General features: G+C 58.0%; 60 protein-coding genes, 1 tRNA gene and 1 riboswitch (2 of these 62 only partly in view). Of the genes, 20 read left to right on the top strand and 41 right to left on the bottom strand.

Translation table 11 applies throughout. The annotated features are described in order from the left end of the window. Together K3754_RS03780 and K3754_RS03775 are read left to right on the top strand one after the other, a co-directional pair. On the top strand, positions 1–142 hold the end of the coding sequence (locus tag K3754_RS03780) for a biotin/lipoate--protein ligase family protein (protein WP_259941152.1). 563 nt of this gene lie to the left of the window's left edge; 142 of the gene's 705 nt are visible here — the last part of the coding sequence; the start codon falls outside the window, past its left edge; its stop codon occupies positions 140–142. Next, entirely contained in the window at positions 142–621 is a 480-nt protein-coding gene (locus K3754_RS03775; RefSeq protein ID WP_259941150.1) for a DUF6505 family protein, read from the top strand. Before K3754_RS03780 ends, K3754_RS03775 begins: the two co-directional genes overlap by 1 nt. A gap of 63 nt (positions 622–684) precedes the next feature. Here K3754_RS03775 and K3754_RS03770 read toward each other — a convergent pair whose 3' ends face one another. The 5 genes from K3754_RS03770 to K3754_RS03750 all read right to left on the bottom strand — a co-directional run bounded on the left by K3754_RS03770 (position 685) and on the right by K3754_RS03750 (position 4,083). After that, entirely contained in the window at positions 685–1,488 is an 804-nt protein-coding gene (locus tag K3754_RS03770; RefSeq protein ID WP_259941147.1) for a substrate-binding domain-containing protein, read from the bottom strand. Continuing rightward, complete coding sequence (locus tag K3754_RS03765) at positions 1,485–2,189, bottom strand: ATP-binding cassette domain-containing protein (protein WP_259943223.1); 705 nt, start codon at positions 2,187–2,189, stop codon at positions 1,485–1,487. Before K3754_RS03765 ends, K3754_RS03770 begins: the two co-directional genes overlap by 4 nt. A gap of 5 nt (positions 2,190–2,194) precedes the next feature. Then, the gene (locus K3754_RS03760) at positions 2,195–2,899 is read right to left on the bottom strand and encodes an ABC transporter permease (protein WP_203208985.1); all 705 of its coding nucleotides are present in this window, start codon (positions 2,897–2,899) and stop codon (positions 2,195–2,197) included. Positions 2,900–3,067: 168 nt separating this feature from the next. Continuing rightward, positions 3,068–3,670: an HD domain-containing protein gene (locus K3754_RS03755; protein WP_231024249.1), complete on the bottom strand. Its 603-nt coding sequence runs from the start codon at positions 3,668–3,670 to the stop codon at positions 3,068–3,070. A gap of 158 nt (positions 3,671–3,828) precedes the next feature. Then, positions 3,829–4,083 (bottom strand): hypothetical protein, encoded by a 255-nt coding sequence (locus K3754_RS03750; protein ID WP_259941142.1) that lies wholly within the window; start codon positions 4,081–4,083, stop codon positions 3,829–3,831. A gap of 155 nt (positions 4,084–4,238) precedes the next feature. Between K3754_RS03750 and K3754_RS03745 the strand changes: the two genes are divergently transcribed. Continuing rightward, on the top strand, positions 4,239–5,651 hold the full coding sequence (locus tag K3754_RS03745) for a DUF4214 domain-containing protein (RefSeq protein WP_259941140.1): 1,413 nt from the start codon (positions 4,239–4,241) through the stop codon (positions 5,649–5,651). Positions 5,652–5,690: 39 nt separating this feature from the next. On the opposite strand, the gene K3754_RS03740 is transcribed toward K3754_RS03745, so the two are convergent. Both K3754_RS03740 and K3754_RS03735 read right to left on the bottom strand, forming a co-directional pair. Next, complete coding sequence (locus K3754_RS03740) at positions 5,691–6,767, bottom strand: hybrid-cluster NAD(P)-dependent oxidoreductase (protein WP_311201467.1); 1,077 nt, start codon at positions 6,765–6,767, stop codon at positions 5,691–5,693. Between the two features lie 5 nt (positions 6,768–6,772). After that, a complete protein-coding gene (locus K3754_RS03735) occupies positions 6,773–7,999 on the bottom strand; it encodes an aromatic ring-hydroxylating dioxygenase subunit alpha (RefSeq protein ID WP_259941136.1) in 1,227 nt (408 codons plus the stop codon). 113 nt (positions 8,000–8,112) lie between these two features. Next, positions 8,113–8,322: riboswitch (cobalamin riboswitch) on the bottom strand. Between the two features lie 591 nt (positions 8,323–8,913). On the opposite strand from K3754_RS03735, the gene K3754_RS03730 reads away from it, so the two are divergent. From K3754_RS03730 to xylB, 3 genes are all read left to right on the top strand, one after another. Continuing rightward, positions 8,914–9,951, top strand: a complete 1,038-nt coding sequence (locus K3754_RS03730) for a LacI family DNA-binding transcriptional regulator (RefSeq protein WP_259941134.1) — start codon at positions 8,914–8,916, stop codon at positions 9,949–9,951. 18 nt (positions 9,952–9,969) lie between these two features. Beyond that, positions 9,970–11,265 carry a xylose isomerase gene (gene xylA, locus K3754_RS03725; protein ID WP_259941132.1) on the top strand — a complete coding sequence of 432 codons (1,296 nt, stop codon included), beginning with the start codon at positions 9,970–9,972 and terminating at the stop codon, positions 11,263–11,265. 197 nt (positions 11,266–11,462) lie between these two features. Beyond that, entirely contained in the window at positions 11,463–12,893 is a 1,431-nt protein-coding gene (xylB, locus tag K3754_RS03720; protein ID WP_259941129.1) for a xylulokinase, read from the top strand. Positions 12,894–12,941: 48 nt separating this feature from the next. Here xylB and K3754_RS03715 read toward each other — a convergent pair whose 3' ends face one another. After that, positions 12,942–14,282 carry a condensation domain-containing protein gene (locus tag K3754_RS03715; RefSeq protein WP_259941127.1) on the bottom strand — a complete coding sequence of 447 codons (1,341 nt, stop codon included), beginning with the start codon at positions 14,280–14,282 and terminating at the stop codon, positions 12,942–12,944. Between the two features lie 340 nt (positions 14,283–14,622). Here K3754_RS03715 and K3754_RS03710 point away from each other — a divergent pair, with 340 nt between their 5' ends. Together K3754_RS03710 and K3754_RS03705 are read left to right on the top strand one after the other, a co-directional pair. Continuing rightward, on the top strand, positions 14,623–15,597 hold the full coding sequence (locus tag K3754_RS03710) for a LysR family transcriptional regulator (RefSeq protein ID WP_259941125.1): 975 nt from the start codon (positions 14,623–14,625) through the stop codon (positions 15,595–15,597). A 171-nt stretch (positions 15,598–15,768) separates the two neighbouring features. Then, positions 15,769–18,204 (top strand): FAD-dependent oxidoreductase, encoded by a 2,436-nt coding sequence (locus K3754_RS03705; RefSeq protein WP_259941123.1) that lies wholly within the window; start codon positions 15,769–15,771, stop codon positions 18,202–18,204. A gap of 13 nt (positions 18,205–18,217) precedes the next feature. Here the strand turns inward: K3754_RS03705 and K3754_RS03700 are convergent, their stop codons facing one another. From K3754_RS03700 to gstA, 6 genes are all read right to left on the bottom strand, one after another. Continuing rightward, positions 18,218–19,141, bottom strand: coding sequence for a DMT family transporter (locus K3754_RS03700; protein WP_259941121.1), 924 nt, complete (start codon positions 19,139–19,141; stop codon positions 18,218–18,220). Between the two features lie 72 nt (positions 19,142–19,213). Then, positions 19,214–19,618: a GFA family protein gene (locus K3754_RS03695; protein ID WP_259941119.1), complete on the bottom strand. Its 405-nt coding sequence runs from the start codon at positions 19,616–19,618 to the stop codon at positions 19,214–19,216. After that, complete coding sequence (locus K3754_RS03690; RefSeq protein WP_259941117.1) at positions 19,605–20,600, bottom strand: nitronate monooxygenase family protein; 996 nt, start codon at positions 20,598–20,600, stop codon at positions 19,605–19,607. The genes K3754_RS03695 and K3754_RS03690 overlap by 14 nt, the downstream gene beginning before the upstream one ends. 5 nt (positions 20,601–20,605) lie before the next feature. Beyond that, positions 20,606–20,812 carry a 4-oxalocrotonate tautomerase family protein gene (locus tag K3754_RS03685; protein ID WP_259941115.1) on the bottom strand — a complete coding sequence of 69 codons (207 nt, stop codon included), beginning with the start codon at positions 20,810–20,812 and terminating at the stop codon, positions 20,606–20,608. A gap of 10 nt (positions 20,813–20,822) precedes the next feature. Beyond that, positions 20,823–21,197 (bottom strand): nuclear transport factor 2 family protein, encoded by a 375-nt coding sequence (locus K3754_RS03680; protein ID WP_259941113.1) that lies wholly within the window; start codon positions 21,195–21,197, stop codon positions 20,823–20,825. Next, positions 21,194–21,817 (bottom strand): glutathione transferase GstA, encoded by a 624-nt coding sequence (gene gstA, locus K3754_RS03675; protein ID WP_259941110.1) that lies wholly within the window; start codon positions 21,815–21,817, stop codon positions 21,194–21,196. Before gstA ends, K3754_RS03680 begins: the two co-directional genes overlap by 4 nt. 174 nt (positions 21,818–21,991) lie before the next feature. Here gstA and K3754_RS03670 point away from each other — a divergent pair, with 174 nt between their 5' ends. Beyond that, positions 21,992–22,291: a helix-turn-helix domain-containing protein gene (locus tag K3754_RS03670; RefSeq protein WP_231024246.1), complete on the top strand. Its 300-nt coding sequence runs from the start codon at positions 21,992–21,994 to the stop codon at positions 22,289–22,291. A gap of 243 nt (positions 22,292–22,534) precedes the next feature. Here the strand turns inward: K3754_RS03670 and K3754_RS03665 are convergent. The 4 genes from K3754_RS03665 to K3754_RS03650 form a co-directional block, all read right to left on the bottom strand. Then, a tRNA-Arg gene (locus K3754_RS03665) sits at positions 22,535–22,611 on the bottom strand. A 152-nt stretch (positions 22,612–22,763) separates the two neighbouring features. Then, a complete protein-coding gene (locus K3754_RS03660; protein ID WP_203212219.1) occupies positions 22,764–24,149 on the bottom strand; it encodes a HAMP domain-containing sensor histidine kinase in 1,386 nt (461 codons plus the stop codon). A gap of 50 nt (positions 24,150–24,199) precedes the next feature. Beyond that, positions 24,200–25,618 carry an NAD(P)/FAD-dependent oxidoreductase gene (locus K3754_RS03655; protein ID WP_259941108.1) on the bottom strand — a complete coding sequence of 473 codons (1,419 nt, stop codon included), beginning with the start codon at positions 25,616–25,618 and terminating at the stop codon, positions 24,200–24,202. Then, positions 25,615–26,349: a TVP38/TMEM64 family protein gene (locus tag K3754_RS03650; protein WP_259941106.1), complete on the bottom strand. Its 735-nt coding sequence runs from the start codon at positions 26,347–26,349 to the stop codon at positions 25,615–25,617. The genes K3754_RS03655 and K3754_RS03650 overlap by 4 nt, the downstream gene beginning before the upstream one ends. Positions 26,350–26,657: 308 nt before the next feature. Between K3754_RS03650 and rpmH the strand changes: the two genes are divergently transcribed. From rpmH to yidD, 3 genes are read left to right on the top strand one after another with little or no spacing between them, the layout of a single operon-like run. Further along, positions 26,658–26,792 (top strand): 50S ribosomal protein L34, encoded by a 135-nt coding sequence (gene rpmH / locus K3754_RS03645; protein WP_037911188.1) that lies wholly within the window; start codon positions 26,658–26,660, stop codon positions 26,790–26,792. 24 nt (positions 26,793–26,816) lie between these two features. After that, positions 26,817–27,245, top strand: coding sequence for a ribonuclease P protein component (rnpA, locus tag K3754_RS03640; RefSeq protein ID WP_259941099.1), 429 nt, complete (start codon positions 26,817–26,819; stop codon positions 27,243–27,245). Beyond that, positions 27,242–27,463 carry a membrane protein insertion efficiency factor YidD gene (gene yidD, locus K3754_RS03635; RefSeq protein ID WP_259941096.1) on the top strand — a complete coding sequence of 74 codons (222 nt, stop codon included), beginning with the start codon at positions 27,242–27,244 and terminating at the stop codon, positions 27,461–27,463. Before rnpA ends, yidD begins: the two co-directional genes overlap by 4 nt. A gap of 83 nt (positions 27,464–27,546) precedes the next feature. Here yidD and K3754_RS03630 read toward each other — a convergent pair whose 3' ends face one another. Continuing rightward, positions 27,547–28,509 (bottom strand): hypothetical protein, encoded by a 963-nt coding sequence (locus K3754_RS03630; protein WP_259941094.1) that lies wholly within the window; start codon positions 28,507–28,509, stop codon positions 27,547–27,549. Positions 28,510–28,672: 163 nt separating this feature from the next. On the opposite strand from K3754_RS03630, the gene ttcA reads away from it, so the two are divergent. From ttcA to K3754_RS03590, 8 genes are all read left to right on the top strand, one after another. Continuing rightward, positions 28,673–29,524 (top strand): tRNA 2-thiocytidine(32) synthetase TtcA, encoded by an 852-nt coding sequence (gene ttcA, locus K3754_RS03625; protein WP_203209009.1) that lies wholly within the window; start codon positions 28,673–28,675, stop codon positions 29,522–29,524. Between the two features lie 78 nt (positions 29,525–29,602). Then, entirely contained in the window at positions 29,603–31,144 is a 1,542-nt protein-coding gene (locus tag K3754_RS03620; RefSeq protein ID WP_259941089.1) for a bifunctional diguanylate cyclase/phosphodiesterase, read from the top strand. A 162-nt stretch (positions 31,145–31,306) separates the two neighbouring features. Beyond that, positions 31,307–33,121 (top strand): membrane protein insertase YidC, encoded by a 1,815-nt coding sequence (yidC, locus tag K3754_RS03615; RefSeq protein WP_203209011.1) that lies wholly within the window; start codon positions 31,307–31,309, stop codon positions 33,119–33,121. Next, positions 33,121–33,861, top strand: coding sequence for an MOSC domain-containing protein (locus K3754_RS03610; protein ID WP_203209012.1), 741 nt, complete (start codon positions 33,121–33,123; stop codon positions 33,859–33,861). The genes yidC and K3754_RS03610 overlap by 1 nt, the downstream gene beginning before the upstream one ends. Position 33,862: 1 nt before the next feature. Next, positions 33,863–34,513: a ribosome biogenesis GTP-binding protein YihA/YsxC gene (gene yihA, locus K3754_RS03605; protein ID WP_203209013.1), complete on the top strand. Its 651-nt coding sequence runs from the start codon at positions 33,863–33,865 to the stop codon at positions 34,511–34,513. Between the two features lie 42 nt (positions 34,514–34,555). Continuing rightward, positions 34,556–35,419 carry an acetylglutamate kinase gene (gene argB, locus K3754_RS03600; RefSeq protein WP_259941083.1) on the top strand — a complete coding sequence of 288 codons (864 nt, stop codon included), beginning with the start codon at positions 34,556–34,558 and terminating at the stop codon, positions 35,417–35,419. Next, positions 35,416–36,069, top strand: coding sequence for a ferredoxin (locus tag K3754_RS03595; protein WP_259941080.1), 654 nt, complete (start codon positions 35,416–35,418; stop codon positions 36,067–36,069). The genes argB and K3754_RS03595 overlap by 4 nt, the downstream gene beginning before the upstream one ends. A gap of 1 nt (position 36,070) precedes the next feature. Further along, on the top strand, positions 36,071–36,562 hold the full coding sequence (locus K3754_RS03590; protein ID WP_259941077.1) for a histidine phosphatase family protein: 492 nt from the start codon (positions 36,071–36,073) through the stop codon (positions 36,560–36,562). 31 nt (positions 36,563–36,593) lie between these two features. Here K3754_RS03590 and K3754_RS03585 read toward each other — a convergent pair whose 3' ends face one another. From K3754_RS03585 to rplF, 22 genes are all read right to left on the bottom strand, one after another. After that, the gene (locus K3754_RS03585) at positions 36,594–37,361 is read right to left on the bottom strand and encodes an amino acid ABC transporter ATP-binding protein (RefSeq protein ID WP_037911168.1); all 768 of its coding nucleotides are present in this window, start codon (positions 37,359–37,361) and stop codon (positions 36,594–36,596) included. 15 nt (positions 37,362–37,376) lie between these two features. Then, on the bottom strand, positions 37,377–38,675 hold the full coding sequence (locus K3754_RS03580; RefSeq protein ID WP_203209017.1) for an amino acid ABC transporter permease: 1,299 nt from the start codon (positions 38,673–38,675) through the stop codon (positions 37,377–37,379). Between the two features lies 1 nt (position 38,676). Further along, positions 38,677–39,903 (bottom strand): amino acid ABC transporter permease, encoded by a 1,227-nt coding sequence (locus tag K3754_RS03575; RefSeq protein ID WP_203209018.1) that lies wholly within the window; start codon positions 39,901–39,903, stop codon positions 38,677–38,679. A gap of 148 nt (positions 39,904–40,051) precedes the next feature. Then, positions 40,052–41,068, bottom strand: coding sequence for an amino acid ABC transporter substrate-binding protein (locus K3754_RS03570; RefSeq protein WP_203209019.1), 1,017 nt, complete (start codon positions 41,066–41,068; stop codon positions 40,052–40,054). Between the two features lie 209 nt (positions 41,069–41,277). Further along, entirely contained in the window at positions 41,278–41,991 is a 714-nt protein-coding gene (locus K3754_RS03565) for an ATP12 family chaperone protein (protein WP_259941066.1), read from the bottom strand. Positions 41,992–41,993: 2 nt separating this feature from the next. After that, on the bottom strand, positions 41,994–42,671 hold the full coding sequence (locus tag K3754_RS03560; protein WP_259941062.1) for an HAD-IA family hydrolase: 678 nt from the start codon (positions 42,669–42,671) through the stop codon (positions 41,994–41,996). After that, the gene (locus tag K3754_RS03555; protein ID WP_259941059.1) at positions 42,668–43,717 is read right to left on the bottom strand and encodes an RluA family pseudouridine synthase; all 1,050 of its coding nucleotides are present in this window, start codon (positions 43,715–43,717) and stop codon (positions 42,668–42,670) included. The genes K3754_RS03560 and K3754_RS03555 overlap by 4 nt, the downstream gene beginning before the upstream one ends. Continuing rightward, positions 43,714–44,094 (bottom strand): fluoride efflux transporter CrcB, encoded by a 381-nt coding sequence (crcB, locus tag K3754_RS03550; protein WP_203209023.1) that lies wholly within the window; start codon positions 44,092–44,094, stop codon positions 43,714–43,716. Before crcB ends, K3754_RS03555 begins: the two co-directional genes overlap by 4 nt. 58 nt (positions 44,095–44,152) lie before the next feature. Continuing rightward, entirely contained in the window at positions 44,153–45,469 is a 1,317-nt protein-coding gene (locus K3754_RS03545; RefSeq protein WP_259941057.1) for a replication-associated recombination protein A, read from the bottom strand. A 3-nt stretch (positions 45,470–45,472) separates the two neighbouring features. Further along, entirely contained in the window at positions 45,473–46,852 is a 1,380-nt protein-coding gene (locus K3754_RS03540) for a trypsin-like peptidase domain-containing protein (RefSeq protein ID WP_259941055.1), read from the bottom strand. Positions 46,853–46,988: 136 nt separating this feature from the next. After that, a complete protein-coding gene (rplQ, locus tag K3754_RS03535) occupies positions 46,989–47,405 on the bottom strand; it encodes a 50S ribosomal protein L17 (protein ID WP_025048071.1) in 417 nt (138 codons plus the stop codon). Between the two features lie 136 nt (positions 47,406–47,541). Beyond that, complete coding sequence (locus K3754_RS03530) at positions 47,542–48,558, bottom strand: DNA-directed RNA polymerase subunit alpha (protein WP_025048072.1); 1,017 nt, start codon at positions 48,556–48,558, stop codon at positions 47,542–47,544. Between the two features lie 113 nt (positions 48,559–48,671). Continuing rightward, positions 48,672–49,061, bottom strand: coding sequence for a 30S ribosomal protein S11 (rpsK, locus tag K3754_RS03525; protein WP_025048073.1), 390 nt, complete (start codon positions 49,059–49,061; stop codon positions 48,672–48,674). A gap of 15 nt (positions 49,062–49,076) precedes the next feature. Continuing rightward, positions 49,077–49,445, bottom strand: coding sequence for a 30S ribosomal protein S13 (gene rpsM, locus K3754_RS03520; RefSeq protein WP_025048074.1), 369 nt, complete (start codon positions 49,443–49,445; stop codon positions 49,077–49,079). A gap of 262 nt (positions 49,446–49,707) precedes the next feature. Then, positions 49,708–50,352: an adenylate kinase gene (locus K3754_RS03515; protein ID WP_203209026.1), complete on the bottom strand. Its 645-nt coding sequence runs from the start codon at positions 50,350–50,352 to the stop codon at positions 49,708–49,710. Continuing rightward, positions 50,349–51,725: a preprotein translocase subunit SecY gene (secY, locus tag K3754_RS03510; RefSeq protein WP_203209027.1), complete on the bottom strand. Its 1,377-nt coding sequence runs from the start codon at positions 51,723–51,725 to the stop codon at positions 50,349–50,351. Before secY ends, K3754_RS03515 begins: the two co-directional genes overlap by 4 nt. A gap of 120 nt (positions 51,726–51,845) precedes the next feature. Next, positions 51,846–52,325 carry a 50S ribosomal protein L15 gene (gene rplO, locus K3754_RS03505; RefSeq protein ID WP_025048077.1) on the bottom strand — a complete coding sequence of 160 codons (480 nt, stop codon included), beginning with the start codon at positions 52,323–52,325 and terminating at the stop codon, positions 51,846–51,848. Between the two features lie 154 nt (positions 52,326–52,479). After that, complete coding sequence (locus K3754_RS03500) at positions 52,480–53,511, bottom strand: acyltransferase family protein (RefSeq protein ID WP_259941049.1); 1,032 nt, start codon at positions 53,509–53,511, stop codon at positions 52,480–52,482. A gap of 250 nt (positions 53,512–53,761) precedes the next feature. Beyond that, positions 53,762–53,950 (bottom strand): 50S ribosomal protein L30, encoded by a 189-nt coding sequence (rpmD, locus tag K3754_RS03495; protein WP_203209030.1) that lies wholly within the window; start codon positions 53,948–53,950, stop codon positions 53,762–53,764. A 3-nt stretch (positions 53,951–53,953) separates the two neighbouring features. After that, positions 53,954–54,520, bottom strand: a complete 567-nt coding sequence (gene rpsE / locus K3754_RS03490) for a 30S ribosomal protein S5 (protein WP_025048080.1) — start codon at positions 54,518–54,520, stop codon at positions 53,954–53,956. 139 nt (positions 54,521–54,659) lie between these two features. Then, a complete protein-coding gene (gene rplR / locus K3754_RS03485; protein ID WP_203209031.1) occupies positions 54,660–55,019 on the bottom strand; it encodes a 50S ribosomal protein L18 in 360 nt (119 codons plus the stop codon). Positions 55,020–55,030: 11 nt separating this feature from the next. Further along, on the bottom strand, positions 55,031–55,316 hold the 3' portion of the coding sequence (rplF, locus tag K3754_RS03480) for a 50S ribosomal protein L6 (RefSeq protein ID WP_203209032.1). 248 nt of this gene lie beyond the right edge of the window; the window shows 286 of its 534 coding nt (coding positions 249–534); its start codon lies beyond the right edge, outside the window — the gene reads right to left on this strand; the stop codon is at positions 55,031–55,033.

Below are 55,316 nucleotides of genomic sequence, written 5' to 3'. Positions count from 1 at the left end.
GGTGCATGGCATGGGCGAAGAGATCACCCAAAACGGCCAGACAGGTAGCTTTCTCGGCGTCGATGAGCGCTTTGGTATGTTGCTGAGGCACAAGGGCGATACAACCCTCATCCCGCTCACCACCCTGTTGGAGGATCTGTGATGCAACTGGCCCGCGCCATTCACTTTGACGAAAGCGATACCCGTGTCTATGCCAATGCCGCCCGGACGGGCGAATGGTGTATCTCGGGTGGTTTTGAATTTTCAGACTGGTCGGAGGCCGATCTGTCCGGCAAGGCGCGGCAGGCCTTTGCAAACGGATGGTTTGGTTTGGAAACCTCGGGCCGGGTGACATTTGTGGCCGTGACGCAGGTCGAGGCGGCAGAGGTCGACACGCTCACCGATCTGCTGGCCCAGCATTTTGTCACCTATTACGGCGCCCCGGATGTCGCCGCAGCCCGCCCTGTGGCCGCAGAGGAAATCCGCCAGATGCTGGATCTATGTGACGGGCATGACGCCAACACCCTGCTGACGGTTGCGCGTGAACTGACGCCCTCGGGCGTGCGCGAAGCCTACCGAGTGATCGAACCACAGGGCGCAGGGCTTGAGCAATTTGCGGTACATGGGGATCTTGAGGGGTAAAAGAAGCGCAACACCCGGTCGCGCTTCTCGCTTTTTTGCAAGTTCAACCCTGGTGCCGGACCGTCATTGCACCGCGTTGAATACGAAAAGTGTTTCGCCGTTGATCTTGTAATCATTGATCAGCGTCTTTGCGGTGTCTGACACCAGCCACCCCTCCAACTTAAGCGCCAGATCATGCTTCACATGGGCATGTTTTTCCGGGTTCACGGGCAGATAGGCATATTGGTTGAACAGTACCGGGTCGCCCGCAAAGATCAGCGCCAGATCGGCCTTATTGCCGAAATTGAGCCAGCTGGCCCTGTCCGACATGATATAGGCGTCCATCCCCGCTGCCGTGTTCAGCGCAGCGCCCATGCCTGCACCCACGGCCTTGTACCACCCCCCGAACGTCGCCGGATCAAGGCCTGCTGCGCTCCAAAGACTCAGTTCCTTTTTGTGAGTGCCACTGTCGTCACCGCGGCTGACAAAAGGGGCCTTGGCATTTGCTATCATCGAAAGCGCCTCTGCTGCGGATGCAGCGCTACCCGCACTGGCCATATCCGATTTCGGGCCGATAAAGACAAAGTCGTTATACATGATCTCGCGCCGGTGGGTGCCATTGCCAGCAGCCAGAAATTTCTCTTCAGCCTTGCGGGAATGTACCAGGATGGCATCAACATCCCCCGCCGCGCCAAGCTTGAGCGCCTGGCCCGTGCCCACCACCAGCAGCTGCACCTCAAGGTCCAGATCGCGCTTGATCGCAGGCACCAGAATGTCCGACAGGCCGGAGTTGTGAAAGGAGGTCGTGACCGCCATCTTGATGTCATCGGCCCATGCCGCACCGGTCATCGCCAATGTGGTCACAGCCGCCATCATCAGGGTCTTCATTCTACAATATCTCCTTTTAGAAACGCGCGGGCCTGCGCGGTATTGGGGGTGTCAAAGAACGTTTCTGCGGGACCGCGATCATGGATCTTGCCGCCCAGAAGGAACACCACTTCGCTGGCCAAACGCCGCGCTTGGCCCATGTCATGGGTGGACATGACCAACCGCGTGCCTGCGGCGGCAGCAGATTGCAAAATGGCCTCAACGTCGCGCATCGCCCGCCCATCGAGGGAGGCGCAGGGTTCATCCAGAAACAGCACATCGGGCGAGCGGATCAAAGCACGGCCTAACGCCAGCTTCTGCCGCTCCCCTCCCGACAGGGCGGTCGCCGGACGCGTCAGGGCATCACCAAGGCCGACTTTCTGTGCCCAGAGTTCGGCCTGTGCCCGCGCGGTCTTGCGGTCCACACCCGTCAGACGCAGGGGATAGGCCAGATTGTCCCGCACTGACCGGCGCAGCATCACCGGGGTCTGGAACACAAACGCCTGTCTGCGCCGCGCCTCACCCTCATCACAGGCCCATGTCACCCGGCCCGCAGAGATCCGGGCAATCCCATGCAGCAATCGCAGGAGCGAGGTTTTGCCGGCCCCGTTGGGCCCGATCACAACGGTGATGCCTTCGGCCTCAAGACGCAGGTCAACAGGGCCAACCAGCACTTTCCCGCCACGTCGGGTCACCGCGCCTTGAACAATCAGAGGGAACATTGCACTCACCAGCGGCCCTCCTTCTCGGTCTGGGTCAACCAGTGGATCACCAGATTGACGGCAATCGCCATTGCGATCAGGACAAAACCAAGGGCGAGGGCCAGCGCAAAATCGCCCTTGCCGGTTTCCAGTGCAATTGCCGTGGTCAAGACCCGTGTGTGGTGGTCGATATTGCCGCCCACCACCATGATCGCGCCGACCTCACCGATGGCCCGGCCAAAGCCTGCCAATGCCGCCGTCAGCAAGGCCCGCCGCCCATCCCACAGGAGGGTCATTATCCGCTGGGTGTGGGTCGTGTTCATTGAAATCAGCAGGTCATGGTAATCCGACCACAATTCGCGAAGGGCTTGATGCGCGATGGAGGCAATCAGCGGCACGATGATGATCACCTGCGCAATGATCATGGCCGTGGGCGTGAACAGCAGGCCAAAAACCCCAAACGGGCCAGAGCGGCTGAGCATGATATAGACAATCAGACCGACCACCACAGGCGGCAGCCCCATTAACGCATTCAGTACCGCAATGGTCAGTCGCCGTATCCGAAACCGGCGCACGGCCAGCAAGGCGCCCAATGGCAATGCAATCAGCGATGCAATCACCAGGGCCGTCAGCGTCACCTGAAGTGACCGCAACGTGATCTCAACCAGGTCCGCATCCAGCGAGACAAGCATATAGAAAGCCTGGGACAACCCGCCCCATAAATCCGACATCTATGTTTGCCTTTCCCCACATCGTTCGGCCCCGAACGCAGGCACAGTAAACACGCCATTGAAGCGGGCAAAATACCAAAAGCGGCATTTTGCAGAAATCGGCCAAAATGACCTTGTCCAATTGTGACGTCATGCCGCCGATAGTCAATTTGACCTAAGGCGCAGAGCCTAAAGCCCGATCACCTCGTCCTCACGGATCACGGCAGGATCGTAGGCTTTTCGGGCGAACACCTCGCGCACCATTGGCTCAAAATGTTCTAAGGATTTTGACGGGTATTCCGGATCAAAGGATGCCTGATCCCAACGTTCACAAAATGCCGCGCAGGTGTCGAAGCAGGGGTGATCCCTGAACCGGTCACGGGCATCTTTGTCCCAGCCGTAATGATGCGCGTAGTAGACCATCTGGAAAATCCCATGATGCTCCACCGTCCAGGCCACCTCCCAGCGGACAAAGGGGCGGATCACCTCGGCGGAAAAACGGTCATGGTTCTGCGGGGCCAGCCCATCACCAATGTCATGCAAGAGCGCACCAACGATCCAGTCGATGTCGGCGCCTTCCGCCTCGGCCCGGCTGGCCGATTGCAAGCCATGTTCCAGTCGGGTGATCTGATACCCCTCTAGCGTCGCCTCGCCCTGGCGACGCAGCTCCTCCAGAACCCGATCAGCGGTCAGGCCCAAATAGGGTTTCTCCAATTCATGCAACAGCAGGTATTCTTCCTTGGTGCCGTCCTTCATCTGAGTGAAAGACACCTTTGGATTTGCATCTGTCATTGACTCGCTCTCCCTTTTTCTGTTGCGCCCTACATGGACAGCTCGCCCATCGGCCCTGCAGCAAGTGTGACAGATTGATCCGCCACGGTACGATCATACAACGCCAGATCGGGCACGGCGAAAAGACTGCGCGATCCCGGCGCGTTGATCCACCCGCGTCAAACGTCCACACCGCGCACCAGCATCGCATAATCCCGCCCCGGCACAGCATCCTTTACTCCTAGGATGGCAGATCTGACCGTCCGCCCGATCCGGCGGCCATTTGACCTGTTGGCCCCGGATGCAAAGAAAGCGATCGCTTCGAGTTGCTGCTGTGCGGCGGCCCCCTCGTCGGTGTCAGATGTCCTTACAGCCGCCACAAACACATTTTGATGATAGGTGTGCCGCTGATCTACTGTCAGTCCACTTTCCATCGCGCATGCCCTTAGGTCAGCCTTTTCCCCAGTCTCCGCTCGATCAGCGAATTCGCGCCTACCCTCAGTTGACACGCATACGTTGAACTATATGGAGGCCCGCACAACGCAGGCGTCGACGCGCCGATTCTCCATTTTGCAAGGACATGCAGCCGATGACGACCTATACAATTCCCGCGCAATTGATCCGCAGCAATGCCTATACTGGTAGTCTGGTAGGGACTGAAACCACAGAACTGGTGCTGGTCACAGCCGACACTGAAACAGGTTTCTCCTATTCCATCGAATACGACGCCTTTGGGAATTATTCGCACACCAACATCGACAAGAACGTGTTCTCGGCCACTTATCTGGATGGTGCGGGGCGGCTCTATGCGAACGATCCAGGAATGGTCTTTGATGTTAAATGGGGCGGAAACAACTTTTCCACGCTCTTCTTCTCCCAGACATTCACAGGCGGGGAACTGCAAGAAGTCCTCGTTCTGCTGGGCGGCGCAACCTTGCCCGAATTTACCGGTATTGCTGCCGTCGAGGCATGGATAGAGGCTTTCGATGAAGCCGCCATACCCCGCAAAGGGCCGTTCACACCAGGCCAGCATATCCCATTTGATGCCCCAGCCGGTACTCAGGTAACCGAAGATGACTTTATCGTCGGCTCACCCGGACCTGACCCGATCAGCGCGGGCATTGGAAATGACACGATTGATCCGGGCGCAGGCCACGACACAATTGATGGCGGTGCGGGGGATGACACGGTCCTCTATGCCGGAGATCAAAGCAGCTATACTCTGACGCTGTCAGCAGAGGCCACGACAATCACCAATCGCCTGTCCTCCGGCACAGATATCGATACCCTGATTGATGTGGAGTTTCTGGATTTTGGAACAGAAATGGATGTCTTTGGCGGCCAGCCCATGCATCTGGATATCTTTGACGGACCAGCCAGCCTGAATGCCGAAGAATTCTCCGAAATTGTTGAGCTTTACGTGGCTTATTTCAACCGGGCACCTGATGCTTTGGGGTTGTTCTTCTGGGCCGGAAAATACGCCGAGGGGCTGAGTATTGCCGATATGGCAGCGAGCTTTTTCACGCAGCAGGAGACGCAGGAAACCTATGCGGCTGTGATGGACGACGCGGGCAACCTCACCGATGTCAGTGCCTTTGTGACCGCCGTCTACCAGAACGTTCTGGGCCGTCAGGCGGATCAGGCCGGCTTCGATTTCTGGGTCGATGTTCTGGAAAACAGCCCCGATGTGACCCCGCCCAACTTTATACTTGCGATCATTCAAGGGGCCAAGTTTCCTGCTGATCCTGTGCCGCAATCCTATGTCGATCAGGCCTATCTGGAAAACAAGTCCGACATCGGCGCCTATTTTGCAGTGATCAAAGGCATGTCAGAGGTCGGCAATGCCAGCACAGCCATGCAACTCTTTGACGGGTCCGACGACAGCCTTCTGGCGGCCAAGAACGCCATTGATGCATTTCACGTTTCCGCAACGGGCCCGACAGACGGCGAGTTTTTGATGCCGCTTGTGGGTGTGATTGACGACCCCTTTGCCTTTGTCTGAGGAACGCCCCCTCCGACACCAAGGCCGGAGGGGGATCCCCTAAATCTCGATCGACACCTTGCCCATCGGGTGTGAACAGCAGGCCAGGACATATCCCGCCTCAATGTCATCCTCCGAGATGCCGCCGTTGTGGACCATATGGACATCACCCCCGGTCTTTTTGACCTTGCAGGTGCCACAAACCCCGAAAGTACAGCCCGACGGGATGTTCAGCCCTGCCGCCCGGGCCACGGCCAGAACAGTATCGGTTTCGGTGCATTTGTGACGCACGTCCGACTGCGCGAAGTAGACTTCCGCAGTGCTCTCCTCATCCGGGACCACATCATCCAGATCAGGCTGATCCGCCTCTACCTCAACAGGTGCGCCAAAGCTTTCCTGATGATAGTGGTCCATGTCAAAGCCAAGCCCCGCCAGCGCGTCGCGCACAGCCTGCATGAACGGCTCCGGCCCGCAGCAATAGACCTCGCGCTCCAGATAATCGGGGGCCATCAGCCCCAGCATCAGCTGGTTGAACATACCCTGATACCCGGTCCATGGTGCATAGGGATCGGGCGCCTCTACGACAAATTTCACTTCCAGCCCCGGTGCGCGGCTGGCCATCTGCTCAAGCCGCTCACGAAAAATGATTTCCGAAGGCACGCGGGCGCAATTGATGAACACGGCATCCAGATCCGTGCCTTCATCCCACAAACAGGTGGTCATCGACATCATCGGGGTGATGCCGGAGCCTGCCGAAATGAACAGATATTTGTCGGCCTTGCTGTCCGCATGGGTGAAAAGACCCGCCGGACCAAACGCCTTGAGCCGCACGCCGGGCTTGAGGTTATCGAGCATCCAGCGTGTGCCGATGCTGTCGCTCTGCGCTTTGGCGGTGATGGTGATGGACCGGGGCCGCGAGGGCGAAGACGAAATCGTATAGGTCCGGTGCACCGTGCCGCCCGGCACAGGAAGTTCAAGCGTCAGAAACTGCCCCGGTTGATAGTCGAACAGCGCACCAGATGGCGCACGAAAGGTAAAGCTGGCCACATTCGGCATTTCCGGAATGACCGAAACGCATTCCAGCATTTCATCATCGGTCCATGTCCCGCGCATGGGTTTGTTGCTCATATCGTTCATTACGCCTACTCCGCCGCAAGTGATTTAGGGGCGAGCCGCGCGGACAGGGTCGCGCAGTACCAATCGACAAACTGCGCAACGCCGGATTCCTGCGTTGGCGAATAGGGACCGGGTGTATAGGCCGGCGAATTGATACCCTTTTGATTGTCTTCGACAACGCGGCGGTCTTCGTCATTGGTGGCCATCCAGACCTCGGTCAAACGTTTCAGGTCATAATCCACGCCCTCAACCGCTTCTTTGTGCACCAGCCATTTGGTGGTGACTTCGGTTTCCGTCGGGCTCACGGGTGTTACACGAAAGATGATGGAATGATCCGGCAGAAAATGGTTCCACGTCGAGGGATAGTGGAACTTCAGCAAGGTGCCAGCATCATCAAATGGCACGCGGCCCAACCAGCGGCGCACGGCGGTTTTTCCATCCAGAGTATAGCTTTTGGCGCCTTCTTTCAGTGGCATCCGCGCAAGCCGGTATTGGCCACCTGCGTCCAGCTGGAAATCCGACCGGATGCCCGCTGCTTCACAACGATGGAAATGCGCGGCCAAGGCAGGTGGCGTGTCGCCAGCTTCAATTCCGGTGACAGATGGATCATCGGGGAAGGTTCGGCACAGCGACGGATGGTTGCCACCGCAATGGTAGCACTCGCGGTTGTTTTCCCAGACCAGCTTCCAATTGCCATTCTCGATGATCGAACTTTCGAACGCCACCTTGGCATTGCCCAGATCATGGGGTTCCAGATAAGGCGCGGCCAGTTCTGCAAAACTGTCAAAATCGGGCGCTTCGTCCGCCAGACAGATGTAAACCAGCCCAGCCAGCTCGCGGCAGTGCACCGACTTCAAACGATGTTTGGAAGGGTCAAAGTCCGGTCCCATGTCACGCGCCCATAGAAGTGAACCGTCCAGCTCATAGGTCCATTGATGATAGGGGCAGACCAGCTTTGGCGCGTTGCCTTTGGCGGCGGTACAAATCACCGATCCACGGTGGCGGCAGGAGTTGTGGAACGCGCGAATCTGGCCATCCGCACCGCGAACGATGATGACGCGATAGGCACCAACGGTGTGGGTGACATAGCTGCCCGGCTTTTCCAACTCACAGGCCGCGACCGCAAACAACCAATCACGGTAGAAGATCGTTTCAAGATCGGTCTGAAACACCGCCGGATCATTGTAGAACGGTTGCTCCAACGCGTGACCGATCTGGCGTCCCGCAAGCAATGCATTGATATCGTTGTTCATCTTGTGCTTCCCGGCCGCTGGGCGCGGCGTTGCTGGAGCGATCGGCAGCACAGCGCGGGGGTGGGCGCCACAAGGAGGACGTGCACCCAAGCCAGCGCCTGCACCGCCGCCCGCGGATTGACGTTTTGCAAGGCTGGTTTCCGGGCTTGGAAGGTGCCAATGGCACGGTCGCATCGCCTTCCCGAGGTCCTCTCTCAGTGGCGTTTGGTTGCGACCTTCCCTTCCTTACCGTTGCGGGGGCAGCGCCGGATTTGCACCAGCTTCCCAATTCTCCGCCTCCCCCAAGGTTTGAGAAAAGCAGCACCTTACAAGCTGCAAATAATCCGGCCCTAAGCAGTCAGTCGTTTCAAATTGCGACCAATCGAGCGCCCGAAAAGACACTCAGGCAGATGTGGCAGATTCTGAGAAAACCCCACTTGATCAAGAGCGACGAAGAGCGAATCCACACCAGATCTTGTGTTCAGCAAGGCACGATCCCCACATCTAGAGGTGGGCTAAAACAGGAACGTCACTTTGCCGATCAAGCAGCGACACGCCCGGGTCGTCGATCCCCAAAGTTGGTCGGTGAATGACAATTTGCCTGCGGCAGGCAAAGGATTCTCCGAGAAGCGATGCACCCCTTGAACGAGCCGGCACATTGGAATCAGGCGGCAAGCATTTTGTCCCCTGCGAAGGATGCGAGCCAATCAGACGAAGGTTCGCGAAGGCAGATTTGGATAAAATGATTGACGAATTACAAACATGGCTCTTTCTATACCGTCAAATATTTTCCTTAATAGACTGTTATTAGAGAAAAATTTTTCAAACACTTTGATCAACATATAAAAGTCCTGACAAATTGATTGACGTCCATCATTTTACGGCACAACTTATCCCTCACGGTCATCAAGCCTTCGGTGATTGGAGGAGGTCCAATGAAAAATCCGACGCTCCATGACGTCGCGCGGCTGGCTGGTGTCAGCTCTGCGACCGCTGATCGCGTATTGAACCGGCGCGGAAACGTGGCAGAGAAATCTGTCCGAAAGATCGAAAAGGCCGTCGCGCAGTTGGGCTATGTGCGCAACATTGCTGCCGCCAACCTATCCAGAAAACGCGGGTATCATCTGGCGTTTGTCCTGCCGCGCCGTTCGCACGCTTTTTTTGGCCGCATGCATGAACAACTGCAAAAGGCGGCACTGCATCTTAAATCCGCCCGCGTCGCCATTGACGTAATTGAATTTGAGGCTTTTGACGCTCACGCGTTGGAGGTCGCCGTCTCAGGGCTGTCGGAAACGGGTTACGACGGCGTGGCCTTTGTCGGACTGGGCCAGAGAACCGCGGTCAAGCCATTGGTGGCATTGCGCAACTCGGGCGTAAAGGTCGTCTCACTGGTCTCTGACGGCCCTCAAGATTGCCGTGATCATTACATCGGCATTGACAATAAAAAGGCCGGGCGCACCGCCGCACGTCTGGTTGGTATGGGCCACGGTGGCAAAGCAGGCCGCGTGATTGTCACCGCTGGTTCGCTGGATGCGCGCGACCATTCCGACCGGATCGAAGGGTTCACAGCGGTGCTGAAACAGGATTTTCCGAGCATCGAAATCACATCCGTGATCGAAACCAAGGACCAACCCCGCCAGATGCGCGCGTTGTTGTCCGAACGCCTGCGCGGTGACGATGGCTACACGGCAATCTATAATGTCGGCGCGGGCAACGAAGGCTTGGTGGATGCCGTTCGGATGAATGGCCGTGATGGCCTTTCCATCTGCGTGGTTCATGAACTTTCCACTTGTACCCGCGACGCGTTGGAAGACGGCACCATCGACGTGGCCATCGACCAGCGCCCCGAGATTGAACTCAACCGTGCGCTCGCCCTGCTGCAAGCCATTGTGGATGACCTGCCGCCCCCACCGGCGCCGGAGCTGATCCCAGCGATCTACTTGCGTGACAATCTTCCCATTGAGCCGTTTTGACAGAAAGGCCCTTCCCAAATGACCACTTTTTTCGAAGACCTCAGCCCCCTGCGGTTTGATCCAGATGCCAATGGTCTTGCCTTTCGTCATTACGATCCGGACGAAATGATCATGGGCAAGCGGATGGAAGATCATCTGCGCTTTTCCGTGGCCTATTGGCATTCCTTTGCTTGGCCGGGCGGTGATCCGTTTGGCGGCCAGACCTTTGAACGCCCTTGGTTTGGCGACACGATGGATTTGGCCCGGATGAAGGCCGACGTGGCCTTTGAAATGTTTGACCTGCTGAACGTGCCGTTCTTTTGCTGGCACGACGCGGACATCCGTCCCGAGGGCGCAACCTTTGCCGAGAGTCGCCGCAATTTTGAGGAAATGGTCGATTACCTGACGGGCAAGATGGAAAACGGCAAAACCAAGCTGCTGTGGGGGACCGCCAATCTGTTCAGTCACCGCCGCTTCATGGCAGGCGCCGCCACGAACCCCGACCCAGAGGTATTTGCCTGGTCGGCAGCCACTGTGAAACTGTGCATGGACGCGACCCACAAGATGGGCGGCGAGAACTACGTTCTGTGGGGCGGGCGCGAGGGCTATGAAACCTTGCTGAACACCGACCTCAAGCGCGAACGCCAACAGGCGGGCCGGTTCCTGCAGATGGCTGTCGAGTACAAGCACAAGATCGGGTTCAAAGGTGCGATCCTCGTTGAACCAAAGCCGCAGGAGCCGACCAAGCACCAATATGATTTCGACGTTACCACGGTCTACGGCTTCCTCAAGGAATTTGGCCTGGAGAACGACGTTCAAATGAACATTGAACAGGGTCACGCGATCTTGGCCGGTCATTCCTTTGAGCATGAGCTGGCATTGGCGACATCTTTGGGCATCTTCGGATCCATCGACATGAACCGCAATGATTACCAATCGGGCTGGGATACGGACCAGTTTCCCAACAATGTGCCCGAGGTCGCATTGGCCTATTACGAAGTGCTCAGGGCGGGCGGGTTCACCAAAGGCGGCACCAACTTTGACGCCAAGCTGCGCCGCCAATCCCTTGATCCTATTGATCTCATTGCCGCCCACGCCGGTGCAATGGACGTCTGCGCACGCGGGTTCAAAGCGGCCGCCGCGATGCTGCAGGACGGCACGTTGGAGGAGATGCGCAAAGCCCGATATGCGGGATGGGACACCGCCGGGCACGGCGCCTTGCTGGACAGTGATCTGGCAACCATCGCCGCGCAGGTCGAGGCCGATGGGATTGATCCGCAGCCACGTTCGGGCCGTCAGGAAATTCTGGAGAACATCGTCAACCGCTTCGTCTGAAGCGGCACATTCGGCCGGAGTTACAGTGAAAAAGATCAGAGGTCATGTCGCAGAGCACATGCGCGGCAATCCCAAACTGCGGCAGATATGGGTCATAGGCCCCTGAGCGTCTAAGGCCCCGGTCCAAGCGGGAAATTGAAACAGTCTTGGCCGGCAGATCAAACGGTCAAGATGCCAAGAGATGAAAGAGAAATGATATGTTTTTGGGGCTGGACCTCGGCACCTCCGGTGTCAAAGCGCTTCTGATCGACGAGGCGCAAAACCCCGTGGCCGAAGGGCATGCGCCGCTCACCGTGCAGCGCCCCCACCCCAATTGGTCAGAACAAGATCCTGACACATGGATTTCTGCCTGCGATGATGCCATCGCCGCCGTGCGTGCAACTGCGCCCCGGGCGTTTGCCGCGCTGAAAGGCATTGCGGTATCGGGTCAGATGCATGGCGCAACCTTGCTGGACAAAGCGGACAAACCATTGCGCCCGGCAATCTTGTGGAATGACGGGCGGTCTGGCGCAGAATGCGAAGCCCTGGAGGCCCGCGCCGATTTTCGAGGAATTGGCGGGAATATCGTCATGGCGGGTTTCACCGCCCCGAAACTTGAATGGGTACGCCAGAACGAGCCCGAGATCTTTGCCGAGACCCGCAAGGTACTTTTGCCCAAAGACTACGTTGGTCTTTGGCTGACCGGGCAGCATATGTCGGAAATGTCCGATGCCGCTGGCACGCTGTGGCTCGATGTGGGCAAACGCGATTGGTCCGATGCTCTGCTTGCGGCAACAGGGATGGATCGCAGCTATATGCCCACCCTTGTCGAGGGGTCCGGAGCGGCTGGAAATCTGCGGCCTGAACTGGCCAGTGCATGGGGCGTTGGCCCTGTCGTTGTGGCGGGCGGCGGCGGCGACAATGCCGCGACAGCCTGCGGTCTGGGCATCACCAAACCGGGCGATGCCTTTGTCTCGCTTGGCACCTCCGGTGTCTTGTTCACCACAACGGATCACTATGCCACCAACACGCAATCTGCCGTCCACAGCTTTTGCCACGCGGTGCCAGACACTTGGCACCAGATGGGTGTTATCTTGTCGGCCACCGACAGCCTGAATTGGCTTGCTGACTTGGTGGGCCAATCTGCCAAAGATCTGACAAACGCCATCGACGATCTGCCCAGCGCCCCCTCGCCCGTGACATTCCTGCCCTATCTGTCGGGCGAACGCACACCTCACAACGCGCCCGATGCTTCTGCCAGTTTCCTTGGCCTCAAGCGCCAACACGGGCTGACCGAAATGACCCAAGCCGTGATGGAAGGCGTGGCCTTTGCATTAAGTGACTGTCGCCGCGCCATCGATGGAAGCGGCGCCAAGTTGGAAAGCGCATGGGTTGCCGGTGGCGGCAGCCAATCCAAGGCATGGCTCAACATGATTGCCGCCGCGACGGGTCTGATACTGAAAGTTCCAGCAAGCGGATCACAAGGTGCAGCCCTTGGGGCGGCCCGCCTCGCCATGGCCGCAACCGGGATGAACGATGTATTCCAAACCCCGCAGTTGCAGGAACGTATCACCCCGGACCCTGCCTTGGCCGCAGCCTATGCAGAGCGGCAACACCTGTTCCGTGACGTCTTTCCGGCGCTCCCATAGCGGCAGATCGAGAAAAGCTGCGAAAAAGGCAGCAGCGCCGCTCGCCCGTTAGACAAACCTATGGGTTGCGCCCACCTTTAACCCCAATCGGGCGAATGTGTCTTGGGCAAGTCCCGCGATCTCATCCTCGCTATAGGCGTCCGCGTCATATCTGAATTGCAGCGCACTGCGCCCCGGCTCAAATTCGGCCCGCAGAACCAGCTCATCAAAATCACCCGGATAATGCGGCATAGCAATCTCACTCAATTCCATTGACCAGATGCGAACGGTGCCGTCTGCCGAAGGCTGCGCCACGGCGTCAGGGGGTTGGCGATTGCCATTCAGGGGCATCCGGCTGCCGGTTGTAATCTGGCGGGGATAACTGCCTGCGTCGAGCAACCTGCGGTCCCATGTCCCTTCACGCCGGGCGGCAATCGCCGGCAGATGATCCAAAGTCTCGCGCCATTGCCGCGCATGGTTTTGCGCGGCCTCGACAACCGGTTGACCCTCACGATGCCGAAAACGCATCAAGGGGTGCAACGCATGATGACCCGCGTATTGGAACAGGCGGTTGTCGTGACGTCCGAGGGTTAGCGAATAAAGCACATCCTCAACATCCCCTGCCCGCGCCACAGTCTGTATAAAAGCTGTGTTGGCCAGCATGAACGCCGTTGTGCCCACCGCTTGGGCCTGCGCGTTTAACTGAGCCACCTGATCTGCGGTAAGATCACAAAAGAAGTCAGCACCCTTTTGCCAAGTCAGACCGCCCTGCAAGATGGGCAAGCCGCGTTTGACCCGTCCTATTTTTGGCGGCGGCGGCGCAGGCAATAGCTTCTCTTCCCAAAACTGCTGGGCCAAAGGTCCGCTCATGGCGCGATCCCTGCCCCAACCTTGATAATATGCGGCATAGCCAACGGCTGAGGTCACTATTGGCACCTGAAAATAGAACTTCATAAGATCGTCACGCATCACAGTCATGCCAAAGGCGTCCGTCAGGCAGGCATGAGCACGGAAAACCACAACATCACCAAGATCACCAAATAACAGCAGATCAAGCTGAACCAATTCATGCCCGACAAGCGGCAGAAGGTCGCGTGCATGTCTGTGTGTGATCCCTTCGATAGCCTCTTCGGAGGCACCTGAATAATCATGGACACCGATCCCCGCAGCACGTGCATCTCGAATGCAGCACTTGGGTTTTGCACCATCGAGATCAAGGACCAGACGGGTGACGTCATGGCGCGCACAAAGCTGCGCAAAGGCGCGGCGCAATCTCCGTTCACTCAAACCGGGGCGGACACGCATCGCAATCGAATGGGTTGTATGGGTCAAAAAGTTGCGATTGGCCTCAGGGTGTTGTGCAAGCAGAAGGTTGAAATGTTGCCACGCCGTTAGAGGGAATGTCTGCATGCGGTGTTTAGGGCCTGTGAACAATCAAAGGTCATTTAGAACTGATTTCCATATCTGGCGCAACCGTCCTTGCCCCATGTGGATCTGGCGCTGAATGCCCCTAATGGCCCAGCCCCAAATCCGAGTGCCTGACAGGGTGAATATTCACGGCGAGATGCGATGCGAAGGCAATTCGCGATCCAGAGTTGCCCGATTTGGGAGAGACTTGATGCGAACTTGGCCGGCTGTTGCCAGCGGTCAAGCGCAGGCCAACTGGCCCAACATTTCCGATTTGGTTGGCTTTATCCTGTGATTTACGTGATCAAATGAAAAGACCTCTGGTGACCGGACCCATACTCCAATGCCAACACATTCTTCGAACAAAGACCTTAGCCTGAAATGGCTTGAGTTGTTCCAAACCTATGCAAGGACTCAATCGTTGCAGGCGACAGCGGCAGAGGCCGACCTGTCCATCAGCACGGTTTCTCATCACTTGCGCAATCTTGAAGAGCATCTTGGCATTGCTCTGTTTGATCACAGCCGCAGGCCGATGGTCATTACGCCGACAGGTCGCAACTACTTGCGCAACATCGCGCAGGCCATGCAAACGATCCGCAAAGCGACGGCAGAAGCATCTGCAGGCAATGTGGCAGACGCCTCTTATCTGCGGGTTGGCACGATCGAAGATCTGGATAGCGATGTTACGCCAGAACTTGCAGTCTATCTTTCGCAGAACATGCCGGATTGCAATTTCCTGTACCATACCGGAACCAGCAACGACATCATCCGGATGCTGCGCCATAGGGAACTGGACTTAGGGGTTGTGACAACTCCCCTCAAGTCCCTAAACGATCTTGTTGACTGGCCCCTGTTGCGTGATCCATTTGTCATTGCCTTGCCGGTTTCGATGGATTTGTCGCTGCCCGATATTGTTGAAGGGCGCATCAAGCTGCCATTTTTGCAGTTCTCAAGTGATCTCATCATCGCGGCGCAGATCGAAGCGCAATTGCGCCGTCTGGGGGTGCAATTGCCCAACAAGTTTGAATGCGGAAATAATCAAACTTTAATGGCCATGGTCGCCGCGGGTTCCGGGTGGACCATAACGACCCCATTGATGTTTTCACGTGCGCGGCGGTTCCACAAACAACTTCGCCTGCATCCCTTTCCCGGTAAGAGTTTTGGACGGACGTTATCACTGGTTGCCAGCCCTGACTGTGCCCAGTCCGCAATTGATCTGGTGGCATTCAAACTGCGCGTTGAACTGAACCGGCAGATCCTTTCCGGCATGCACCGTGCGTTTCCTTGGCTCGATGAGCAATTCACCCTGATCGAATAGGATCATTCGACATCATTGAGGAGCTGCACGGATATCGAAATCCGCGAACTATGTGCCATTAGGCCGATATTCTCGTAGTTTAATTCTGATTTTTTCGGAACACCTATCCAACCCTTGTGCCGAAAGTGCAATTCTTGCTCAGTTCGTTTCTGCATTTCTCGGGAGGCGAAAATGAAGTCACGCACGAAGGTTGTGGTCATAGGGGGAGGAATCGCCGGTTGCTCAACATTGTATCATCTGACGGAAGAAGGGTGGTCTGACGTTGTTCTGATTGAGAGGGACGAACTCACCTCTGGCACCACGTGGCATTCGGCGGCTCAGGTGACAAATTTTGGTATGAACCAAACAATGGTCGGTCTGAAATCTCACTCCATCAGCCTTTACAAGAAATTGCGTGATGATCCTGAATACCCCGTGGGCTACCACCATGGCGACGGCGGGATCCGGCTGGCCAATACCGAAGCACAGATGCAGGCCTATCGCCATTTTGCATCGATGGCGCGCGGTATGGACGTAACTTTTGAGGTTATTGATGCCGCGGAATGCGCCCGCCGCCATCCGCTGATCTCGACGGACAACCTGCTGGGAGGTCTCTGGGACGGCGAAGACGGTGACATCGATCCGGCGCAACTGTGCCAGGCTCTGGCGTTCCACGCGCGGAAGGCCGGCGCAGAAGTTTACCGCCACACAAACGTGACCGCGCTGACCCAGCATACCGATGATACCTGGACGGTCGAAACCGACAAGGGCAGCATTGACGCTGATATCGTTGTGAATGCCTGCGGCTATCGGGTGAACGAAGTTGGCAAGATGATGGGGGTGCATCACCCTGTCGCCTCCATGGAGCACCAGTATTTCGTCACCGAAGACATCCCCGCCATTGTCGAAGCCGGTCACCGAATGCCCCTCTTGCGCTGCCCAATCTCAGACTATTATTCCCGCCAGGAAAAGAACGGTCTTTTGGTCGGGTTTTACGAACAGGATTGCAAAACATGGGGCATGGATGGCATCAGCCCGAGCTTTGCCAATGATCTGTGCCCGGATGATCTTGACCGCGTCATGGACGTGCTGGAGGGCGCGTTTGAACGGATGCCCGCGCTAACCGAAGTGGGCATCAAGCGTGTGGTCAACGGGCCGATTACCTATACCATCGATGGTGCGCCCTTGGTCGGTCCAATCCCCGGCAAGCGAAACGCCTTTTGCATCATCGGCCTGCGGGCGGGTGTGGGTGAAGGCGGCGGCCACGGCTGGCTGCTTGCGCAACAGATCGTTCATGGTGAGGCGCAGTATGACACCTGGTGTATCGATCCACGGCGGTTCACCGGACATACAAATGTCGAACTGACCGCGCTCAAGGCAATCGAAGACTACCAGAACGAATTCCGCTTTCATTTCCCTCACGAACACCGCCCCGCCGGACGCAACGCCAAGACAACACCGCTCACGCCGATCATGGCCGCCGAAGGTGCAGAATTTACCGTCGTGAATGGATGGGAGCGGGTGGATTACGTAAAGCCGTCACCGAATTTCCACCCGAGCCTGAGCTTCAACTTCGACGAGACCTTCGACATTGTCGGCGCAGAGGTCCGCAACGTGCAAGAAAACGTTGGACTGTGCGAGGTGAACGGCTTCAACCGCTTCGAGTTTGCCGGCGCGGACCGGCACAGTTTCCTTGACCGGATGTTCTGTGGGGCCGTCACCAAAAAGGATGGCCGCGTGGGCCTTGGGTATCTGCTGAACCATCACGGCATGATCAAAGGTGAGGCAACGATTGCGAATATCCCGGCCTCGGATCGCGGCCCGGCCCGCTGTTGGTATGGATCGGCCGCGGCTTCCGAATATCACGACATGGACTGGCTGACCCAGCATTTACGATCGGACGAAGACGTCCAGATCCGCAGCATGACAAACGATCAGACAATCCTCGTTCTGGCCGGACCCAAAGCACGCGATGTGCTATCGGACTGCGCCCGAGGCGACTGGTCCAAAGAGGCCTTCCCTTGGCTGTCGGTGCGCGAATGTTTCATCGGTTTCTCGCCCGCAACCGTGCTGGGTGTCAGCTTTTCTGGTGAACTGGCGTATGAAATCCACGTGCCGAACGCCTCTCTTTATGTGGTCTATCTTGCCCTGCGCGAGGCGGGTAAAGCACATGGCATGAAACTTTTCGGCGCGCGCGCAGTGGAATCCATGCGGCTCGAAAAAGGCTTTCTGCATTGGAAGGCCGATCTGCTTACCGAGTTTGATCCGTTTGAGACAGGGCTGGACCGCTTTGTTCGCCCGGACAAGGGGGCGTTCATCGGACAGGATGCCTTGCGGGAGCGAATGAGAAACGGACCGACACGCCGCCTCGTGACGCTAAAGGTAAACAGCACAACCGCGCCTGCGCATGGTGGTGCATCCTTGATGCAAGGTGATGCGGTAGTGGGCACGGTCACTTCGGGCGAATGGGGGCATCGCGTGGGCATGAACCTCGCCTATGCCTTTGTCCTGCCAGAACTGGCGGCGGCTTGCACCGCCATGCAGCTGGATCTCTGCGGAGAATTGGTGGCGGCAAAGGTGATCACGCCCTCGCCCTATGACCCGGAGTATGCCCGCATGCGCGCCTGACCTTGCACAGGGGTCAGGGATTTCTGGCGATGTTGGTCGTTACGTTCCGCGTGGCGCGGCTTCGTGTCAGGACAATTGCGGTGATGACCAACGCACAGGCACTGAGCTGCGCAATCGTCAGGATCTCGCCAAATGCGAACATCCCGACAAGAAACATGGTTGGCAGTTCAACGCTGCCAATTACAGCCGTGCGCGACGCGCCAATGATAGGAGAGCTGACAGTATAAATCAGCTGTGGGACAAGCGCGGAGACAACCGCAATTCCCAAAATCATCACCCATGTATTTGCATCAGTGGGCAAGATTTCCGCGGCTGTCGACGTCGCAACAAGCGGCGAAAGCGCCAGTACCGATCCAAGAGAAACAGACGCGATCCTCGCAAGCGGTGGAATGCGCGAAAGGCGATGCACAAGGACGCATATACCAAAACCGAACCCCAAAGGCGCCGCCAGCGAAAGGATCAATGTCGGCAAGTGTTGAGGAGGAACCGCAGCTGGATTTCCGGCGATGACGGCGGCCAGAAAGATCAGGCCGGAGGCAAACAAGGCCCTGCGGGATGGTGGATCGGCAAATATAGCCCATGCAATGACGACCGTGAACACAGGATAAGTCATATAAAGTACGCCAACTGTCGAAGCAGGGATCGTTTCAACCGCCCTTACATATCCGATCCAACCCAGCCCCATACCTGCGCCTGCACAAAGACCCCAGACCAGTTCGCGCCATGCCTTCAACTGGCTCAGAAACGCAGGCAACAAAATCACTGCGGTGATGATATACCGGTAAAAGGCCACCGAATGTGCGGCCAGCCCTTGGTCGGTCAAATTTCTGCTGAAATAGGGGACGATGCCAAAACAGACCGACGCAAAAAGCACCCCAAGCGCGGCCATTGTTTGCTTGGTATTCAGTACTTTTGGGTCTGAAAGGGAAACCGTCATGCAAAAGGCCTATCACAGCCTTGGCCTTCTCCTATGCTTTTCTTATCGCACTGCGGATCTTGGACCCGGACCCTAGCTTGGAAACCCTTTATGCGCTTCGACCTGGTCGAGGGTGGATGACCACAACGGTTGCTCGCTGACAAATGTCCGGTACATCTGCGCAACCTCCGGTTCCCCCTGTAAAGGCCCCGCAGGAACGATCATTTTTGTACCATCACCACTGAGCCAAGGCACGCCCGAGCCGCATTTCGGACAAAAGGACTTGGAGATGTCCCGCCCCGGCACTTCATAGGTGACGACGTCATGACCACCAGACAACCATTTGAAACCACCGACATCTGTGAACAGATTTGATGCAAAAGCCGACCCGGTGATCTGTCTGCATTGCGCGCAACTGCACAAGAACATCTTTTCGAACGCGTTGACGACCTCATATGAAACCGCACCGCACAGGCAACTGCCTTTAAGTTTTTGCATTCTCATTGTCCTCTCTGAGCGGGCCAACCAATTGGCCAAGGCCGCGCATACGATCCTCCGCTTGCGAGACCATTCTGTGAAGCGTGGCTCGCGCGGGTTCGCGCGCCTGTATGAGATCAGCGGCCTCGCCGACAATCACCGCCGCGACGTCCATGTCCCCCGCCGCCAATGCGGCGTTGAAGCGGGCCTGCTCCGCAGTGAGGTTTTTACGCAAGCCGTCCATATTGCCGCTCCATTTTCGGGTGAAGGAATTGCGCATTGTGCGCAGGTTCCAATCCGGTGGCCAGTTGAGGCCGCGCGCCAAATCAAACACCGAACTGCGTTCGGTATTGTCTCCCGACCCCGAAACAGCCGCCACCTTGGCATCCGCACTGGCAAGGGATTCGTCGCTGGCAAAGAATGTCGTGCCGCACAAAGCACCTGACGCGCCCAGCGCCAAGGCCGCAGCCAGACCGCGTCCATCCGCAATGCCGCCCGCAGCGATGACAGGTATTCCTTGCGCGATATCGGCCACTGCCGGAACAAACGGCAAGGTCGCTCTGGCGCCGCCGTGACCGCCCGCCTCGGTGCCTTGCGCCACGATCACATCGGCGCCAGCATCCACCGCTTTACGGGCTTGGTCGAGTGTCTGCACCTGAAGGATCAATTTGGTCTTCGCTGCGCGAATTTGACCGAGGAAGGGCCCAAAGTCACCGAATGAGAGCATCACTGCAGCCGGGTTCCTTTCGAGCGCCAGATCAAGCAGATCGGGCTGACGGGCGAGTGACCAAGTGATAAAACCCACGCCGACCCTTGCATCGCCTGCCGCCTCAAATTCACGTTTGAGCCAGTCAGCATCGCCATAGCCGCCGCCGATCAGACCCATACCGCCTGCATCGCTCACCGCGGCGGCGAGTGCTCCGCCGCTGACACCCGCCATTGGTGCCAGCAAAACGGGATGTTCGATGTCCAGCAATTCACAAAGAGATGTGCGAATACCCATACCGGTCAACGCGCCGAAGTGTTGCGGTATTGTTCGACTGGCACCCCGCCGATACCCCAATTCTCAAGCGCAACTTCGTCGATAACGACAAATGTGGTTGCCGGGTTTTTATCCAGAATCCGCACCAGCACGTCGGTAACGCCGCTGATCAGTTCGGCTTTTTGATCGGGGGTGACGCCTTCGCGTGTCACCTTGATGTTTACATAGGGCATATCAAATCCTTCAGGCTTCACGTTCGGTGATTTGGAAAACTTTGGCCATGATCCACCATGCCCCATCCGTGCGCACAAGGGTCAGGAAATCAATGAAATCTTTCGTACCGATGGAACAGCGCACCCGAGCAAAGGCGGTGTTTTCTCCTGCAAACTCGATGGATTCGATCAAATCCCGGCGCGGCTCATTCCGCGACGCTGGGGATTTTCGCGCCGCCACCACCGGCAGGTATTCATCCATCGTGCGGTAAAGCAACGGCATCTCATCTGCCGTTGCGTAGATCGCCTTTGGGTGAAAGACGGTGGCCAGTTTGCCCGCGTCGGCATGATAAAGACCATCAAAGTAGGTCTCAATCACGCCGGTGAGTGCAACAAATTTGGTCATGCCGCCCGCTCCATCAGGCCCTCAGTCACCATCGCCTTGATTGTTGCCGGTCGCGCCGCGACACGCGCGACAAATGCTTGGGTCTTTGGATGCGCGTCAAGATTGATCCCGACAAAGCTGGCCCAGTTGAGCACGACGAAAGCATAGGCGTCCGCAACCGTGAACCTGTCACCCATGAGATAATCGCGGCCATCCGCAAGGATCCGTTCAATATGCGCCACGCGGCGATTGACGCCAGTTTCGGCTTTCTTGCGTCGGACATCATCCATTTCAACGCCAGAGAAAAACGGCCCGAAAGATGTATGCAACTCCGACGACAGAAAGTTGAGGGTTTCCTGAAGGCGGACCCTTGCCATTGTGCCGCTTGGAGGGGCCACGCCAGCAACGGGTGACTGGTCTGCCAAATACTGCAACACGGCGGGGTTTTCGGTAATGATGTCGCCATCATCGGTCACAAGCGCGGGCACATAGCCGTTCGGACTGATCTTGAGGAAATCGTCGCCTGCTTCGGTTTTGCGTGCATCGGTGTCTGTCTTGTCGAGATCAAACGAGACGCCAAGCTCGTTTAAGACGATGTGGGATGCCATCGAGCAGGCACCGGGTTTGTAGTAGAGTTTCATCTGTAATCGCTCCGGTTGTTTGCGGTCATGGGCAAGAGATGGCGTATCGGCTTACCGTTGACAACTTGGTTTCTCATGGATACTTAACTATTGAGTTACCCCGCAGAAACCTGGTCACCAAACATGCCCCTCAAAGTGCGCAAGAACCAAAGTCCCAAGCCGCCGCAGCCGTGCATGTTGACGCATTGTATGGGCGTGATTTCCGGGGCATGGGCGGCCAATGTCATCTGGTCGCTGCGTGCCGGCCCGCGCCGCTTTAACGAGCTGCGCACAGATATTCCGCCAATCTCGGCCAAGGTGCTCTCGACCCGTTTGACGGAACTTGAGCAACGCGGTGTGCTGTCGCGCAATGTCCAGCCAACCTCGCCCCCTTCGGTTGAATATGCCCTGACGGAGCTGGGCAGCGAACTAGTGCCTGCGCTTGAGGCCATCGTAGAAGTGGGCCACCGTCTCAAGATGCGCGAAGAGGGATAACTCCCTGACCCGAGCAACAGAAATAGGGTTCTGGCACTTCCGGGACTGAGATCAAAAGCGCAATCAAGGGGTCGGTCAGTGCAAGATCCGGATCAAATCTGCCGGAAATCGCAGCTTATGTCAGTGTCCAGATTGCGGGGTGGCTCGGTCATATAGTGGCCCACTCCACCCTCTGCGCAACCAAGCCAGAAATCACGCGGAAATTCAGGCCAGGCTCGACATGATCAAATCATTTGGGGGTAGTGGCGGACCGAGGAGGATTCGAACCCCCGACCCCTTGATTCGTAGTCAAGTACTCTATCCAGCTGAGCTATCGGTCCACTGAGGCGCGGTTTAGTCGGCCCGCGCGGGGTTTGCAAGCCTGTTTTCCCGACTTTTTACGATTAGGTGATTTTCATACTCCAGCACCATCGAACCGGCATTCGGGACGCCTTATTTGCAATGGCCTGCGACCGGCTGACCAATGCCCGCCCTACAAGGTGCCGTCGCCTTTTGGCAGGGTCACTCTGAAACATGTACCGTCCTGACCAGTTCGCACAAGGTGCAATGACCCGCCGTGGCCTTTGACAAGCTCGGCCGCAATCGCAAGGCCCAGACCGGAGCCGCCCTTGCGTGCACCGCCCTGAAAAGGCGTAAAGAGATGTTCCTGCGCCTTCGGTGGCAGACCCGGCCCGGTGTCAGAGACGTCAATGTGCCAGGCGGCATCATCTTCAAGTGCCGTGACGCCGATTTCGCCCTCTTGCCCCGTTGCCATCAAGGCTTGCCGCGCATTGCGCACCAAATTCGACAGAACGCGGTACATCTGTTCCGGATCAGCCCGCAGCTGCATGCCCGCTGGCACGTTCACTGCAAAGCTGAGGTTCTGGTCGCGGCTCGCCAGCCGCTCTGCCTCGATCGCGTCCTCGACCAGTTCGGCCATGGACATCATCGTGAGGGTCGGCCCCGGTTCCTCGGCCTTGCCAAAGGCCAGCGTCGACTCGCACAGGTGAACCGCGCGGGTGATGGAGCCAACCAGCTTGGGTGCAAGCCGCCGCACGGTCGGGTCTTCGGAGGTTTCGATACGGTCGGTAAACAGCTGCGCCGCGGCAAGGATGTTGCGCAGATCGTGGCTGATCTTGCTGACAGCAGAGCCAAGCTGCGCCAGGCGTTCCTTTTGCTTGAGCGCCTGGGTCAAATCGGTCTGCATCATTTTCAGCGCCACCTCTGCCTCGCGCAATTCCGTCACGCTGGCAGAGGGTTCAATGATCCGCCGGGCATCTTCGGGCGCACGCGCATAGCGTTGCATATGCCCAACCACGCCCTTGATGGGTTTGAGCAGTAAGGCCCGCATCGCCAGAAAGAGCAGCAACGCGGTGATCACCGATATCACCGCCGACAGAACCAGAATGCGCAGGCCATAGTCGATCATCGCCATGCGCATCGGCGCGGTTTCCATCGTGATCTCGATCAGTAGACCGGCCTCGCGCACAGGCTCTCCCATGACGCGGATCACTTCGTTCTGTGGGCGGAACAGGCGGCGCATCGCGTCGCGGATCAGCACCATCGCCGTTGCATCGCGCAGATCGACAGTGGCGGCGATGGTTTGCGGCATATCGGAGGACAGCATCAGCTGGCGCACCTCATCGCGGCGCAGCACCACGTTGAACACCTCGGCGTTCTTGAGCAACTCCTCCTCAAGCGCGGGATCAAGCATATCATCGGCCAGCAACGCCAAAGAGGCGATCTGCGCCCGCTCAAGCCGGTTGAGCATGTAATCTTCGCGGAACCGCGCAATGGAGGGGACAAAGATCATCACTTCGGCCACCATCACAAAGATTGTCGTCAGGATCAGCAATCGCCCGGACAGGGAGTTGATCATCGTGGCCTTCACCCTCTAACCCTTCGCACAAAACACCATGTTCGCCCCCTTCAGGGCAGAAACCGCTGTACCAGCCCCACCACCCGTTTGACCATTGGGCTTTCAAAAAGGCGCGGGCTGAAATAGGCACCCGCCGCACGTTTGTTGATCTCACCGATGGTTGGATAGGGTGCAACCATAGCGGCAATCTGGCTCATTTTCATATTATTGGCCAGCGCCAAGGCCCAAAGATTGATCAACTCGCCCGCCTGATAGCCGACAATCGACGCACCGACCGGGCGGCCCTTGACCACCATCACTTTGATCAGGCCCTTTGTCTTGCGTTCGGCAATGGCGCGGTCGTTGTGGTTGTAGTGAAACCGCACGACCTCCAACTTGTCGCCGTGTTGCTCTTTCGCTTGCGCCTCGGACAGGCCCACCTGCGCAAGTTCAGGATCGGTATAGGTTGCCCAAGGGATATGCGATGTCTTGGCCTTGCTGGGCAGGCCAAACAGCATGGACCGAATGATCACTCCGGCATGATAGCCTGCCACATGGGTAAACTGCAGTCCGCCCGCAACATCGCCGATGGCATAGACCTTGCGGTTTGTGGTGCGCAGGCCGTCATCAACCTTGATCCCGTTTCGCAGGGGTTCGATCCCGGCCCTTTCCAGATCAAGCTTCTCCGTGTTGGCCTTGCGGCCCACTGCCATCAACAGATGCGAGCCTTTGAAACGCCGGCCATCTTCGGCCAGCACTTCAATTGCGCCCGCCTTGCCACGCACTTCGGAAACCTTCGCGCCTTCCTCGATCACCACGCCTTCATCGCGCAGCGATTGCAGAACGATCTCGGCCAGCTCCAAATCATCCTTGCCCAGCGCGGTTGCCCCTTCGATGACAGTGACCTTGCATCCCATGCGAACATGGGCCTGCGCCATTTCCATCCCAATCGGACCGCCGCCCACAATCAACAAATGCGCGGGCTTCTCGCGCAGCTCGAACAATGTCTCATTGGTCTCGTATGGCACCTGATCCAGACCATTGATCGGCGGAACGAAGGGTGACGATCCCGTGGCGATCACGATCCGCCTTGCGGTGATTACGGTATCGCCCGCCTGTACCTCGGTCTCGGAAATAAACCGCCCGTATTCCTCAATCACCCGCACGCCAAGGCCTTCGAACCGCTCAACGCTATCCACCGGGGCAATCTGCGCGATGACATCGGCGACGTGATCCTTGGCCGCCGCGTAATCCACCTCGCCGGGCGCATCGGCAACACCGAATTGCGCCGCATGAGTTTGGCCATGGGCCGCCTTGCCGGTCGCAATCAGCGCCTTGGAGGGCACACAGCCATAGTTCAGGCAATCGCCGCCCATCTTGTGACCTTCCAAAAGGGTGACATCCGCCCCCATTTGCACGGCCCCCGCCGCAACCGATAACCCGCCAGAACCAGCGCCGATGATCAACACATCTGTTTTGATCCGCTTCATTTCAGCAGCTCCTTTTTGCCGGTCACGGCCTTGATGATGATGGGCAATACCGACAATGCGCACAGGCCAAGGATCGGCAGAAGAATATGCGGCTCAAAGATGATCCCCAGATCGGGCGTTTCACCAGCGGCGAACACCGCGCCCAAGCCCGCACCAACCGAAGTATAGACAACCGCCCCCGGAATGATCCCCAGAAAGGTTGAAACCGCAAACCGGTACAGCGGCACACCCAGAAACGCCGGCAACAGATTGGCCACAAAGAACGGCACCGCCGGCACCAGCCGGATAAAGAACAACATCGACCACTGGTTGTCATCGATACCCTGCTTGATCTTACGCACCATCCCTTCGGAGGCATCCATCCGTGCCTTGAGCCGTTCCCCCAACCCCATGCGGGCGGCCTGAAAGATAACGATCGCGCCAATTGTCGCCCCGGTCACGTTGAAAACCGTGCCCAGCGCGGTGCCGAACAGAAAGCCGCCGGTCAGCGTGGCAATGGTTGCACCTGGCAGCGAAAAGGCAACGATCAGCACATAAAACAACACAAATATCAACGCGGTCAGCAGATAATTGCTGTCGCGAAAGGCAATCAGCGCCTCGCGGTTGTCACGCAGCGTGTCAAAGCTGAGGTAATCGCGCAGGGTGAACGCCCCGATGGCCGCAACCACCGCAATCGCGATCAGGGGCGCATAACGGGCCACGGTAGATTTTCCGTCATTAGAATCAGTCATCAGGCTCATGTCTCGGACCACGGGAAAGGGAACAGGGTAGCGTTCCTATCTACATGGACTGTTGCAGCGCATGGCGACAGGTCTATCACGGGCGCTTGATCAGCGGTGTGGTTTTTGGCACCTGGCACCCGTCCAAACCCCCGCATTGAAACATATGCAGCGTGTTTTTTGGAAATTGTTGCAAGACTCGCAGATTTCCGCCCCAGAGGGTTTGACTTGCCGCCCCAGCAGCTTTAGAGGACGGGCTTGAATTGACGCTGGCCGGAACGATTCCGAAGATCCAGTAAGTATTAAGTGGAGACGGAGCGATGAAACGCACCTATCAACCTTCGAACCTTGTGCGCAAGCGCCGCCACGGTTTCCGTGCACGCATGGCAACCAAAGCGGGCCGTAAGATCATCAACGCACGCCGCGCCCAGGGCCGGAAATCGCTGAGCGCGTAATCGCGCCAGACGGATTGACGTAACATGACACCGCCGGAGGCACCCAAAGATGGCACTGACGCCATGCTGCGGGATACGCCGCCGGCGGTTTCGTCATGTCTGACGGTCCTCACCAAACGCCCGGACTTCCAACGCGCCAGCCGCGCCGCCCACACGGCAACGCCCGGTTTTGTCGTGCAAATGCGCAAGCGGCGCGAGGGCGAAACACCGGAAGCGCCGGATCAGGTCCGCGTGGGTTTTACCTGTTCCAAGAAGGTCGGCAATGCCGTGGCTCGCAACCGCGCCAAACGGCGCCTGCGCGAGGTGGCCCGCCTGACCTTGCCGCAGCAGGGCAAACCCGGCCATGACTACGTGTTGATTGGCCGTAAGAACGCCACCGCTGATTTGCCGTTTGATCAGCTTCTAGCCGATTTTCACAAGGCGCTTGGCATTCTACACGGCAAACGCCGGTGACCCCGCTTGCACGCATTCTGTCCTGGCCGGTGCTGGCCTACCGCGCCATCTTCAGCCCTTGGGTCGGCCATAACTGCCGCTACCACCCCACTTGCAGCGCCTATGCCCTCGAAGCGCTGCAAAAGCATGGCGGCCTAAAAGGCGGCTGGCTGGCTGCACGGCGCATAGCCCGATGCCACCCCTGGGGCCGCAGCGGCATCGACAACGTCCCCGATTAATGCGCAATCGCCTGATTTTGGGTGAACCCCCGGAGATTTCAAAATCTCCGAACCGATTTCTTGCAAGAAATCGCCCCCGCCCTTCACCGTTCCAGCACAAATTCATCCGTGCTCGTGGCAACTGGAGGTCGCCAACGGCTGCCTAGGGCAAAATGTTCTTTGGCGAGGCGGGCCAGCTGGGGCGAGCGGCGGGCATGGGCAGCCATCTCGCGCCCGATCATCCGGCGGGTGTCGCGCGGGCCATTGCGGTATTGCAGCGCCAGTGCCTGCACCAGACGAGCCTGCGTGCTTTCAGGCAGAGTCTCGGGCTGTAGATATTCCTCAAAAATCCGCTGTACGCCCGCTTTGCCCTCCAGCTCCGTCAACGCCACCGCAAAGGCCCCCAGATAGGGCAGATCCTGCCCCACCGCCTTGTCCAACTCGGCCCTGAGATATGCGGCAAAGGCGCGGTCTTTGGACAGACCGGCAAGCAACACCCGGATCGGCAATAGCGCCTCATCGCCTGATGCCAGATCCTGAGGCAGGCGCTGCACCTTGGGCAGCGGCGCGGCGCGCAGGGTGGCATAGGGCACGCGGTCCAGTTCTTGCAGGGCCAGATCCCGCAGTTGTTGGTTGGGATCGTTCACCAACCGGGCAAAGAACCGCAGGCGCGGCCCGTCATCCCCGTAGATCCAATTGGATTGCTGCGCCATCACCTGCATGATCACCTGGGCAAAGCGTTCTTCCATCACCGCCAGAGGCAGCCAATGGCCATAGGCCCCATCCCGCGCCAGCAGCACCAGACCATCCTGCGGGGTGTTCAAGCGCCAGCCCGGTGGCACCTCCACTTCTGTCAGGGGCGGTCCTGCCAGGGTCTGTCTCACCCGGTAATGCCCTGCCCGGCCCGGCACCGGCTGGCCCAGCGCCACCTGTTCGGTCGCCAGCAGAACATCAACAAGCGTCGGATTGGGCGTATAGCCGTGGAAGGCACAGGCCTGCGCGCCGCCTGCACCCAGCGTCAGCGCAACGGCCAACACCCATGCAAGCTGCCTTCTGCCCTTGCCCATAAGAGACCTCATTCTTTGGCGGTTTTGCCTCTATCCCAAATTGTGCTGCGCCGCGCCAAGGGTCAAGACACACTCACGTCAGCAGCGCAAGGCGTGTCCTGTGGCACCCATCCCAATTATTCGGTGGATTGTGCCGCGCCGCGCCAACAGCTAGAGAAAGCCCATGCTTGATCACACCGATGAAATTCACGCCCTGTTCCACGGCGCCCCGCAGACCACGGAGTTTAAGAAGCTCCGCAAACGTATCGTGCGTTATACCCGCGAGGCGATTGAGCAATACGGCATGATCCCCCCCGAAGCCCATGACGCGGGTGCAAACAAGCCAAAATGGCTGGTGTGCCTGTCAGGGGGCAAAGACAGTTATACCCTGCTTGCTGTCCTGCACGAACTGCAATGGCGCGGTCTTTTGCCTGTCGACATTCTGGCCTGCAATCTGGATCAAGGGCAGCCCGGCTTTCCGGCCACGGTTCTCCCCGCATTCCTTGAGAAAATGGGCGTGCCGCACCGGATTGAATATCAAGACACCTATTCCATCGTGATGGACAAAGTGCCCGAAGGGCGGACCTTCTGCGCCCTGTGTTCACGCCTGCGACGCGGTAATCTTTATCGCATTGCCCGCGAGGAAGGCTGTTCCGCCGTTGTGCTGGGCCACCATCGCGACGACATTCTAGAGACATTTTTCATGAACCTGTTTCACGGCGGGCGATTGGCCACGATGCCGCCAAAACTGGTTAATGAAGAGGGCGATCTGTTTGTGTTTCGCCCCCTCGCCCATGTGGCCGAAGTGGACTGCGAGAAATTTGCGGCCGCAATGAATTACCCGATCATCCCATGCGACCTTTGCGGATCGCAAGATGGCCTGCAACGTCAACAGGTTAAGGCTATTCTCGACAGCTGGGAACGCAACAGTCCCGGTCGCCGTCAGGTGATGTTTCGCGCCTTGATGAACGCGAGACCATCGCATTTGCTTGACCCGAAACTGTTCGATTTCACCGGGCTTTCGCTCAAAACCTGAAAAATTCGAACTAAATCAAAATCAAAAAGCTGTGGGCCATTAACCCGCACCTGACCGGCCATGGCTTAGGCTTTGGTTATGGCAAGAAAACAGATCTCTCTGCTGACCCGCATGCACCAGCTTTTGGTCAGGGCGCTCGCTTGGCCGCCGCTCTTTGCCTTTCTTCCGGCGATTTCGCTCATGGTGTTTTGGTTCGGCGGTGAACGTGCCCTGATCATGATCTCGGCGCTTTTGCCATTGATCTATCTGGCCAGCGGACGGATGCAAAAAGGGTTCTTTTATCCAAGGGACGCGATCAGCGGCCTGTTGCAACGCAGCGCTTTCGAAGACCTCGTTGAACAAACCTATCTGGCCGTACAGGCCAAGGGACAGAATGCGGCCATCCTCTGTGTGGCGCTCGACGAGTACGATCAGGTCGTGGATCGCTATGGCCAGTCCGCCGCAGATCTGGTTGTTCGCCGGGTGGGCGAACGCATGGCGTCTGCCTTGCGGGCAGATGACGCAATTGGCCAATATGACGAGGCCCAATTCGCGATCTGCACGTCCTCGGTGCGGCAGTTGGATCTGGAATTGTGCATCCAGTTGGCAGGCCGCATTCAGACGGCCATCGAAGATCCGGTATCGGTTGAAGGGTTCAGCATCTATGTTTCTGCATCGGTGGGCTTTTGCCACATCAAGCGGGCACCAGGAACATCCGGCGCAGCTTGGCTCGACGCGGCGCTGATAGCCCTGCAAGACGCCGGGCGGCATGCCCCGTCTGCGATCCGCGCCTATTCAGACCAGATGAAGAAAGAAACCCGCACCCGCGCGGAACTGCGCGAAGAAGTTGCCGCCGCACTGGAGGCGGGACAAATTCAACCATGGTTCCAGCCGCAAATCTCAACGGACACGGGGCAGATCACCGGTTTTGAAGCATTGGCGCGTTGGTCACATCCCATTCGCGGGCTGATTTCACCGGCAGAGTTTTTGCCTGCGATCGAAGAGGCCGGATTGCTTGAGCGTCTGGCCGAGGTGATGATGTATCACGCCTTTGCCGCGCTCAAAGCATGGGATGGTGCATCCCTCGATGTGCCGCAAGTTGGCGTTAATTTTGCCGGATCAGAGCTGAACAATCCGCGCCTGACCGAGAAAATCAAATGGGAGCTTGACCGCTTTGATCTCACCCCGGACCGATTGGCGGTCGAGGTTCTGGAAACCGTGGTCGCCAATTCACCCGATGACGTGATCACCCGCAACATCAACGCACTGGGGCAATTGGGCTGCCGCATAGATCTGGATGATTTTGGAACGGGCCATGCTTCCATCGCTTCCATCCGGCGTTTTTCGGTCAGCCGGATCAAGATCGACCGTTCCTTTGTAATGAAAGCAGACCGCGACCCCGAGCAGCAGCGCATGATCAGCGCCATCCTGACCATGGCGGAAAGACTAGGGATCGAGACGTTGGCAGAAGGTGTGGAAACCGTTGGCGAACACGTGCTTTTGGCGCAATTGGGCTGCGATCACGTCCAAGGTTTCGGCATCGCACGCCCAATGCCATTTGAACAGACACTCGATTGGATTACCCGCCATACCGCCAAACTTGAAGACGTACCGCGCATCATGGACGGAAAGGGAAAGTAACCCGCCCGCAGCCCCCTGATGGGCCCGCAATCGCGCCCAAAGCCCAAAAACCGCGCTATTGCGGCCTTTGGACCCGCCCGCCAGACCCGAATCTGCTTGACCTTTAGGTCTGCACTCTGTTCAACCCACGCTGATATTAAGAGACATCAGGTGGCTGTCCCAATGGACGAACAGAACAAGAATCTAATCCTTGCAACGGCACTCAGTTTCATCGTGATCCTTGTTTGGTTCGTGTTTTTCCCGCCGCCAGAGCCGGACACACCCATCGACGGCACGGTCCAGACCACGGAGGCAGACGCCACAGTCCCGGCCGCCCCTGCCGATACCGCCGCCGCGCCCATAGCCACGGGCGCAACTACGCCCGCTCCGGCCCTGGCCGAGGCACCGCGCGTGCAGATCGAAACGCCGCGCCTCACCGGCTCGATCTCGCTGTTGGGTGGCAGGATCGACGATCTGAAGCTCAAGGACTATCGCACCACGCTGGATGACGACGCGCCGATTGTCACCATGCTGTCCCCACAAGGATCTTCGGATGCCTATTACGCGCTGCAAGGCTGGGCCGCAGGCGCGGGCATCGACCCCTCTGCCGTCCCCGGCCCGGAAACATCATGGACACTGGCCAGCGGTGACATGCTTGCCGTTGGCCAACCCGTCACCCTGACCTGGGACAATGGCGCAGGACAGGTCTTTGGCCGCACGATCGCGGTCGATGACAACTATATGTTCACGCTGACCCAAAGCGTCACCAACAATGGCGACGCACCGGTGAGCATCGCGCCTTATGGTATGATCGTGCAGCACACCCTGCCTGACGATCTGGAGAACTTTTTTATCCTGCACGAGGGCGCGGTTGCCGTCGCCGATGGCGAACTTAGCGAAACCGATTGGGACGACATCGCCGAAGCGGACCTGAACCAGAAATGGGGCCGCCAGGCCATTGTTCAGGAAGACGTGCAAGAAGGCTGGATCGGCTTTACCGACCACTTCTGGCAGGCCATCATGATTCCGTCCAAAGGCCAGACCTTTGACCAGGCCTTGACCTACGACGCCCGCTCCGAGGTCTACCGCGCCGTCACGCGCCTGCCCACGCAAACCATCGCGGCGGGTGGTTCCAGCGAAGTCAGTACCCAGTTTTTTGCAGGGGCCAAAGAATGGGGCATCCTGCGCGCATACGAATCCGCAGGCGTCGCCAAATTCATCGACAGTATTGACTGGGGCATCTTCTTTTTCCTGACCAAGCCGATTTTCTGGTTGCTGCATGAGTTGAACAAACTGATTGGCAACATGGGATGGTCGATCATCGGTTTGACGCTGATCATCAAGGCGATCCTGTTCCCTCTGGCATACAAATCCTACGTGTCGATGGCCAAGATGAAAGAGCTTCAGCCGCAAATGGAGAAGCTCAAGGCTGAGGCTGGCGAAGACCGTCAGAAGATGCAGCAGGGCATGATGGAGCTCTACAAGAAGGAAAAAGTGAACCCCGCAGCGGGCTGTTTGCCGATCCTCTTGCAGATCCCGATCTTCTTCTCGCTCTACAAGGTGATCTTTGTGACCATCGAACTGCGCCATGCACCGTTCTTTGGCCCATTCCAGGATCTCTCCGCGCCTGATCCAACCTCATTGTTCAACCTCTTCGGCCTCTTGCCCTGGGGTGGTCCAGAGGCTGGCAGCATCATGGCGCTGGTCTTTATCGGTATCCTGCCGCTGCTGCTGGGCATTTCCATGTGGCTTCAGCAAAAGCTGAACCCGGCGCCCACAGACCCGACACAGCAGATGATCTTTGCCTGGATGCCTTGGGTGTTCATGTTCATGCTCGGCAGCTTTGCCAGCGGTCTGGTGGTCTACTGGATTGCCAACAACACCATCACCTTTACGCAGCAGTATCTGATCATGCGCAGCCAGGGCTACAAGCCTGATCTATTGGGCAACATCACTGGCAGCTTCAAGCGGAAACCAAAGGCGGATGCGGACAAGTAATGCAGGTTTCCGCGCTTTATCGTCACCCGCTCAAAAGTCATGGGCGCGAAGCCCTTGACGCGGTAACGTTAAGCGCAGGCCAATCCATGCCGTTTGACCGCACCTGGGCGGTTGCGCATGACGCGTCCAAGGCGGATGGCACAGAATGGGCGCCCTGCGCCAACTTCAGCCGTGGCTCCAAAGCGCCCAAACTGATGGCGATCAATGCCGTGCTGAACGAAAGCACGGGACAGTTGACCCTGACCCATCCAGAGCGGCCAGATCTGACCTTCGCACCGGACAGCGAAGGCGACCGGTTCATGGATTGGGTCGCGCCATTGGTGCCGCAGAACCGCGCCCTGCCAGACCGCATTTTGCGTCTGGACAACCGCGGATTTACCGACACCGATTTTGCTTCGATCAGCCTGTGCAACACGGCCTCCCATGCCGCCGTTTCCCAGAAGGCAGGACAAGACCTGTCGCCGCTGCGCTGGCGCGGCAACATCTGGTTCAAGGGCGCCGAGGCTTGGGAAGAACTGAATTGGATCGGTAAGGAACTTGCCCTGGGCGAGGCGCGGCTGACCGTGCGAGAACCGATCCTGCGGTGCCTTGCCACCACAGCGAACCCTGAGACCGGCGTGCGCGACGTGGACACATTGGCCCTGCTGAACAGCAATTGGGACCATCAGGATTTTGGCATCTATGCCGAGGTAACACAGGCCGGACGCGTGGCGCTTGGCGATACATTGGTGGTGCTCTGACATGCAGATGACCTTCACATTGGCCGAAGAACCGGATGCACAGACAGCCGAACATGGCCGGCTCTTGTTTGCGGGCGAAACCGAATTTGTAAAAGGTGTCGTGGCGATGTCCGGCTTGCCGGATCCCGACCGGATGGAGGTTTGCTTTGCCGGGCGCTCCAACGTTGGGAAATCAAGCCTGATCAACGCATTGACTGGCACCAAAGCCCTCGCGCGGGCGTCGAACACGCCGGGGCGCACACAAGAGATCAACTTTTTCACCGCTGGTGAAAGCCATTACCTCGTGGATTTGCCGGGCTATGGTTATGCCAATGCGCCCCTGCCCGTGGTCGAAAAGTGGCAACGGCTGCTCAAGCAATATCTGTCGGGCCGTCAGACCCTGCGCCGGGCCTTTGTACTGATTGACTCCCGACACGGCGTGAAAAAGGTCGACGACGAGATTATGAGCCTGCTCGACAGCTCTGCCGTGACGTTTCAGGTGGTGTTGACCAAGGCTGACAAGGTCAAGGAAAAGGAACGCGAGAAAATTTTGGAACAGGTGCGCGGCGCCTTGACCAAACACCCTGCCGCCTATCCTGAAATTGTTGTCACTTCTTCCGAAAAAGGCTGGGGCATTCCCACATTGCGTGCCATCATCGCCACGCTGGAATGATCTGAAACAGGCACCTATGCTGTCTGGACCAAAGGCCCGAAGATGAGAAAACAAGACATGAACCGCGATTGGATTGCCACCGCCCAGACGCTCAGTCAGGCGCTCCCCTATCTGCAACGCTATGCTGACGCCACTGTGGTGATCAAACTTGGCGGGCATGCCATGGGCAGTGATGAGGCAATGCAGGAATTTGCCCGTGACGTGACCCTGATGCGGCAGATTGGCGTGAACCCTGTTGTGGTGCATGGCGGCGGGCCAATGATCAACGCCATGCTCAATCGGCTCGATATTCAGTCGGAATTCGTGGATGGCAAACGTGTGACCGATGCCGCCACCATGGAAGTGGTGGAAATGGTCCTCTCCGGTCTGGTCAATGCGCGTATTGTTCAGGCGATCACCGAACAGGGTGGCCGTGCGGTGGGCCTGTCCGGCAAGGACAGCGGGCTGATCATGTGCGAGCCTGAGAACCCCGCGTTGGGCCTTGTTGGCAAGCCGAGCAAGGTCGATCCGCGCATCCTGCGTGATCTGGCGGACAAGGGCATTATTCCGGTGATTGCCCCGCTTGGCATGGGCGCCAATGGCGAGACATTTAATATCAACGGTGACACGGCAGCGGGGGCAATTGCCGCGGCGCTCAAGGCGGATCGCCTGTTGCTGTTGACAGATGTTGCTGGCGTCAAAAACAGCGCCGGCGAGGTGCTGACCGAACTGACGTCAGATCAGATCCGCGACATGGTCGCGGATGGCACCATCGCGGGCGGTATGATCCCCAAGACAGAGACCGCGCTGGCCGCGATTGACGGGGGTGTCCGGGCGGCGGTGATTATTGATGGACGTGCACCGAACGCCTGCCTGCTTGAGCTGTTCACCGAACATGGTGCAGGCAGCATCATCCGCAAGGGATGACACTGGCGCGGCTGCAGCAAGCCGCGACCACGCGGCATTTGACCATTCTTGGCGGTTTTCACCCTACCCCTGATGATGGCGCCCCCGAGGGATGCGCGACGCTGATCCTGCTGGGGCCAGACGAACCGGCGTTTTGGCCGGCAATAACCCAAAGCCCCGAATGGCAAGATGGCGCTCCCGATCCGGTGGACCGTTGGTCGGAACGGGTGATTGGCGACTGGGCCACAGAACTGGATGCAACGCCGCTTTTTCCATTTGGCGGCGCACCCTTCCTGCCGTTCTATAGCTGGGCGCTGCGCACGGGGCGCATTCACAGCTCTCCCGTCCAGTTTCTGGTCCACGACCAGGCCGGGTTGTTTGTGTCCTTTCGCGGGGCGTTGGCACTGACCGAGAACATCGACCTGCCGCCGCCCCCTGCAGGCCCTTGTGAAAGCTGCACAGACCAGCCCTGCCGCACCGCCTGCCCTATCGGGGCGTTGGTACCATCGGGATACGACACGGCACGTTGCCGGGCCTATCTGGGCACGCCAGAGGGCGCAGACAGCCTGCAGAATGGCTGCGGCGTACGGCGGAGCTGTCCGGTATCGCAACGCTTTGGCCGCCTGCCCGCGCAATCGGCCTATCACATGCAACAATTCAAAGGGGACTGAGATGAAACGCCTGATATTGATGCGGCATGCCAAATCCGATTGGTCCGGCGGCGCCAGCAGCGATCATGACCGCCCTTTGAACCCGCGCGGCCGCAAAGGTGCCGCGTCACTGGGCGATTGGCTGCGCCATGAGGGGCTGATCCCCGATCAAGTCTTGTGTTCCTCCGCGATCCGCACGCGTGAAACCTTGGTGCGCCTCGATCTGCCAACCGAGATTGAGACCACGATTGCCCGCACTCTTTATCTGGCGACCCACCATGAGATTCTCAAAGAACTGCGCAAGGCTGAAGGTGGCTGCGTTCTGGTGATCGGCCACAACCCTGGCATTTCCATCGCCGCAGCGGAATTGGTGACGCAGATGCCAGATGATCCCGATTTTCAGCGCTATCCGACGGGGGCAACGCTGGTGGCTGACTTTGACATCGACCTTTGGGCAGATGCCGACTGGGGACAAGCAAACGCGCGACACTTTGTGGTGCCGCGCGCGCTTTGATCTGGAGGGCGGGGTTCAACCCGCCCCGTTTTTAGTGACCCAGAATCTGGCTCAGGAACAACTGTGTCCGTGGGGACTGCGGGTTGTTAAAGAACTCTTCCGGCTCGTTCTGTTCGACGATCTGACCTTCATCCATAAAGATCACGCGGTTCGCCACCTGACGGGCAAAACCCATCTCGTGCGTCACGCAAAGCATTGTCATGCCTTCTTCGGCAAGCTCGATCATTGTGTCGAGAACCTCTTTGATCATCTCGGGGTCAAGCGCCGATGTCGGTTCATCAAACAACATGATCCGCGGCTTCATGCAGAGCGAACGGGCAATCGCCACACGCTGCTGCTGACCGCCGGACAACTGACCGGGGTACTTGTTCGCCTGATCCGGGATCTTTACCTTTTCGAGATAATGCATCGCCACTTCTTCGGCTTCTTTCTTGGGCGTTTTGCGCACCCAGATCGGAGCCAAAGTCAGGTTTTCCAGAATGCTCAGATGCGGGAAGAGGTTGAAGTGCTGAAAGCACATGCCGACCTCTGACCGGATCTTGTCGATGTTCTTGAGATCCGAAGACAGCAACGTGCCATCCACGGTGATCGACCCTTTCTGGTGCTCTTCCAATGCGTTGATGCAGCGGATCAGCGTTGATTTACCGGACCCGGAAGGCCCGCAAATCACGATGCGTTCGCCCTGATAAACGGTCAGGTCAATGTCACGCAGCACATGGAAGCTGCCGTACCATTTGTTCATTTGTTGGATGGAAATCGCGACTTCGTCGGAAACTTTCATCTGTGCGGTTTCGGCCATGCCTAAACCCTCCCTTTAACGATGATCTGTCGCAAGGCGGCGTTCCAGCCACTGCGAATATTGTGAAATGCCGTAGCAAACGACGAAGAACAGAAGCGCGGCAAAGCCCAGAAGCTCCCAGTACACCCCGTTCCAGTCTGTGGACGCAAGGATCGGCCCCCGGATCATGCCGACGAGGTCGAACATGGAAATCACCGAAACCAGTGTGGTGTCTTTGAACAGACCCACCGCAATGTTCACGATGCCCGGAATGGAGATCTTGAGCGCCTGTGGCAGAATGATCAGCCGCATTGCCTGCGGGTAATCAAGACCCAGACTGTCGGCTGCTTCATACTGACCTTTTGGCAGGGCAGCGAGGCCACCCCGGATCACTTCGGCAATATAGGCCGAAGAGAACATGGTGATCATGATCACCACACGCAGGAACAGATCCACACCGGAACCGGGTGGGAAGAAGTACGCCAGCATAACGTTTGCAACAAAAAGCAAGGTGATCAGTGGCACACCACGAATAAATTCAATGAAGACCACACAGACCACTTTGATCAGCGGCATGGAGGATTGACGGCCCAGTGCCAGCGCAATGCCGATAGGCAAGGACAGCGACACACAGGTCACACCAAGCATCATGTTGAGCATAAAGCCCCCCATGTCACGGCTTGGCACGGCTTCCAAGAACGGTGTCTCAGAGGCCAAAGCACCCGCAAGAAAGCTGCCCACTATCCAGGCGACGATCGCAGCAGCAATGCCGCCAAAAAAACCGATCGCAAAACTGCGGTGCACCAGCATGCTGTAGACGTAGTAGCCAACACCAAAACCGGCCAGCGCAAACAAAGGCGTCCAAATTGTGCCGCCCCAGATCAGATAGTAAGCGATGAAAGGGTACAGCGCCGTCACGATCAGCAGCTTGCGCGGCAGATCAAAGAACAACACCGGTGCGCCCGCTACAAACAGCAGCACAAAGGCCACTGTTGGACGCCAGTACAGATCAACCGGATATTTGAACCCGAACAGCAGCTGGTTCCAACGGTCCGTCAGAACCGAGAAACAGGCCGCGGATCTGCCCTGAAGCACCTCACGGCATTCAGCCAGGGACGAGGTTGTCCAAAGCCCGCCAAAGATCCAAGGCAGCGTTGCCGACAGGACCAGAAAGATCACATAGAGCGAGGCAACTGTCAGAAGGGCATTGGCCCAGGTGGCAAACAAGTTGTCGCGCATCCATTTGATCGGGCCTGCCGCATTGGACGGGGCCGGAGATGGCGGGATTGCCGTATCGCGCACGAAGGCGACGGACTGTGCATGTGTATCTGACATCTCAGCGCTCCTTCAGTTTCATGGCGTTGTTGTAGACGTTCATCACAGCAGAGATCACCAATGAGATCACAAGATAGAACAACATCAGCAGCAGGATGCATTCAATGGCGCGCCCCGTCTGGTTCAATGTGATACCGCCCAGCGTCGCCGTGATGTCGGCATAGCCAACAGCGATCGCCAGTGACGAGTTCTTGGTGATGTTCAGATACTGCGAAATCAGCGGCGGGATGATCACCCGCAGGGCTTGAGGCAAGACAACGAGGCTCATCACCCGATTGGGCCGCAAACCAAGGGCGCCTGCCGCTTCGGTCTGGCCTTTGGACACCGCCTGAATACCCGCACGCACGTTTTCTGCGATAAAGGCACCCGTATAGATCGACAGGGCGAACCACAACGCGATCAGCGGACCACCAATTTTGAGACCGCCGCTGAAGTTAAAGCCCTTCAGCTCTGGCACATCCCAGGTCAGCCCCAGGATCGTCAACAATGCAATCACCGGCAGAAACCAGATCGCCAGGTTAACCCAAAGCGTTTTGGGCCGCACGCCTGTGTCGGCTTGCTTTTGATTGGCACTGGCCGTGACAGCGCGGGTGGCAAAGAGCGAGGCCAAAAGAACCGCGATCACCAAAAGCCAATCAATTGCACCACCAAACCCGTTGGTGAATTGCGGACCGGGCGTGTAAACACCCCGGTTGGTAAAGGCAAAGAGGTCGAGGAACATCGAAGATGTCGCGTTGTCACCGCGGAATTCCCGCGGCCCGGGCAAAACGGCCGTCATGATCGTAAAGATAATGATGACCCAGATCAGCACCGGAATATTGCGGAAGATCTCGACATAGAACGCCATGAGCTTGCGCACCAGCCAGTTATTCGACAGGCGCAGAACGCCAGCCAGAACACCAAAGACAGTCGCGGTGATACAGGCCAGAGAGGCAACCAGCAGTGTATTCAGAATGCCAACTATGGCGGCCTGAAGATTGCTGGATTGACTGTTATAGTCGATCAGCGTCTGGTTAATATCATAGCCCGCCGGGCTTCCCAGGAAGTCAAAGGAGATATTAAGCCCCGCCGCCTTCAGGTTGGCCGAGAGATTTGAGTAAAGGTAGAACAAGGCAAGTGCCAGCAGGATCGCGGCAATGGCTTGCATCGTTCCGGACCGATAGCGGGTATCGTTCAGCAGCATAGATAGCCGGAACGACTCCGTAGGAGGGTCGGTAAATGTTGTCATGAAGCTGTTCCCCGTGTCCCGGACCTTGTTATTTGCCACTTTGAGCGTGACGTGGTTCCGGGTCATTATTGGTCGCTGCTATGAAATGTGCAGCGCGGTCGTGATACACAAAGGGCGCAGGATTTTCCTGCGCCCTTTGGTATGGTTTTTAGCGGAAAGGAGGCGAGTACAGCAGACCGCCGTCTGTCCACTGAGCGTTCAGGCCTCGGGCCAGACCGATTGGTGTGTCTTCGCCAATGTTCTTGGCAAAGATTTCACCGTAGTTGCCCTGTGTTTCGATTGCGCGCTTGGCCCAATCGGCGTCCAGGCCGAGCATTTCACCAAGCGTACCTTCAGTGCCCAGCAGGCGGGCGATCTCAGGGTTGTTGGTGTTGGATGCCATTTCGCCAACGTTGGCGGAAGACACGCCCAGCTCTTCAGCTGTGATCAATGCGTTCAGTGTCCAACGGACCACGTCACCCCATTCGTTGTCGCCGTGGCGAACAAGCGGGCCGAGTGGCTCTTTGGAGATGATCTCTGGCAGCAGTGTGTGACCGGCAGGATCTTCGAATGTCGCACGTGTCGCGGCCAGGCCGGATGCGTCCGTTGTGAAAACGTCGCACGCGCCAGCGAGGTACTGCTGCTGCGCTTCGGCGTTTGTTTCGATTGGCACCGGCTCATAGTTGATGTTGTTGGCACGGAAGAAGTCGGCCAGGTTCAGTTCGGTTGTTGTACCGGTCTGAATGCAGACTGTTGCGCCATCAAGATCTTTCGCGGAAGAAACACCGAGGTCTTTGGGAACCATAAAGCCCTGACCGTCATAGTAGTTCACGCCAACGAAATCGAACTTCAGATCGACGTCGCGGGAGAATGTCCATGTGGTGTTACGTGCCAGCATGTCGATTTCGCCGGACGCCAGCGCGGTAAAGCGTGTTTTACCGGTAGTCGGTACGAATTCTACAGCGGATGCGTCACCCAGAACGGCGGCTGCAACCGCGCGGCATACCGCAACGTCAAAGCCTTTCCATTCGCCGTTCGCGTCGGGGGCAGCAAAGCCCACCAGACCCGTGGTCACACCGCAGTTCAGCTTACCGCGTGCTTTCACATCGTCCAGTGTACCGGCCGCTGCCGCGCCGGCAGCAAGACCCGCAACGGTCAGTGCGCCGAAAATTACAGATTTTTTCATGTTAACCTCTTCCTGATAGTCCGCCACGTTTTGGGCGGTTATACCGACCCGTTGATCGGGCCGGAGGCGATACGTCGCAGGGCGAGCCTGCTCAGTGCATTGCAGTCTGCTCGAAATCAGGCCGTAAGGTCAAGGGTAGGTTGCGCAAAAAGCAGGCGCAAACCGGTGCGAATCTATGGGTGAACCCTGCTTCTCAAAGTCAACCCCAGTTAGACATCGCAACAAAGGGTGAACATACGCTCTGCATGCAGAAAACTGGACTTTTTCAACGATGTTAGCGCCTCAGCTTCGTCGTCGACGCCCCAGTGTTCAATCTGCCAGATCTCATCGAGCCGCGATATCTCCCACAAAACCTCGATATCATGCAGTTTCTCGATCGCGGCAAAGCCCAGAACAAGAGATCCGGACAGGCTCACCAGATCGTGAAACGCCGCCAACTGAAATGCGTCAAGCGCATGGGTTCTGGCGCTGAGAGCCGCCAGCGCCTGTTGGTCCTGGGGCTTGTGGATGACCCCGGTACGCGTCTCGAGACGGGCGCCCAAATTTTCGGCAGCCCAGTCCAGAATCGGATCCCACTGCGCCGCTTGCCGCGCGACCAGCTCTTCTGGTGTATCAGCGCGATAGCAAAGCAGATCACTGTCGCCATAGGCGGCCAGCATATCCGCTACCTCGCCACGCTGAATGGCAACCTTGTCCAATGCGGCATTTGCAGTCTTGGTCACTGGCATTGTCTCGGGTTTGATCTCACCCTCCTGCGCGTCCCATTCGACCGCAACCGCCTGCGCCATGGCGCGGGTGGGCAGGATCAGGTTACGCTTGGCAGGCGTCTTGATGGACCGTCCATCCAGCAGCACCGCAAAGCCATCCTCATGGTCTGCAACCTGCGCCTCTTTCCAAAATCGCTTGGCTTTCCAATCGCCCATCTTCAGACACCCCAGATGCGATCAAGCGTTGATGCCAATTCGGCATAATCATCGATCAATACATGGGCATCGCCAAGCCGTTCTGCCGGGTGATACCCCCAATTGACGCCAATGCCCCGCACCCCTGCGGCGCGTGCCATTTCCATGTCAAAGCTGGTGTCGCCGATCATCACCGTATCCGCAGGCTCAACACCCGCGTCCTGCATGGCCTGCAAGATCATTGAAGGATGCGGTTTGGACGGGTGAAAATCCGCAACCTGCTGCGTTACGAAGAGCCCCTCAAGAGCATGCCCCTCAATCAACTTGTCCAACCCGCGGCGGGATTTGCCGGTGGCAATCCCAAGCAAAACCTCCGGTATAGCCTGCAAGCTGCGCAAAGCATCCATCGCACCCGGATACAGCGGCGAGGATTGCGCCACACCGAATTGCGCCCGCAGCTCCATATAAGCGGCCTTGTAGCTTTCAATCATTTTCTGGTGCGCCGCGTCAGTCTGGTCAGGGGCCAGCGTTGGCATTGCGACATCCAGCGACAACCCGACAATGCTCAGCAACTTCGCCCGTTCCGGCAGCGGCGCATCCACCGCAGCAAAGGCGCGGGTCATCGCCGCGACGATGTCGCCCTGACTGTCGACGAGGGTGCCATCGACATCAAAGAGAACCAGTTTCAATCTGTCCCTCATCCCCAGTCTTCCTCAAACGGATCGGCGGGAACGTCACTTGGCGACCACTGGAAGGTCTCCCAAGTCCGTTGCATATGGTCTGGCAGCGGCGCAACAAGGTTGAGACTGGCCTTGGTCACCGGATGTTCAATGGTCAAAGACCGCGCATGCAAATGCAGTTTTTTGGAGATGTCGCCGCCCAACTGCGCCCCCCAACCGTCACCCATGTTGTCCTGCCCTGATCCACCGTATTTGCCATCGCCAACAATCGGATGACCGATCTCGGCCATATGCGCCCGCAATTGGTGCGTCCGCCCCGTGACCGGAATGAGGGCTGCCCAACAGGTCCGCGTGCCAGCCTGCGCCAGAACCGCGTAATCGGTTGTGGCCCGTTTGGCCCCTTCGGTAGAATCGACATCGCGCGGATGCACCGCAACCATCTTTTCGCCCTCACCGCGCGCACCATGCCCGCCTGCTTTCATCAAGCCAAACTTGATTTGCCCGTTCTTGGGATGCGGCACGCCGGCAACGGCGGCCCAGTAGATTTTCCGGGTCTCGCGGTGCCGGAAGGATGCGGTCAGTGCCGCCGCCACACTGCGGGTCCGCGCCATGATCAAGACACCCGATGTGTCCTTATCAAGCCGGTGAACAAGCCGCGGCTTTTCGTCCAGCTCAAACATCAATGCCTCGGCCAGTGCATCCACATGCCGATCCGATTGCCCCGATCCGCCTTGCACCGGCAGGCCCGGCGGTTTGTTCAACGCGATCACGTGATCGTCGCGATAAATCACGCAGGAACGGATAAATTTCGCATCCGCATCAGTGACGCGCGTGCGCTTGGGCGGTGGCGGAGCCTCACTGTCTGGAAGCGGCGGAATGCGCACCTCCTGCCCGGCCTCAAGCCGCGTCGATCCCTTGACCCGCCCGCCATTCACGCGAATCTCCCCTTTGCGGCACATCTTTTCGATACGCCCCTGCGAGATCAGCGGAAACATGCGCTTGAACCAACGGTCCAGGCGTTGGTCGCCATCGCCTTCTTCTACAATCAGGGTCTGAACACGGCTCATACCAAAACTCCTCTGGCCATCCAAAGGCCCAACATCAAACCCGCAACAGACAGGCCCACTGACAACGCCACATAAAGCCCCGCCGCACCAATCTGTCCCCGTTCCATCAACGTCACAGTCTCAAGCGAAAACGCCGAAAACGTGGTGAACCCGCCCAAAAGCCCGGTCATCACCAAAGGGCTCAGATGGGTCAAACCGCGATGCGCAGCCACCACCACAAAAACCCCCATCAAGAACGACCCAAGGACATTCACCGTCAGGATCGCCAGCGGAAACTCTTGCGGGCCGGTCAGGCGCATCATGGCCACACCGGACAGATACCGAAGCGCGGCACCAACAGCACCGCCAAGGGCAACGAGGGACAGGGTTGAAAACATCTGGGGTCTGTCACGCTTTGGGCGCGGATTGTCAAGTTTTGCAGGCCGCGTCGCGCCGTTATTCCGGATCGCCCCGTTTGAGACGCAGTTTCGCAAAATAATCCAGCCGCTTTTTCAACTCGCGTTCAAACCCGCGCTCTACCGGAACATAGAGCACCGGCCGCTTCATCGTTTCAGGAAAATAGTTCTGTCCGGAAAACCCGTCTTCGGCATCATGGTCATAGGCATAGCCATCGCCATAGCCCTGCTCCTTCATCAATTTGGAAGGTGCATTGAGGATATGTTTCGGCGGTGGCTCTGATCCGGTCTCCTTGGCGGCGCGGCGCGCCCCCTTGTAGGCCACATAAGTCGCGTTGGATTTTGGTGCCAGGGCCAGATAGGCCACGGCCTGCGCCAAGGCCAATTCTCCCTCGGGGCTGCCAAGCCGCTCATAGGTCTGCCACGATTGCAAGCAAACCGCCTGCGCCTGTGGGTCGGCCAACCCGATATCCTCTACCGCCATACGGGTGATGCGCCGCGCAAGAAAACGCGGGTCTTCGCCGCCTTCCAGCATCCGAGCGAACCAATAAAGCGCCGCGTCCGGGTCCGAGCCGCGCACCGATTTATGCAGCGCACTGATCAGATTGTAATGGGCATCACCACTCTTGTCGTATTGCGCCGCCCGCCGCATCAACCGCTGGGACAATGCGGCCGGATCAAGCTTGCCCTCCACCTTCCACGCGGAGACTTGTTCAATCAGGTTCAGCAAGGCACGCCCGTCGCCATCGGCCATTTCAAGTAAGGCCTCACGCGCAGGCCCGTCCAGCGGCAAAGCCTTGTCCAGCTCCTTTTCCGCCCGTTGCGCCAGCAACTCCAGATCGGCCAGGGGCAAGCGTTCAAGCACAAGCACCTGCGCCCGGCTCAGCACAGCGGCGTTCAACTCAAAACTGGGATTCTCGGTCGTGGCACCAACCAACAAGATCGTGCCATCCTCCATATGCGGCAAAAACCCGTCCTGCTGCGCCTTGTTAAACCGGTGGATCTCATCGACAAACAGCAAGGTGCCCTGCCCGTTTTGCCGCCGGATTTTGGCCGCCTCAAATACCTTGCGCAGCTCAGGAACACCGCTGAAAATCGCGCTGATCTGCACAAAATGCAGGTCCGTTTCATCCGCCAGAAGCCGCGCAATCGTAGTCTTTCCCACACCGGGCGGCCCCCAGAACACCAGCGAGGACAATGCGCCAGAGGCCAGCATCACCGTGAGCGGTGCGTCCGGCCCCAGTACCTTTTGCTGGCCGATCACCTCGGACAAGGCCCGTGGGCGCAACCGATCCGCCAAGGGGCGATGCGCATTATCCGGTGCCGCGGCCGTGCCATCATCAAACAGATCAGCCATCACTTACACTCGGAACCGCAAGAGCGTACGCCGGTCGCCGCGCTGCAAGGTCATCTCGATCCAGCGAACTTTGCCGCTCAGCAATTCAGCAGCGTCTTCGGGGCTGGAAATCTCGGTCTCGTTGATGTTCACGATCACGTCCCCGCGCCGCAGCCCGACCCGCTGGGCAAAGCGGCCCGCCTCAACCACCACCACACCGGTTGCTTCAAGTGGCAAGTTCATTTCGGAGATCACCGCCGGATTGATCCGCGCCAGCACCAGACCGGGCAGCAGGCTTCGCTCGGTCATCACGATCTGATCGCGTGGCGGCTCGTCGGGGGCGGAGATCAACGCAACCTGGACCTCAAATCGCTTGCCGCCGCGCAGATATAGCACCGGGGTTTCGCGGCCGAGGCCCGCGACGCTCATCCGGTAGACCATCTCAGCCGGGGTGTTCACCGCAGCGCCGCCAACTTCCAAAATCACATCACCAACCTCCAAGCCCGCCGCAAGGAAGGGGCTGGCCGCATGCAGACCCGACACGATGATACCCCCCGACCGGTCCAGCCCCAGTGTCGCCGCCATGTCGCTATCGACAGGCTGCCCGCTGATCCCCGCCCAGGGGCGGTCAAATTCCGTGGCACCATCCCGCGCGCGTTCAACAAAGGCCGCAACCAGATCTGCCGGAATGGCAAACCCGATCCCGTTGCTGCCGCCGGATCGCGTGAGAATAGAAGTGTTGATGCCAATCAACCGCCCAGCCATGTCAATCAACGCACCGCCCGAATTCCCCGGATTGATCGGCGCGTCGGTCTGGATGAAATAACCAAGGCCCGAATTGCCACCTCCCGCGCCGCTGCGGGCCAAACCGGAGACAATCCCGCTGCTGACGGTCTGGCCTACCCCAAAGGGGTTGCCGATGGCCAAGGCCAGTTCGCCGACCTCAACCGTTTCGCTGCCGCGAAGGGTCAGGAACGGCAAATCCTCTTCGGCATCAATCTTGAGGATGGCCAGATCCGCATCCCGATCCCCCAACAAGACCCGCGCGTTGTATTCACGCCGGTCATTCAAAACCACACGGATCTCCGTCGCCATGCCAACGACGTGATAATTGGACACAACAATCCCATCCGCAGACAGGATCACACCGGAGCCAAGCGAGTTTTGCACGCGCGGCTTTTCGGAATAGGGATCACGAAAGAACCGCTCGAAAAACGGATCGCGCTGCAACGGGGTGCGCTGTGCCTGGGTAATGATCTTGGCGTAGATGTTCACAACGGCGGGCGTTGCCTCTTTGACCAAGGGCACAAAGCTCAGCTGCATCTGCGCCGCGCTCTGCGGCACCTGCTGCTGCGCGGTCAGGGGGCCAGCCATCAGCGCGAGAATTAAAACAAATATCTTCATATCCCAGATATGCGCAGCCGTGATGAAATGCGCAACTCCCCTGCCCTTTTTGGCTCTAAATACTCAATGCGCCCCGGCCAAAACAAAAAACCCCGCCAATGGCGGGGCTTTCCGGGTCGCAATCTGCGGCCTTAACTTATTCTGCGGCTTCTTCCGCTGCCAGGCGGGCTTTATCGCCTGCGCCTTTTGCGTCGCGGTCACGATCAACAAATTCGATGATCGCCATGGGCGCCATGTCCCCATAGCGGAAGCCCGCTTTGAGAACGCGCACATAACCACCCTGGCGGTCTTTGTAGCGCGGACCAAGGATGTCGAACAATTTCGCGACATACTGATCCTGCTTGAGCTTGGACGCGGCCTGACGGCGGGCGTGCAGATCGCCGCGTTTCGCCAGCGTGATCAGCTTCTCGATGATCGGGCGCAGTTCTTTTGCTTTTGGCAAAGTCGTTTTGATTTGCTCATGTTCGATGAGCGAGCCGGCCATGTTTGCCCAGAGCGCCTTGCGGTGCTCATGTGTACGGTTCAGGCGGCGATATCCACGTGCGTGACGCATTTTCTAGTCTCCAATTTGGTGCCCTCTACGGGCCGTTTTGCTTTGTCTGGCGGCTGATGCGTGTCAACCGCTCTCCTTGGGGCAAGATGCCCAGTCGTGGTGGATGTAAGGTGGGGTTCACCCCACCTCACGTTTCTTAGAAAGAATCCTCGAACTTCTTGGCGAGGTCTTCGATGTTGTCTGGCGGCCAGTCTTCGACGTCCATGCCGAGGTGCAGCCCCATACCCGACAGCACTTCCTTGATCTCGTTCAAGGATTTGCGGCCGAAGTTCGGTGTGCGCAGCATTTCGGCTTCGGTTTTCTGGATCAGATCGCCGATATAAACGATGTTGTCGTTCTTGAGGCAGTTTGCCGAACGCACGGAAAGCTCCAGCTCGTCCACTTTCTTCAGCAGCAGCGGGTTGAATTCCAGACCATCATCGTCGTCCTGGCGGGACGCGGATTCCGGTTCATCAAAGTTCACGAAAATGCCCAGCTGGTCCTGCAGAATACGCGCGGCAAAGGCCACGGCGTCATCCGGTGTGATGGACCCGTCTGTTTCCACTTTCATGGTCAGCTTGTCATAATCCAGCACCTGACCTTCACGGGTCGGCTGCACATCATAAGACACTTTCTTGACCGGAGAATAGATCGCATCAATCGGGATCAGGCCAATTGGCGCATCTTCCGGCTTGTTCTTTTCGGCAGAGACATAGCCTTTGCCGGTGTTGACGATCAGCTCCATGTAAACGTCGGCACCATCATCGAGGTGGCAGATCACATGGTCACGGTTCAGAATTTCGATACCAGCGGACTCGCTGATGTCACCGGCTGTGACAACACCCGGACCCTTGGCAGAAATCGACAGGCGCTTTGGCCCTTCGACTTCCATACGCAAGGAAACACCTTTGAGGTTCAAAATGATGTCGGTCACGTCTTCACGCACACCAGCCACCGAAGAGAACTCATGCAGCACGTTGTCGATCTGTACGGATGTGATCGCGGCACCCTGAAGGCTGCTCATCAGCACCCGGCGCAGGGCGTTGCCCATTGTCAGACCAAAACCGCGCTCAAGCGGTTCTGCCATCACGGTCGCCTGACGCGCAGGGTCATTGCCCGGCTTGACGTCCAGCTGTTGTGGTTTGATCAATTCAGCCCAATTTTTGTGGATCATGTGTCCCTCCATCCTTGTTTGTGCCTCATGTCCAAAAGGCGCAAACGCTCGAGGTTTCAAAAATGCTTTTGGGGCCGCGTGACGTGCGCAGCCCCAGACAATATCGTGCCCTCTTAAACGCGGCGGCGCTTAGGTGGACGGCAGCCGTTGTGGGCCATGGGTGTCACGTCACGGATCGACGTGATGTTAAAGCCTGCAGCCGCCAGAGCGCGCAATGCGCTTTCACGACCAGAGCCCGGACCCTGCACTTCGACTTCCAGCGTTTTCACGCCGTGTTCCTGTGCCTTGCGGCCTGCATCCTCAGCAGCCATCTGGGCGGCATAAGGTGTCGATTTACGCGACCCTTTGAAACCCATGGTGCCGGCAGAGGACCAGCTGATTGCGTTACCTTGAACATCCGAGATCAGGATCTTGGTGTTGTTGAAGGAGCTGTTCACATGCGCCACACCTGCGGCGATGTTCTTGGAGACCTTACGCTTGGTGCGTTTTGCGTCGCGTGCCATCTGTCAGATCCTCCCTTATTTCTTCTTACCGGCAATGGCCTTTGCGGGGCCTTTGCGGGTGCGAGCATTGGTGTGAGTACGCTGACCGCGAACCGGCAGGTTACGACGGTGGCGCAGGCCACGGTAGCAACCAAGGTCCATCAGACGCTTGATGTTCATCTGCGTATCACGACGCAGGTCACCTTCGACGGTGTAGTTTTCGTCGATGTGCTCACGGATCTTCAGCACTTCGGCGTCAGACAATTCGTTGATGCGACGGGTTTCGTCGATACCGACAGCTTCGCAAATCGCTTTTGCGGAGGTGTTACCGATACCTGTGATATATGTGAGGGCGATTGGAACCCGCTTTGCAGTCGGGATGTTTACGCCGGCAATACGTGCCACGTGTTCTCTTCCTTTTCGTTGCGGGTCCGTCATGCCAGACCCTTTTTTCACAACGTGAAGCCCGAGGCGTGGTGCCATCGGGCTACAGCTGATCAGGTGATCTTGCGGTTTGGGCGCTACCCGCCCCGCAATTTGATTCTCTTTCGAGATAGCGCTGACTATGGGGTTTTTGCAGACAGGTCAAGACGGTGATCGCTGCAATGGCGGCAATGGGGGCCAGCCCCCAAACCCCCGGATTATTTAGGGCCAGAAAGGCGGATGATCAGGCGTCCAGAACAGCCGCGATTTCGCCTTGGACCTCATCAATGGCACCAAGACCATTCACGACGTTCAGATTGTCCTTGGCGTAGTAATATCCGATCAGCGGCGAGGTCTGTTTGTAATAGGCCATCAGCCGGGTCTTGAGGCTTTCTTCATTGTCATCGGCGCGGCGTTTGAAATCGCTGGCACCGCAGTTGGTGCATTTTCCGTCCGCCGGGATCGGCTTGGTGTTGTCGTTGTAGACCTCACCGCATCCGCCGCAGGTCGAGCGGGCTGTAATTCGGTCCACCAAAGCTTCGTCATCGACACGCATCTCGATCACGGCATCAAGTGTCTGACCTTCATCCGCCATCAGCTTGGCCAATGCATCGGCCTGTTCGAGCGTGCGGGGGAAGCCGTCAAAGATGAAGCCGCCCTTGTTGTCGCCTGTCAGCTTTTCGCGGATCAGGCCGATCACGATCTCATCCGTTACCAGCTCGCCGCGGGCCATCACGCCCGCAACCATGTTGCCCATTTCAGTGCCGCTGTCTTTTGCTTCACGCAGCATATCACCAGTCGAAAGTTGCACCATGTTGCGGCCCTCGACCAAGCGACGCGCCTGGGTGCCTTTGCCTGCGCCTGGAGGCCCTAGAAGAATAATGTTCATCGGCGAATTGGGCTCCGTTTCTTGCGTGGACCTTTACCTTTGCCACCGGATTTGCCGCGCAACTGCGACTTCTCCAGCAGGCCTTCATATTGATGGGCCAGCAAATGGCTTTGGACCTGTTGAATGGTATCCATGGTGACGGACACAACGATCAAGACCGAGGTGCCGCCGAAATAGAACGGGATCGCGAATTGGCCGCGCAGGATTTCTGGCATCACACAGACCGCCGCGAGATAGCCCGCACCCAGCACCAACACGCGGTTGACGACATACTCAAGATATTCCGCCGTCTTCTTGCCTGGGCGGATACCGGGCACAAAGCCGTTCTGGTTCTTGAGGTTGTCCGCAACATCATCAGGTTTGAAGCTGACGTTGAAGGTGTAGAAATACGCAAAGAACACGATCATCGCGATGAAGAACAGCAGATACAGTGGTTGTCCGGGGCCAAAATTGGCCAGCAGAACCGACATGATCGGACCAGTGCTATTGCCAGAAAACGTGCTGATCGTCACGGGCAGCAGCAGGAGGGACGAGGCAAAGATCGCCGGGATCACGCCCGCCGGGTTTACCTTGACCGGCAAATGCGAGGAGCCGCCGTCATACATTTTCATGCCAACCTGCCGGCGGGGATACTGGATATGGATCTTGCGCAGGGCACGCTCCATAAAGACCACAAACATAATGGTTGCGATCACCATCACCAACACCCCGACAATCACGGCAGGGCTGATCGCGCCGGAACGACCGGAGGCAAAGAACTGTGCAATCGCTGCAGGAACCTCGGCGATAATGCCCACAAAGATGATCAGGGAGATCCCGTTGCCAATGCCGCGTGCGGTGATCTGCTCACCCAACCACATCAGGAACATGGTGCCGCCGACCAGCGTGATCATACAGGCAATGCGGAAATACATGCCCGGATCAGCAGCGATATCGCCTGCCTCCAGCGAGACTGCGAGGCCGTAAGACTGCACTGTCGCCAGCGCCACAGTGCCGTAACGGGTGTATTGGTTGATTTTCTTGCGGCCCTGTTCGCCCTCTTTCTTGAGTTGCTCAAGCGCGGGCACCATGGAGGTCATCAACTGGACGATGATCGAGGCCGAGATATAGGGCATGATGCCCAAAGCAAAGATCCCCATACGGCCAAGTGCGCCGCCGGTGAACATCGAAACCATGCCGCCGATACCTTGGCCCGCGCTTTCCATAAAGTCGCGCAGGGCCTGACCATCAATGCCGGGAACCGGGATAAACGTGCCAAGGCGGTAAACGATCAGCAAACCAAGGGTAAACAGGATCCGGTTGCGCAGATCAGTGGCCTTGCCCAATGCGGACCAGCTGGTGTTGGCGGCCATATTTTCGACGGCAGATACCATGTTGGGTCTCTTTTATTGTTATGAAAACGCCGCCCGGGCCGTTTTCCGGCGGGCGGCGTTCAGGAAAACTAGAAAACTATGTAAGCGGGACAGGCCCCGCTCACAAGTCTTTAGGCTGCGTTACTCAGCCGCTGCTGCCGCTTTGGCTGCAACTGTGATGGAACCGCCTGCTTTTTCAACTGCTTCAACCGCACCTTTGGAGGCGCCGGTAACCTGCAGATCGACCTTGGAGGTGATTTCACCTTTCGCCAGAACGCGGATGCCGTCCAGTTCGCGGCGCACGAGGCCGGAAGCCACCAGTGCTGCGCCATCAATCGGCTTTTTCGCGTCCAGCTTCTTGGCGTCGATGAATTTCTGGATCAGGCCCAGGTTCACAACGGCAAAAGATTTCCGGTTCGGCTTGTTAAAGCCACGCTTTGGCAGGCGTTGGTAGAGGGGCATCTGGCCGCCTTCGTACCCATTGATCGCCACACCCGAGCGGGATTTCTGACCTTTGATACCACGGCCACCCATTTTACCGGTGCCGGAGCCAGGACCACGACCAACGCGCTTGCGTTTTTTGGTTGCGCCTTCGTTGTCGGACAGTTCGTTCAGTTTCATGTCGCTTCTCCTTTTGCCGGAACTGACCCCCAGCGACGGGAGCGGTCAAACACGGCGTTACGATTCGTTTCTGGCGCACAGAATGCGGGCCACCGGGGGGCGTATAGAGGGCGATGGCGCCGGGATCAAGCGGAACTATTGGCGCGGACGCGGCTCAAAGCCCCAGCAGGCGCTGCAGGCGCAGGCGGCGCGCCAGAAGCACCAGCAAGATCGGCCCAAGGAGCCCCGCCAGACTTGCCAGCAGCAGCTGCGGGACCAGCGCGGTATGACCAACCTGGATCAGCCCGATCCGAACCGCTGCGGAAAAGATCGTATGGGCCAGAAAAATCGCCATGGAATACCTCCCCAGGGTGCGCAACAGGCGCAACGTGGGACCAGGCACGCGCCGGTTGGGGTCCAGCCAGAGACATACGGAATAAAGCAAGACCGTGAGCGCCAGCGAGCTGATCGACGCGCCACCGCTCAGCGCGACTTGCGCAAGCAGCACTGCAAAGATCACGGCCGCGGCCGCCGCCATCAGGCCAGAGGGCCGGGCATTGCCGTGGCCCCCCATCGCAATACCGGCAAGGAAAAAGGGGAAATGGGCAACGGCAGGGCCAAAAACCGTGGAAGGCAGGTAAATCAACGGCATGAGCAGCGCCAGTCCCATCGCACCGATCCCGGCCAGCAGCCGCAGCCGCTTTTGGTCCAAACGCCCACGGAGCGCAAGGTACAGGGCCAGAACGGCCCCCTGAACGAGGAAAACTGTCCAAAGGAACCAAAGATGTTCATAGGGTGGCAGCGGGATCAAAGGGAAATCGGCCAGCCCCACCGGATGATTGGCCGCTGAGCCTGCCAAAAGCTTGGCCCCGAAAAAGATCCAGGTCCAGATCGCCATCGGCCACAGAAGGCGCAACCCGCGATCCTTGAAAAAGGCAAAAGGTGCCCGGCGTTTAAGGAGCTCAAGAAAGAATATCCCCGACAGAAAAAAGAACAGCGGCATATGCCAGGCATAGATCACCGCATCGACCCACCGAAACAGATCGGAATCGGTTAGCAGCCCTGCATCATAAGCCCCGCGCCAGGCATGACCAAAAACCACAAAGGCGATGCCGATGCCCTTGGCGGTGTCCATCGCATAGAGCCGCGCGGGCACGCCTGTGTCCCGCGCATCATGGCTAAGGTGGTCGGAGAAAGTGCAGGTCAAGGTAATGGTATCAGTCCCCAGTCAGGGCTCTTTTCAGCGCCCGCAAAAAGCCGGTGGTCAAGGCCTGTTCGGGTTTGATGCCGAAATTGGGCAAGAATAAGGCAGCTGGCCGCCCCGGCGCGTAAACAAACTGTTTACCCTTTCGGCCGTGCTCGCCGGATCGCTCTTCCATCGGGTGGTCAGACGCAAATCGCCCCGCAGAAGCTGCGGGGCGATTGATCTTGCGTGTCGCGTTTGAAAAAGAGGCGGCTTAGCCTTTTTCTTCTACGATCTCGACCATGTGCGGGATCTTGTTGATCATGCCGCGCACGGCTGGGGTGTCTTCCAGCTCGCGGGTTTTGTGCATTTTGTTCAGGCCCAGGCCGATCAGCGTCTGGCGCTGCTTTGCGGGGCGACGGATCGGAGAACCGATCTGTTTTACAACGATAGTCTTCGCCATGATTTAGGCCTCCTCAGCTGCCGGCGCAGGTGCGTCGGTCTTGGGCAGAATGTCGGCAACTTTCTTGCCGCGGCGCTGTGCCACGGAACGCGGTGAAGATTCTTTCTTCAGGCCGTCCATGGTGGCGCGGATCATGTTGTACGGGTTCTGCGAGCCGATGGATTTGGACACAACGTCCTTCACACCCAGCATCTCGAACACGGCACGCATTGGACCACCGGCGATGATACCGGTACCTTCTGGTGCTGTGCGCATAACCACCTTACCGGCGCCGTGACGGCCTTCCATGTCGTGGTGCAACGTGCGGCCTTCGCGCAGCTGAACGCGGATCATCTGGCGTTTGGCTTGCTCGGTTGCCTTGCGGATCGCCTCAGGCACCTCTTTCGCTTTACCTTTGCCAAAGCCGACGCGACCTTTTTGGTCACCGACAACGACCAAAGCAGCGAAGCCAAAGCGCTTACCACCTTTTACGGTTTTGGACACGCGGTTGATGGCGACCAGGCGGTCGGCAAATTCCGGTGCTTCGTCACGATCGCGGCGTGGGCCGCGACGGTTTTCACGTTCTGCCATGAGAACATCCTCTGATTGGGTGGCTTGCGCCATTTGGATCAACCCTGGTGGACCTTTGCGGCCCCCGGATCATCGAGAGGGCGCATCATACGCCCTCTTCGTTTTCTGTGATGCGCCGGGGGCAAGCCCCCTTGGCGACTTAGATCTTCAGACCGCCTTCACGGGCCGCGTCTGCAAGAGCTTTGACTTTGCCGTGGAACAGGAAACCGCCCCGGTCAAAGTATGCTTCTTCCACGCCGGCCTTCTTGGCACGTTCCGCGATCGCTGCGCCAACCTTGGTTGCCGCTTCGATGTTGTTCTTGCCAACGACACCCAGATCTTTTTCGAGCGTCGATGCGGCGGCCAGTGTTTTGCCGTTCACGTCGTCGATCAACTGGACCGAGATGTTTTTGTTCGAACGGTGAACGGAAAGACGCATGCGCCCTGCGTTGACCCGGCGAAGTTTGTTCCGAACGCGCAGGCGGCGTTTCAGAAACAGAGTTCTTTTGCTGTTTGCCATCTGAGCTATCCTTACTTCTTCTTGCCTTCTTTGCGGAAGACGAACTCGCCCTTATAGCGGATGCCCTTGCCCTTATAGGGCTCGGGCTTACGCCATGCGCGGATGTTCGCGGCGACCTGACCAACAAGCTGTTCGTCAATGCCTTCCACAACGATTTCGGTCTGCTTGGGCGCGGTGACAGTCACACCTTCAGGTGCAACATAATCCACGTCGTGGCTCAGGCCGAGGTTCAGTTTCAGTGTGTTGCCGGTGATCGCAGCACGATAACCAACACCCTGGATCTCAAGCTCTTTTTTA

It is taken from the genome of Sulfitobacter sp. M368 (genome assembly GCF_025141875.1).
GTDB lineage: Bacteria > Pseudomonadota > Alphaproteobacteria > Rhodobacterales > Rhodobacteraceae > Sulfitobacter > Sulfitobacter mediterraneus_A.
The sequence above is the reverse complement of the archived record's forward strand: the minus strand, read 5'-3'. Positions and strand labels throughout refer to the sequence as shown.

Excerpts from the sequence above, each read along its gene's own strand:
- K3754_RS03770 (WP_259941147.1), bottom strand. The coding sequence starts at position 1,488 with ATGAAGACCCTGATGATGGCGGCTGTGACCACATTGGCGATGACCGGT.
- K3754_RS03560 (WP_259941062.1), bottom strand. The coding sequence starts at position 42,671 with ATGAGGGACAGATTGAAACTGGTTCTCTTTGATGTCGATGGCACCCTC.
- K3754_RS03705 (WP_259941123.1), top strand. The coding sequence starts at position 15,769 with ATGAAGTCACGCACGAAGGTTGTGGTCATAGGGGGAGGAATCGCCGGT.
- rpsE (WP_025048080.1), bottom strand. The coding sequence starts at position 54,520 with ATGGCAGAACGTGAAAACCGTCGCGGCCCACGCCGCGATCGTGACGAA.
- gstA (WP_259941110.1), bottom strand. The coding sequence starts at position 21,817 with ATGAAACTCTACTACAAACCCGGTGCCTGCTCGATGGCATCCCACATC.
- K3754_RS03545 (WP_259941057.1), bottom strand. The coding sequence starts at position 45,469 with ATGGCTGATCTGTTTGATGATGGCACGGCCGCGGCACCGGATAATGCG.
- K3754_RS03760 (WP_203208985.1), bottom strand. The coding sequence starts at position 2,899 with ATGTCGGATTTATGGGGCGGGTTGTCCCAGGCTTTCTATATGCTTGTC.
- K3754_RS03680 (WP_259941113.1), bottom strand. The coding sequence starts at position 21,197 with ATGACCAAATTTGTTGCACTCACCGGCGTGATTGAGACCTACTTTGAT.
- K3754_RS03610 (WP_203209012.1), top strand. The coding sequence starts at position 33,121 with ATGCAGGTTTCCGCGCTTTATCGTCACCCGCTCAAAAGTCATGGGCGC.
- K3754_RS03565 (WP_259941066.1), bottom strand. The coding sequence starts at position 41,991 with ATGGGCGATTGGAAAGCCAAGCGATTTTGGAAAGAGGCGCAGGTTGCA.
- K3754_RS03690 (WP_259941117.1), bottom strand. The coding sequence starts at position 20,600 with ATGGGTATTCGCACATCTCTTTGTGAATTGCTGGACATCGAACATCCC.
- K3754_RS03755 (WP_231024249.1), bottom strand. The coding sequence starts at position 3,670 with ATGACAGATGCAAATCCAAAGGTGTCTTTCACTCAGATGAAGGACGGC.
- K3754_RS03570 (WP_203209019.1), bottom strand. The coding sequence starts at position 41,068 with ATGAAAAAATCTGTAATTTTCGGCGCACTGACCGTTGCGGGTCTTGCT.
- K3754_RS03595 (WP_259941080.1), top strand. The coding sequence starts at position 35,416 with ATGACACTGGCGCGGCTGCAGCAAGCCGCGACCACGCGGCATTTGACC.
- rnpA (WP_259941099.1), top strand. The coding sequence starts at position 26,817 with ATGACACCGCCGGAGGCACCCAAAGATGGCACTGACGCCATGCTGCGG.
- K3754_RS03630 (WP_259941094.1), bottom strand. The coding sequence starts at position 28,509 with ATGGGCAAGGGCAGAAGGCAGCTTGCATGGGTGTTGGCCGTTGCGCTG.
- argB (WP_259941083.1), top strand. The coding sequence starts at position 34,556 with ATGAGAAAACAAGACATGAACCGCGATTGGATTGCCACCGCCCAGACG.
- K3754_RS03555 (WP_259941059.1), bottom strand. The coding sequence starts at position 43,717 with ATGAGCCGTGTTCAGACCCTGATTGTAGAAGAAGGCGATGGCGACCAA.
- K3754_RS03765 (WP_259943223.1), bottom strand. The coding sequence starts at position 2,189 with ATGTTCCCTCTGATTGTTCAAGGCGCGGTGACCCGACGTGGCGGGAAA.
- K3754_RS03700 (WP_259941121.1), bottom strand. The coding sequence starts at position 19,141 with ATGACGGTTTCCCTTTCAGACCCAAAAGTACTGAATACCAAGCAAACA.
- K3754_RS03730 (WP_259941134.1), top strand. The coding sequence starts at position 8,914 with ATGAAAAATCCGACGCTCCATGACGTCGCGCGGCTGGCTGGTGTCAGC.
- rplO (WP_025048077.1), bottom strand. The coding sequence starts at position 52,325 with ATGAAACTGAACGAACTGTCCGACAACGAAGGCGCAACCAAAAAACGC.
- rpsK (WP_025048073.1), bottom strand. The coding sequence starts at position 49,061 with ATGGCACGCGACGCAAAACGCACCAAGCGTAAGGTCTCCAAGAACATC.
- K3754_RS03740 (WP_311201467.1), bottom strand. The coding sequence starts at position 6,767 with ATGAACGATATGAGCAACAAACCCATGCGCGGGACATGGACCGATGAT.
- rplR (WP_203209031.1), bottom strand. The coding sequence starts at position 55,019 with ATGGCAAACAGCAAAAGAACTCTGTTTCTGAAACGCCGCCTGCGCGTT.
- K3754_RS03655 (WP_259941108.1), bottom strand. The coding sequence starts at position 25,618 with ATGAAGCGGATCAAAACAGATGTGTTGATCATCGGCGCTGGTTCTGGC.
- K3754_RS03710 (WP_259941125.1), top strand. The coding sequence starts at position 14,623 with ATGCCAACACATTCTTCGAACAAAGACCTTAGCCTGAAATGGCTTGAG.
- K3754_RS03715 (WP_259941127.1), bottom strand. The coding sequence starts at position 14,282 with ATGCAGACATTCCCTCTAACGGCGTGGCAACATTTCAACCTTCTGCTT.
- yihA (WP_203209013.1), top strand. The coding sequence starts at position 33,863 with ATGCAGATGACCTTCACATTGGCCGAAGAACCGGATGCACAGACAGCC.
- rpmH (WP_037911188.1), top strand. The coding sequence starts at position 26,658 with ATGAAACGCACCTATCAACCTTCGAACCTTGTGCGCAAGCGCCGCCAC.
- K3754_RS03660 (WP_203212219.1), bottom strand. The coding sequence starts at position 24,149 with ATGATCAACTCCCTGTCCGGGCGATTGCTGATCCTGACGACAATCTTT.
- K3754_RS03590 (WP_259941077.1), top strand. The coding sequence starts at position 36,071 with ATGAAACGCCTGATATTGATGCGGCATGCCAAATCCGATTGGTCCGGC.
- K3754_RS03620 (WP_259941089.1), top strand. The coding sequence starts at position 29,603 with ATGGCAAGAAAACAGATCTCTCTGCTGACCCGCATGCACCAGCTTTTG.
- K3754_RS03685 (WP_259941115.1), bottom strand. The coding sequence starts at position 20,812 with ATGCCCTATGTAAACATCAAGGTGACACGCGAAGGCGTCACCCCCGAT.
- K3754_RS03745 (WP_259941140.1), top strand. The coding sequence starts at position 4,239 with ATGACGACCTATACAATTCCCGCGCAATTGATCCGCAGCAATGCCTAT.
- secY (WP_203209027.1), bottom strand. The coding sequence starts at position 51,725 with ATGGTATCTGCCGTCGAAAATATGGCCGCCAACACCAGCTGGTCCGCA.
- ttcA (WP_203209009.1), top strand. The coding sequence starts at position 28,673 with ATGCTTGATCACACCGATGAAATTCACGCCCTGTTCCACGGCGCCCCG.
- K3754_RS03575 (WP_203209018.1), bottom strand. The coding sequence starts at position 39,903 with ATGACAACATTTACCGACCCTCCTACGGAGTCGTTCCGGCTATCTATG.
- yidC (WP_203209011.1), top strand. The coding sequence starts at position 31,307 with ATGGACGAACAGAACAAGAATCTAATCCTTGCAACGGCACTCAGTTTC.
- K3754_RS03650 (WP_259941106.1), bottom strand. The coding sequence starts at position 26,349 with ATGACTGATTCTAATGACGGAAAATCTACCGTGGCCCGTTATGCGCCC.
- K3754_RS03585 (WP_037911168.1), bottom strand. The coding sequence starts at position 37,361 with ATGGCCGAAACCGCACAGATGAAAGTTTCCGACGAAGTCGCGATTTCC.
- crcB (WP_203209023.1), bottom strand. The coding sequence starts at position 44,094 with ATGTTTTCAACCCTGTCCCTCGTTGCCCTTGGCGGTGCTGTTGGTGCC.
- K3754_RS03580 (WP_203209017.1), bottom strand. The coding sequence starts at position 38,675 with ATGTCAGATACACATGCACAGTCCGTCGCCTTCGTGCGCGATACGGCA.
- rplQ (WP_025048071.1), bottom strand. The coding sequence starts at position 47,405 with ATGCGTCACGCACGTGGATATCGCCGCCTGAACCGTACACATGAGCAC.
- K3754_RS03775 (WP_259941150.1), top strand. The coding sequence starts at position 142 with ATGCAACTGGCCCGCGCCATTCACTTTGACGAAAGCGATACCCGTGTC.
- K3754_RS03530 (WP_025048072.1), bottom strand. The coding sequence starts at position 48,558 with ATGATCCACAAAAATTGGGCTGAATTGATCAAACCACAACAGCTGGAC.
- K3754_RS03515 (WP_203209026.1), bottom strand. The coding sequence starts at position 50,352 with ATGAACATTATTCTTCTAGGGCCTCCAGGCGCAGGCAAAGGCACCCAG.
- K3754_RS03750 (WP_259941142.1), bottom strand. The coding sequence starts at position 4,083 with ATGGAAAGTGGACTGACAGTAGATCAGCGGCACACCTATCATCAAAAT.
- K3754_RS03695 (WP_259941119.1), bottom strand. The coding sequence starts at position 19,618 with ATGCAAAAACTTAAAGGCAGTTGCCTGTGCGGTGCGGTTTCATATGAG.
- K3754_RS03735 (WP_259941136.1), bottom strand. The coding sequence starts at position 7,999 with ATGAACAACGATATCAATGCATTGCTTGCGGGACGCCAGATCGGTCAC.
- xylB (WP_259941129.1), top strand. The coding sequence starts at position 11,463 with ATGTTTTTGGGGCTGGACCTCGGCACCTCCGGTGTCAAAGCGCTTCTG.
- K3754_RS03540 (WP_259941055.1), bottom strand. The coding sequence starts at position 46,852 with ATGAAGATATTTGTTTTAATTCTCGCGCTGATGGCTGGCCCCCTGACC.
- rpmD (WP_203209030.1), bottom strand. The coding sequence starts at position 53,950 with ATGGCGAAGACTATCGTTGTAAAACAGATCGGTTCTCCGATCCGTCGC.
- K3754_RS03670 (WP_231024246.1), top strand. The coding sequence starts at position 21,992 with ATGTTGACGCATTGTATGGGCGTGATTTCCGGGGCATGGGCGGCCAAT.
- xylA (WP_259941132.1), top strand. The coding sequence starts at position 9,970 with ATGACCACTTTTTTCGAAGACCTCAGCCCCCTGCGGTTTGATCCAGAT.